The sequence below is a fragment of the Streptococcus sp. HF-2466 genome, from assembly GCF_015594645.1.
Lineage (GTDB): Bacteria > Bacillota > Bacilli > Lactobacillales > Streptococcaceae > Streptococcus > Streptococcus anginosus.
This window is the reverse complement of sequence record NZ_JADNQU010000001.1, coordinates 403700-461370: the sequence shown is the minus strand read 5'-3', so window position 1 is coordinate 461370 and position 57671 is coordinate 403700. Positions and strand designations below refer to the sequence as shown.

Genomic DNA, 57671 nt, shown 5'->3' with positions numbered 1-57671 from the left:
TTTTCCTTGCAACTCTTTTTGGCTGGGATGTGCTGCAGCCGGTTCATCTTCTCTGGATTAACCTTGTGACAGATACTTTCCCAGCTATTGCACTAGGGGTTGAGTCAGCTGAGCCGGGTGTGATGACGCATAAACCGCGTGGTCGTAAGTCTAGCTTTTTCTCAGGTGGTGTCATGAGTTCGATTATTTATCAAGGGCTTTTGCAAGGTGCTTTGGTACTCGGTGTTTATGCTTATGCTTTGATGAATCCAGTTCATGTTGGTGACATGAGAGCTATTCATGCGGATGCGTTGACCATGTCCTTTGCAACGCTTGGACTAATCCAGCTTTTCCATGCCTTTAATGTAAAATCTGTTTATCAATCACTTCTAACAGTTGGGCCATTCAAATCTAAAACTTTCAACTGGTCTATTCTTGTTTCATTCATTTTATTGGCTTCTACCATTTTGGTTGAGCCACTAGAAGGAATTTTCCATGTAACAAAATTAGACCTCTCACAATGGGCAGCCGTTCTCATTGGAAGTTTCTCCATGATTATCATCGTGGAAATTGTTAAATTTGTTCAACGTAAATTAGGAATGGATAAAAATGCCATTTAAGACAGAAAAGTCATCTTTGGGTGGCTTTTTTAATTGTCAAACTATAATAAAAAATTGCCGTGAATACGACAATTTTAAGTCCTTATTACAAGCCATAAATACGAACATCTGGATCTTGTTTCCAAAGTGGTTGAAGTCCAACAAAAACATCATTTTTGAACATATCACTTTGTAGATAATTTTGAGCGTGCTCAACAGAGTCAAAACCATGTAAAACTTGCACATCTTCTGTGCGAATAAGTAAGTTCTTGCTCACAGCCCCTTCGATAGTATCTAGAAATGGCTTGCGATAGTCATTATAAACTTTCGCTACGGCAGGACGACTTTCATCCGGAATATCTAGAGTGATTTGTAAATATGCTTTAACCTGAGACATAGTATTAAGTCTCCTTTCCTTTCCTTTTATTTGAATTTATTATAAAATAGTGCTATTTTAAATGCAATACGTTACCAAATTAGTGAGTAACTAACTATTTTGTGAGGAGGCAGATATGTATCAACGAAAAATTGAAAGAGAACTCCGCTGTCCATTAGAATATGGGTTAGATATTTTTGGAGGAAAATGGAATTCGCGCATTATTTGTATTCTTTTTATCAAAGGCTCATTGCGCTATAATGAGCTAAAAGCAGAAATGCTAGATATTACAGATACTGTTCTCTCTAGAACTTTGAAAGAATTGATGCAAAATAATATGGTAGAAAGACGACAATATAATGAAATCCCTATGCGCGTTACTTATCAGTTGATAGAAAAAGCAGAGTCTGTGATACCAATTTTTGAAACGATATGTCAATGGTCAAAAAAGTATTTAGCGCCTGATGATATTAATAATAGTATTTGTGGACAGTTTCTTAAACAGGATGGTGAGTTTTTCATCTTAGCCGAGGAATAAAATGGTAAGAATAAAAGATAGGTTACAGCAGAGGTTACTTGATAATCAAGTGCATTATGAAAGAGAAGAAATTCTTTGGATGTTAGATTATATCGGTCATCCTGATTATAAAATACGAGATGAGTTAATTTTTGTTTCTCTAGCTAGAGCCATACAAGAACAACTATTTACAAAGGATCAGTTTGATTTTGTAGTGATTGAGGCTCTAAAACGACAGGGACTCTTGTATAAAAAAGAAGAGGTTGGTCAAGCGACTCTGACTCGATCTTTTACGGCTTTATTATTCGCTAATTTGCTACATGCGGATGCTAAGAAAAATTCACTTTATTTTAAAAGACTTTCTAGTCAGCAAAGAATGGCTCTATTTGAACAAGGAATGTCTTATTTGCTGTATGAAAATGATAGGACTGGCTATTCTGAAGAATATGGTTGGGTGCATGCCTTTGCTCATGGTGCAGATCTTTTAGTTGAGATTATTTGTCACCCAGATTTTCCTATAACACGAGTAAATGAAGTTCTACAAGTATTAGAAAAGATTTTTAAAAGAGTGAATTGGCGCTTTATCAGTGATGAGGACTGGCGTTTGGCACGAGTCATCTATCAGGCTGTTTTAAATGATAGACTCTCACAAACCAGAGTTGCAGCTTGGTTAACTTCACTTGACTTTCCACTAGAAAACTCAACAGACTTCTTACAATTTTCTAATGCTCGTTCGTGCTTGTTAGAAGTTTATCTTCAGTTAGACAAAGAAAAAGCTCTCTCAGACGAGCTAAGAGAAGCTATTCAGTTGTTTTCGTACTAAATATCAAAAATGATAAGGGCATCTTCTAGTTCTTTTCGGAGGTGCTTTTTCTTATATGATTGGAAAAGAGATAAGTCTTTTACTGCATTATAGCGTTTGTGGAGACGGTACATTTGAGGGATTTTGTATTGAGGATAATCTTCAAAAAATTGCTGAGTCAACTGCCATTCGCGGATGTAACCAAGAGGTCTTGTATGATAGCAGACACCGTCAATCATTCGAGCGGAGTGGCGGTGGTGAAGATGACCAAAGACAACATCTTTCACACCATATTTGACAAAGAGATTATGAAAGGATTGACTACCCAGAAAAGCATTAAAGCGCTGAAAATAAGGGTGATTGTAAAGAAAATCTTTGTGAGGAACAAAATGCATAGCTAGGATAATAGGATCATTCAGAGAAGCTAAAATTTTTTCAAGTTGTTCCAAGCTATGCTGCGTAAGTGCAGGATCATCTGTATCGCGGTTCAATCGCCTATCAAACCAGAAAAATTGCTTGATCCGTTTGTGTTCTTCAAATGTTTTTTCAGGAACAAATCCATAGTCATACCAACCTGCTAGGCTAATAAACTGAGTCTGCCCAAATGATTGTATGTTGAAATCGTGCTGTTGAATCTCATCTTCAGTCATTCCTAGCATGTCATGATTGCCTAAATTGTAAGAAGCGGAGAAGGACTTTTTGAGCTTTTGTAAAAAGGCAAACTAATGTGCTCAAAATCATTAGACAGATCCCCTGCGAAATGAATATGATCAACCTTTCTTGCTGCTAATAGTTCCATTAAAATAGTGATTTCTTAATCAGTAAATTGGTTTGAAACCAAATGAAGATCACTCGTAAATGCTAAATTTGTCATGCTCCTAGTGTAGCATATTTGAGGTAAAATGAAAGAAATAAATTTTTCGTCAAAAATCATAGGAAAGTTTAAGTCTTTTGGTGTAAAATAGAAGCAAGAGGAGGTCTACGAATGATAAAATTAGTAGCATTTGACATGGACGGTACATTTCTGCACTCAGACAATACCTACGATGTGAAGCGCTTTGAGAAAATTTATCGAGCATTGCAAGAAAAAGATATAAAAGTGGTCGTCATTTCAGGCAATCAATATGCCCAACTGGCTTCATTTTTTCCAAAATATCAGGATGAGTTAATTATTGTTTCAGAAAATGGAGCACTAATTTTTGAGGGAGAGAAGCTATTACGAGAAGAAAAAATCGCTAGAACAGAGATTGGAAAGGTTTTAGACGTGCTTATGTTAGAAGGATTAGAAAATGCGACAACTCTTTGTGGGCTTCATTCTGCTTATTTGATCAAGTCAGCACCCAAACAGTACAAAGAAGAAATTGCAATTTATTACCATGCATTGAAAGAAATCCCTAATTTTCAGGATTTACCAGAAGATGATTTTGTCAAGTTAGCTTTATTGGTGCCAGAAGAAAAAACAGATCAACTCCTTGAAAAGCTAAATCAAGTTACTGGTCAACTCGTTCAGGCAGTTTCAAGTGGACATGGTTCGATTGATATCATCCAAAGAGGTGTTCATAAAGGCTCTGCTCTTGAATTACTTAGTCAGCATTTTGGTATTGCACCACAGGAGATGATGGCTTTTGGGGACGGTGGAAATGACCTAGAAATGCTAGCTTATGTGGGTCACAGCTATGCGATGGCAAATGCTTCTGAAAAGGTCAAGAAAACAGCAAAGTATCAAGCACCAAGCAATCAAGAATCAGGCGTTTTAGAAATTCTCGAGCGAAAGGTTGTAAAGAAGGGACTATCATGAATATCATTTTGACGTATCTAACCTCTTAATATTTTTAGCCAGATGGCAATCTATCTAACAATCATGTAACAAAGAACGAAATTTCTTGATTCAGAATTAGAAATTTTATACAATAACTATTATTGGACTCTGTCAGAAATTAGAAAAAAATACTGACTTGTGATATAATAAAACGATATGTGAAAAGAGGTAAGTATGGATATTTCAGAAATTCGTCAAAAAATTGACGCAAATCGTGAAAAATTAGCTTCTTTCAGGGGGTCTCTTTGACTTAGAAGGTCTGGAAGAAGAAATTGCAATCTTAGAAAATAAGATGACAGAACCTGATTTTTGGGATGATAATATTGCAGCACAAAAAACATCTCAAGAATTAAATGAACTTAAGCAAACCTATGATAACTTCCAGCAAATGACTGATTTATTTGACGAATCAGAGATTTTGCTTGATTTTCTAGCGGAGGATGATTCTGTACAGGAAGAGTTGGAAGAAAAATTAGCAGAGTTGGAAACAAAAATGACCAGCTATGAAATGACACTCCTCTTGTCGGAACCTTATGATAATAACAATGCTATCCTTGAAATTCATCCAGGCTCTGGTGGAACAGAAGCTCAAGACTGGGGGGATATGTTGCTGCGGATGTATACACGCTTTGGCAATGCTCATGGTTTCAAGGTTGAAGTATTGGACTATCAAGCGGGAGATGAAGCGGGAATTAAGTCTGTTACCTTGTCTTTTGAGGGTCCTCATGCCTATGGTTTGTTGAAGTCTGAAATGGGAGTTCATCGCTTGGTGCGCATTTCGCCATTTGACTCAGCTAAGCGTCGTCACACTTCTTTTACTTCAGTGGAAGTCATGCCGGAGTTGGATGACACGATTGAAATTGAGGTGCGAGACGAAGACATCAAGATGGATACTTTCCGTTCCGGTGGTGCCGGCGGGCAAAATGTTAATAAAGTTTCGACAGGGGTGCGTTTGACGCACATACCGACAGGAATTGTGACACAATCCACTGTTGACCGCACACAATATGGAAACCGTGATCGGGCAATGAAATTGCTTCAAGCGAAACTCTACCAAATGGAGCAAGAAAAAAAAGCAGCTGAAGTGGATTCCTTAAAGGGAGACAAAAAAGAAATTTCTTGGGGAAGTCAAATCCGCTCTTATGTCTTTACGCCCTATACCATGGTGAAGGATCATCGAACTGGTTATGAAGTAGCCCAAGTTGATAAAGTCATGGACGGAGATATTGATGGCTTCATCGATGCCTACTTGAAATGGCGGTTAAACTAAATATTAAATTTACGAGAGTGGTGCAGACAACCGTAATTGCAATGCAATCATAGTTTCCTCTCCCACTCCCTAAACTATCTTACGAAAGGAACTCTTAACAATAAATGTCAATTATTGAAATGAGAGATGTTGTCAAAAAGTATGACAACGGGACAACAGCCCTGCGTGGTGTGTCCATTGAAGTAGAGCCAGGAGAATTCACCTATATTGTAGGTCCTTCTGGAGCAGGGAAATCAACTTTTATTCGATTATTGTATCGTGAAGTGAAAGTTGATAAGGGAAGTCTGCAAGTTGCTGGCTTTAATCTTGCTAAGATTAAAAAACGCGATATTCCAATGCTACGTCGGAATGTTGGTGTCGTTTTCCAAGACTATAAGTTGCTACCCAAAAAGACAGTTTATGAAAATATCGCCTACGCTATGGAAGTTATTGGAGAACGCCGTCGGAATATCAAAAAGCGCGTTATGGAAGTGTTGGATTTGGTTGGTTTAAAACACAAAGTCCGTTCATTTCCAAATGAACTCTCAGGTGGGGAGCAGCAGCGGATTGCCATTGCTCGTGCGATTGTGAACAATCCTAAAGTTTTGATTGCCGATGAACCGACGGGGAATTTGGATCCAGATAATTCGTGGGAAATCATGAATCTACTGGAGCGAATTAACCTGCAAGGGACGACTGTTCTAATGGCGACCCACAATAGCCAAATTGTAAATACTTTGCGTCACCGCGTTATTGCCATCGAAAATGGTCGTGTGGTGCGTGATGAAGCAAAAGGAGAGTACGGATACGATGAATAGTAGATTTTTAAGTCACCTGCTTGAATCGCTCAAAAGTTTGAAGCGAAATGGTTGGATGACAGTTGCTGCAGTCAGCTCCGTGATGATTACACTAGGGTTAGTCGCAATCTTTGTGTCAGTCATTTTAAACACAGCGAAGCTAGCAACAGATATTGAAAATAATGTGCGGGTTATGGTCTATATGCGACCAGATACAGCGGACAATGAAGAGACCATTACAAAAGAAGGTCAAACAGTTAAAAATGAGGACTACCATAAGGTATATGATGCCCTCAACAAAATGTCAAATGTGAAATCAGTAACATTTTCTAGCAAGCAAGAACAATTAAAGAAACTAACAGAAGTCATGGGTAAAGATTGGAAACTCTTTGAAGGAGATGCCAATCCCCTACATGACGCTTATATTGTCGATACAACTGACCCCAAATACGTTACCTCTGTCGCAAACAATGCGAAGAAAGTAGAAGGGGTTTCTGAAGTAGAATACGGTGGAGCCAATACAAAACGTATTTTTGCGTTAGCTAATTTTATCCGTACATGGGGAATTGTAGGAGCGCTTCTCTTAGTCTTTATTGCTGTTTTCTTGATTTCAAATACTATTCGGATTACGATTATTTCACGCAGTCGTGAAATTCAAATCATGCGTCTGGTGGGAGCAAAAAACAGTTACATTCGAGGTCCGTTCTTGTTAGAAGGAGCTTGGATTGGCTTGCTTGGGGCAGTTGTTCCAGCTGGCTTGGTCTATTTTATTTACGAAATGGCCTATAAGTCATTTAATCCATCTCTTGCTAGTCAAAATCTTTCAATGATTGTACCCAAAACCTTTATTCCATTGATGATTTCCTTCCTTTTTGTCGTAGGAATTATCATCGGAGCATTTGGCTCGGTTCTCTCAATGAGACGATTCTTGAAAATTTAAAAAAGAAGTGATAATAAAAACCCTATTGAACCCTGACCCGAAAGTTAGACAGAAAAATCTAACTTTCGAGATGCAGTTCATTTAGGGCTTTTTTAATGCAAAAATGGATTAAACATTTTTTCATGAACAATGGTGGTTTGAGGACCATGACCAGGGTAAACATCATAATCAGGCAAGGCCAGCAACTCGTTTTTGATGCTAGAAATGAGTTGTTCTATATTTCCAGTATAGAGGTCCGTTCGACCAATTGATTCGCAGAATAAAGCATCGCCAGTTAAAACAAAGTGCTCGTTAGGAAAGATGATTGAGACACCACCGATTGAATGTCCTGGTGTTGGTACGGCGTAAAAATAAAAATCATCTAGACTGTAAGGACTATGATAGTCAAAAAAGACATTGGCAGGCTGGAGAATGATGTTATCAATATCTTGGTGGCGAGCTAGTCCAGATAGATTATACTCCGGAGTGTAAAGCCAAGTTGCTTCACTTTCAGCGACATAGACAGGTGGATGTCCAAAATGTTGACGAACTAAATCAACACTCATAATATGATCGTAATGAGTATGGGTCAGCAAAATAGCTGTAATTGGCTTATTGATTTCTTGGATTTTTGCTGCAATTTTATCCCAGTCACTACCTGGATCAACTACGATGAGGTGATGCTCATTTTCTAAATAATAAGTATTTTCGTATGCTTGAGCGTTTAAAGTTTTATGAATCGTTATCATGAGAACTCCTTTCACTTCATAGTTTAGCAAAAAATATGAAAAATGACATAAAAGAAATATCAAGCTATTTATCAAGGGAAAATAAGGCGTAAAACGTGATACGAAATAGTTGGATTTATGGTATAATTTTTCTAATATGACACAAGAAAAAAGAAAATATGCTGTGGTGGATTTAGAGGCAACGAGTGCCAGCAGCAACGCAAAGATTATTCAAGTCGGGATTGTGCTGATTGAAAATGGTCAGATTGTTAAAACTTATGAAACCGATGTGAATCCTCATGAGAAGCTGGATTCTCATATTTGCCAATTAACAGGATTGACAGACAAGCGATTGAGAAGGGCGCCAGACTTTTCTCAAGTAGCTCGTGAGATTTATGAGTTGATTGAGGATGCCATTTTTGTGGCTCATAATGTGAAATTTGATGCTAATTTATTAGCAGAAGCCCTCTTTTGGGAAGGATTTGAATTAGTGACTCCGAGGGTAGATACAGTAGAGCTTGCGCAAGTCTTTTTCCCAACGTTTGAAAAATACAATCTAGGAATATTATGTGAACAGTTAGACATTCCTTTGAAACATGCGCATACAGCGCTTGCAGATGCCTCAGCAACGGCTACATTATTTTTAAAAATACAAGAAAAAATCCGAAAACTTCCGAAAGAATTAGTGGAATATTTGTTGAAATTTTCGGATAGTTTGATTTACGAATCACGCTTAGCAATAGAAGATGCTTTTAACCAAATGTCGGACATAACCTGCCACGATTTGATGAAGTGGCAGGGGATTTTTCTTAGAAAAAGTAAAAAAATTAAAAAAGCGAGAAAACTATCCAAAAATTTCCAACACAACATCAATTTACTGGATTTAGAGGAGCGAAAAGAACAAGATGAGTTTGCGCATGATGTAGAACGAGCTTTAAAAAGTCAGCAGCCAAGTTTTTTACAAGCTCAGACAGGTTTAGGCAAGACCTATGGTTACTTGCTTCCGGCTTTGGTTCAAACGAGCAAGCAAATTTTGGTAACGGTTCCTACGAAAGTGTTGCAGGATCAGATTGTAGCAAATGAAGGACAAAAGTTAGAAGAAATCTTTCATCTTTCTGTTCATAGCTTAAAAAGTCCTGCCAATTATTTGAAACTTGACTTCTTTTATGATAGTTTGCAACAAGTAGATGATAATCGTCTGGTCAATCGTTGCAAAATGTTACTTTTAGTTTGGCTCACAGAAACAGAATCTGGTGATTTGGATGAAATTGGTCAACGGCATCGCTATCAGACCTATTTTCAACAGGTGCTTCATGATGGAAAATTGAGCAAAAAATCCCTCTTTTATGGTGCAGATTTTTGGCAAAAAGGTCAAGAAAAGTCCAAACGCAGTCGTGTATTAGTGACCAATCATGCTTACTTTTTGACGCGGCTAGAAGATGATAAATCTATAGTGGAGAATCGACTTTTGATTGTAGATGAAGCTCAGAAGTTGTTTTTAGCTTTGGAAAATCTTTCTCGAAAATCTCTCAATATGACAAAATGCTTGCAGCAAATTCAATCAGAACTTGAAATAGCAGATACCATTTTGAAACGTCGTTTATTAGAAGATATTCAATTTGAGCTGGCTCATGCGGTGGAACAATTCCAACACTACAAGAAAAATGAGTTAACGAAAGAAACCTGTTCCAAACTCCGACAAGATTTATCAGAGTTAGATCAAAGATCTCTTTCTGACTTACGCACTATTTTTGTCACAAAATACGACCAGTTCTGGTTAAAAGAAGAGCAGTTTGATGATTATCGAGTGACGATGTTAGAAGCCGCTTGCCTAGAAGTGCTAGATTTTCGAGCTTTGCTGCCTGAAGAAGTTCAAGTCTTATTCGTTTCAGCCACGCTTGAAATCAGTAAAAAAGTGCATTTAGCGCATTTACTTGGTTTTGAAAATGCACCATTTTATCAGTTACCACAAAAGCAGAAACATCAGCAGAAAATATGGTTGGATAAGAATTTTCCAAATGTTGTAGACTTGGATGTGGACACTTATGCAGAATTGATTGTCAAATGGGTTCATAAATTAGCTACTCAGGAAGTTCCACTTTTCGTTTTATTTACATCGAAAGCGTTATTGTTAGCTGTTTCAGAACGCTTGTGCCTACCTCATTTAGCCCAGTATAAGAATGGTGAAGCGGCTAATATTAAACGTCGTTTTGACAGAGGGGAAACGAGTATTTTATTGGGGTCGGGTAGTTTTTGGGAAGGAACAGATTTCTCCAGTCAGGAGCAAATGATTGAAGTCATTACACGCATTCCATTTGACAATCCGAGTGATTTCTTTACGCAGAAACTCAATCGCAAATTGCGGCAAGAAGGTAAGAATCCTTTTTATGATTATAGCTTGCCTGTTGCGATTTTACGCCTAAAACAGGCTTTGGGACGTACAATTCGACACCAAGAGCAGCAGTCAGCAGTCGTCATTTTAGACAATCGCATGTTAACCAAACGTTACGGACGGCAAATTCAGACAGCCTTGGAAAAAATTGCTCCAATATCTGTCACAAGTATGAAAAAAATTCCAAAAGAAATTGAGCAGTTTTTGAGGAAGAAATCTCTTTAACGTCAGCAGAGTAGAAGACTCAGTTAAAATGCAAACTGAGTTTTTTGATAAAAATACGAATTTCCTCCGCTGCTAGTTTTAAATTTTGTTATAATAGAAACACAAAGAAAGAAGGTTCGATATGTATCAAAAATATCTTCCAGGAGTTGGTTTTGCTTTTGTACTAGCAGCAGTAGCAACTGTCTTGGGAAATTTCTTTCCCTTGATTGGCTCTAGTGTTTTTGCCATTCTTTTGGGAATTTTAGCTAATAATCTTTTTCAGATAAAGAAGACGTATCATGCTGGATTGGCCTATTCGGGTAAGAAATTACTACAGTATTCCATTATTTTACTGGGGTTTAGTATGTCCATTGGTCGGGTTTCTGCTACAGGCATCTCCTCTTTAAAAATTAGCATTTTAACTATACTGATTGCTTTTATTTCAGCTTATGTGGTAGGACGTCTGTTGGGAATGGGCAAAGTTCTAACCACTTTAATTGGATTTGGAACGGCTATTTGTGGTGGTTCTGCCATTGCAGCAGCTTCGCCGATTTTAGAAGCAAAAGATGAAGACATCGCTTTATCTATTTCAACAATTTTTTTCTTTAACATTTTAGCAGTTTTTATTTTCCCATTTTTAGGGCATCTGATGCATATGAATAATGCAACTTTTGGAACTTGGGCAGGAACAGCTATCAATGATACGTCATCTGTTGTAGCAGCGGGCTACACTTACAGTCAGTCAGCAGGAGATTTAGCAACGATTGTGAAGCTCAGTCGTGCTTTAATGATTGTACCAGCTTGTCTCATCTTTGCAGGAGTCCGATATGTACGCTCACAAAACAGTCATCAAAAAGTCGATTTAAAGAAGATTTTTCCATGGTTTATTTTGTGGTTTGTCGTGGCGTCTATTGTTACTAGTGTTGGGATTTTTCCAAGTTCGCTCGTTCCTGCAACGAAGTTCTTGTCACAGTGGCTCATGGCAATGGCTCTTGCTGGAATTGGTGCAAGAGTATCCTTTGGGCAATTTAGAAAAGCAGGCGCAGCGCCGTTGTTGACAGGAGCATTTGCTTGGTTTGCAGTTGCTGTATCTAGCTTAATTATTCAATACTTTTTCTCGTAAAAGTGCTTTAAAAGTGACTGACATTTATTACGTATGTTGGAGGAGATATGCCTTATCAAAAACGCTCGATTGATTCACGAGTGGACTATAGTTTAATATTACCGGTATTTTGTTTGCTTTTTATTGGTGTTGTAGCCATTTATATCGCTGTTAGTCATGATTATCCAAAAAATGTTTGGCCAATTGTAGGGCAGCAGATTGCCTGGATTGCTCTAGGGACAGTTATCAGTCTGGTTATCATGCTATTTAATACAAAATTTCTTTGGCAAATCACGCCATACTTATATGTGTTCGGATTGGCATTGATGGTGCTACCACTTATTTTTTATAGTTCAGAATTAGTCGCTTCAACAGGAGCAAAAAACTGGGTGACTATAGGACATGTGACCTTGTTTCAACCATCTGAATTTATGAAAATTTCTTATATTCTGATGTTGTCACGAGTTGTTGTTAATTTTTTACAGCGTTATAAAGATAGAGAGCGAACGGTTAAATTGGACTTCTTCCTGATTTTTGAGTTAGCCCTTTATACCTTACCCGTTCTGATTTTATTGGCATTGCAGAGCGACCTAGGGACTGCATTAGTCTTTATCGCAATCTTTTCAGGAATTGTCCTCTTATCAGGTGTGTCTTGGAAAATCATTGTACCAGTTGTTTTGACCATTCTGGTTGTAGGCGGTGGCTTTTTACTTATCTTCATTTCAAAAGACGGGCGAGCTTTTTTGCACCAAATTGGGATGCCAACCTATCAGATCAACCGTATTTTGGCTTGGCTGAATCCGTTTGACTACGCTCAAACCACTACTTATCAACAGGCACAAGGTCAAATAGCAATTGGTAGTGGTGGTCTCTGGGGACAAGGGTTTAATGTATCCAATCTATTGGTTCCTGTGCGTGAAAGCGATATGATTTTTACGGTTATTGCAGAAGATTTTGGCTTTGTCGGCGCAACAGTTGTGATTGCCTTGTATTTGCTCTTGATCTATCGTATGCTAAAAATTACGCTGAAATCAAATAATCAATTTTATACATATATTTCAACTGGTTTCATCATGATGTTGCTCTTTCATATTTTTGAAAATATCGGAGCAGTGACGGGAATTTTGCCTTTGACAGGGATTCCACTTCCATTTATTTCGCAAGGGGGATCCTCTATCATCAGTAATTTAATCGGGGTTGGGCTCTTGCTTTCGATGAGTTATCAAAATAATCTATCAGATGAAAAACGCTCACATTATTCTACAAGGCGTAAAAAAGTAGTATTAAAACAATTAAAATAAAGGAGAAGAAGTATGACAAAAGTAGCTGTTATGTTAGTCAATGGCTTTGAAGAAATTGAAGCATTGACGGTTGTGGATGTTCTTCGCCGTGCAGGAATCCTATGTGACATGATTGGCTTTGAAAAAGCGGTAACAGGTTCTCACGGTATCGCAGTTCAAGCAGATAAAGTTTGGGCTGGAAAGTTAGATGATTATGAATTGGTGGTACTGCCGGGAGGAATGCCTGGTGCGACAAATTTGCGAGATGATGATCGTTTGATGTCAGCTCTACAAAAGATGCAAGAAGAAGGCAAGTGGATAGCAGCCATTTGCGCAGCACCGATTGCACTAAATCGTGCAGGAGTCTTAAAGAACAAACAATTTACCTGTTATGATGGTATCGAGTCAGATATTGAAACTGGAACTTACATCAAACAAACTGTCGTTGTTGATGGGAAAGTGATTACCAGCCGAGGTCCCGCAACTGCTCTAACTTTTGCTTATGAGCTGGTTCATCAGTTAGGTGGAGACAGTGAGCAGCTTGCAACGGCGATGCTTTACAATGATGTCTATAGTGATTGATGTTCTATGATACTAAAACTTATTTGGAATGATCCAAGTAAGTTTTTTTATGAAAATTCATGTCTAAAATAGGCTTTCCTATCTGTTTTAACAGCCATTTTTTACAAAAATATGTTATAATAAAAGGTATGGATTATCAAGATTATATTTGGGATTTAGGGGGAACTCTCCTCAATAATTACGAGACGTCAACGGCTGCATTTGTAGAAACGTTAGCTAGTTTTGGAATTCAAGCTGCCCATGATGATGTTTACAAGGCGCTAAAGATTTCAACTCCTTATGCAATTGCTCAATTTGCGCCCAACATCCCTCATTTTTTACAAACTTATAAAGAAAATGAAGCGAGAGAGTTAGCTCATCCAGTATTGTTTGAAGGTGCTGTAGACTTGCTCAGAAATATCGTTGTACAAGGAGGGCGTAATTTTCTGATTTCTCATCGGAATGATCAGGTTTTAGAGATTCTTGATAAAACAGGGATTTCAGGCTACTTTACAGAAGTGGTGACTTCTAATCGTGGTTTTAAGAGAAAGCCAAATCCTGAGTCAATGCTGTATTTAAAAGATAAGTATCAGATTGAGAATGGGTTAGTCATCGGAGATCGCTCAATTGACACAGAAGCGGGTCAATCAGCTGGCTTTGCAACTTATCTCTTTGATGATATGAAAAATCTCAAGAAATTTATAAAAATATAGAAAAGGAATCGTATGTCAGAAGAAAATAAAGAACTGCAAGCACAGGATTATGATGCCAGTCAAATTCAGGTTTTAGAAGGTTTGGAAGCTGTCCGGATGCGTCCAGGGATGTATATCGGCTCAACTTCAAAAGAAGGACTACATCATCTTGTTTGGGAAATTGTAGATAACTCAATTGATGAGGCATTAGCTGGTTTTGCAACACATATTCAAGTGTTTATTGAGAAAGACAATTCGATTACCGTTGTTGATGACGGTCGTGGAATCCCTGTAGATATTCAAGAAAAAACAGGTCGTCCTGCGGTAGAAACTGTCTTTACCATTCTTCATGCTGGAGGAAAATTCGGCGGTGGCGGGTACAAGGTATCTGGAGGATTGCATGGTGTTGGATCTTCTGTGGTTAATGCTCTTTCTACTCAACTTGATGTTCGGGTTTACAAGAACGGTCAGATTCATTTTCAAGAATACCGTCGCGGGCACGTCGTAGCGGATCTGGAGATTATCGGCGAGACTGATCGCACAGGAACAACTGTTCATTTTACACCAGACCCAGAAATCTTCACAGAAACGGTTGAATTTGATTTTGAAAAATTAAACAAACGGGTGCAAGAACTAGCATTCTTGAATCGTGGTCTGAGAATTTCTATTACCGATAAACGGGAAGGTTTGGAGCAAACAAAAGATTACCATTATGAAGGTGGGATTGCCAGCTACGTCCAGTATATCAATGAAAATAAAGATGTTATCTTTGAAAATCCGATTTATACAGACGGAGAAATGGATGATATTACTGTTGAAGTAGCTATGCAGTATACAACAGGCTATCACGAAACTGTCATGAGTTTTGCTAACAACATCCATACTCATGAAGGCGGGACGCATGAACAAGGTTTTCGTACAGCGCTCACACGTGTCATCAATGACTATGCCAAGAAAAATAAACTTTTGAAAGAAAATGAAGACAACCTGACTGGTGAAGATGTCCGTGAAGGATTAACAGCTGTTATCTCTGTAAAACATCCTAACCCACAGTTTGAAGGACAAACAAAGACGAAGCTTGGAAATAGTGAAGTTGTTAAAATTACCAATCGTCTCTTTAGCGAAGCCTTTTCGGATTTCCTTTTGGAAAATCCTGCGGTTGCTAAGAAAATCGTTGAAAAGGGAATTTTGGCGTCCAAGGCTCGGATTGCAGCTAAACGTGCACGCGAAGTGACCCGCAAGAAATCAGGTCTTGAAATTTCAAATCTACCTGGTAAATTGGCAGACTGCTCTTCTAATGATCCACACGAAACAGAATTGTTCATCGTGGAAGGAGATTCGGCAGGTGGTTCAGCCAAGTCTGGTCGAAATCGGGAGTTTCAGGCTATTTTGCCAATTCGTGGTAAGATTTTAAATGTTGAAAAAGCCAGCATGGATAAAATTTTAGCCAATGAAGAAATTCGTAGTCTCTTTACCGCAATGGGAACAGGCTTTGGAGCGGATTTTGATGTGAGCAAGGCTCGCTATCAAAAATTAGTCATTATGACCGATGCCGATGTTGATGGTGCGCATATCCGAACCCTTCTTTTGACATTGATTTATCGTTATATGAAGCCTGTTTTAGAAGCGGGGTATGTCTATATTGCTCAACCGCCTATTTATGGTGTGAAAGTCGGCAGTGAAGTGAAAGAATACATCCAGCCCGGAGCCAATCAAGAAGAAGAGCTACAGTTGGCATTGGAGCGTTATTCTGAAGGGCGTTCTAAACCAAGTATTCAACGTTACAAAGGCTTGGGAGAAATGGACGACCACCAACTTTGGGAAACAACGATGAACCCAGAACATCGCTTAATGGCGCGTGTCTCAGTAGATGATGCAGCAGAAGCGGACAAGATTTTTGATATGCTAATGGGGGACCGTGTAGAACCTCGTCGTGAATTTATCGAAGAGAACGCCGTATATAGTACATTGGACGTTTAAAAAAATCTGAAAAAATTCACATTTACCAAGAAAATTATGATATAATAATCATGATTATTTTCAAGTAATATTTTGAAGGAGTTTTACATGTCTAACGGACTAATCATACTAATCATAGTGATAGCAGTTCTCTTGATTGTTGCTTACATAACTGCTGTCTTATTAAGAAAAAGAAATGATGCCTTGCTTGCTAAGTTAGAAGATCGCAAAGAAGAACTTTATAATCTTCCTGTAAATGATGAAGTAGAAGCGGTTAAAAACATGCATTTGATTGGACAAAGTCAAGTTGCTTTTCGTGAATGGAATCAAAAATGGGTTGACCTTTCTTTAAATTCTTTTGCAGACATCGAAAACAACCTCTTTGAAACGGAAGGTTACAATAATTCGTTTCGGTTTCTAAAAGCAAAGCATGGTATTGATAAAATCGAGAGTCAAATTGACTTGATTGAAGAAGATATTACTGCTATTCGCAATGCACTTGCTGAATTAGAAAAGCAAGAATCTAAAAATAGTGGTCGTGTCTTGCATGCTTTGAATTTATTTGAAAAGTTGCAAGTGTCTGTGGCAAATGATACAGAAAGTTATGGCTCAGCACTTCCTGAGATTGAAAAACAATTAGAGAAAATTCAATCTGAATTCTCTCAATTTGTAACCTTGAATTCATCGGGAGACCCTGTTGAAGCAGCAGAAATTTTAGATAAAACAGAAGATCATATCCTTGCTTTAACGCATATTGTGGAAAAAATCCCAGAGCTTGTATCAGAATTAGATCAAAAGTTACCAGAACAGTTGGAAGATTTGGAGTCTGGTCATCGCAAATTACTGGAATCCGGTTATCACTTTATTGAAACTGATATTGAATCTCGCTTCCAACAGCTGCATACTAGTTTGAAACGTAACAGTGAAAACATTGCTAGTTTGGAATTAGACAATGCACAATATGAAAATACGCAAATCCAAGAAGAAATGGATGCTTTATATGACATGTTTAACCGTGAAATCAAGTCACATAAAGTAGTTGTCAAATTAGTCAATAGTTTACCAGGTTATTTAGGTCATACAAAAGAAAACAATCAAAATCTTTTGACAGAGATTGCCCGCCTTTCAAAATTGTATCTCTTGACAGAAAGCGATACAAATCATGTTCGCCGACTTCAAAGTGAACTTTCTAGTTTAGATGATGTTGTTTTAGAAGCGATTGAAGATTCTTCAGAAAGAAAACAAGCTTATTCTGTTCTTCAAGAAAATCTTGAAACTATTCAAAAACGAGTGAAAGAAATTGAAGATGAGCAGTTAGTGTTGAGTGAAAAATTGGCTAAAATTGAAAAAGATGATGCCAATGCTCGACAAAAAGTTAATATTTATATTAACAAATTGCATACAATTAAGCGTTATATGGAAAAACGTAATTTGCCGGGTATTCCACGGAGCTTCTTGACCACTTTCTTTACTGCAAGTGATAACACAGAAGCTTTAATAGCAGAATTGGAACAATATCGTGTCAATATCGAATCAGTAAACCGTATGCTAGAGATTTTGACAAATGATATGAATGAACTGGAAAATGAGACTTATCGGATTGTTGAAAATGCTACTTTGACAGAGCAATTGTTACAATATTCAAATCGCTATCGTTCATTTGATGAGGGAGTTCAAACTGCTTTCAACCGTGCACTAGAGATTTTTGAAAATGACTTTGATTATCAAGCATCGTTTGAGGAGATCTCGCAAGCATTGGATGTAGTAGAACCCGGTGTAACTAATCGTTTTGTTACATCATATGAAAAAACACGAGAAAATATCCGATTTTAAATTAAAACAATACAGAGACAAGGTTTCATTCCCTTGCCTCTTTTTATTAGGTTCTTTTCGTCAGTATCGTGATGTTCGGTATAAAATTGGAGACTAAAGCAGACGGTCGTGCTCCCTAATACAATTACTTGCAAACGAATAGAATCTGGGAAGATGACATATAAGACAACAAAAAATCCCAACCATAGGCGATTGGGATTAGTCTCTTAAGAAGAGATTAATGAGTAAAAGCAACACAAACACCTTCTGGAACAAAGAAATCGTGTGATAATTCTGTTAATTTTCCTGTTTCTGGGTCACGTTTGAAGACAGTCGCATTGTCTGAGTCTTGATGAGCTGCGATAATATACTGTTGATCTGGTGTAATATTAAAATCACGTGGATTTTTTCCATTAGTTGGTACGAATTCTACAAGTTCAAGTGTTCCGTCTCCTGCTACTTTGTAAATAGCGATTGAATTATGCCCGCGATTGGACCCGTAAAGGAAGCGACCGTCAGCAGATAAGCGAATAGCAGCTGTTCCATTAAATTCTGAAAAGTCTTCTGGTAAAGTTGAGATGGTTTGCAGGCGTTCAAACTGACCGTCACCATCGTAAATTAAAACTTCAATAGTAGAGTTTAATTCACAAATAAGATAAGCAATTTTGTAGTGAGGGTGGAACACAATATGACGTGGGCCAGCGCCAGGTGTCGCATGATAAGTTTCTAATCGATTTAGGCGTCCATAATCACTAATTTCATATGTCACAACTTCATCAGTTCCTAAATCACACGTAACCAGATACTTATCGGGTGTTAAATCTGCAAAATGCACATGAGCAGCAGCTTGGTTTTCATGAGGACCGTAGCCGATATGAACATCAGAATCAACTAATTTAAGGCTACCATTTTCTTGTCGTCTATAAACTAATACTTGTCCTTTATGGTAGTTTGCCCCGTAGACAAGGCTTCTTGCTTCATCTACACTCACATAGCATAGAGGAGCACCTTCGGCCACAACGTGATTGAGTAACTGTCCCGCTTTATTAAAGGCTGCAATGCCTCCCTCACCGTGCTCAGTTCCGACAGAATATAGGCTCTGTTGCTTGTCAAAAGCTAAATAAGTAGGATTTGGCTCTTTTGCAATAAGTGTTAAATTTGCCAGTTCTCCTGTGCTAGTATCAAAATCAGCTTTGTAAATTCCTTCTGAGCTACGACGTGTATAAGTTCCAAAATAAACTGTTTGTGTCATCATTCACCTCGAAATATTTGATACTTTTATTATAACACAAAAATAGATGAAATGGTTTTCACAAATGAAAGGCGCTGTCAGTTTTATGATGAAAAAATAGATAAAAAATAGATTCGAGATAGGATGGGAACAGATGACTTTGATACAATAAAAATAGATTTGCGGGTGGTGGCGCTAACAATCATGGTTGTCTGTTTGACTTCTGAAAAATGTTTAGTTTTTTGGGAAGAAAGTTTTTATCCTGCATCACGGTTCAATCTTTGTAAGTTCACTATTTTGTTGTATAATAAAAGTAATCTTTACATTGATTAGCAGTCATTTAATTTTATATCTATATTTTAAGGAGTAAGAAATGCATAAGATTTTAGTAGTAGAAGATGACACTACGATTAATCAAGTGATTTGTGAATTTTTGAAAGAAAATCATTATGAGGTGACACCAGTTTTTGACGGGGCAGAAGCCCTACGTGAATTTGAGGAAAAATCGTTTGACCTCATCATTTTGGACGTTATGTTGCCCTCTATGAGCGGTCTGGATGTGTTGAAGGAAATCCGGAAGACGTCGCAGGTACCAGTTATGATGTTAACTGCACTAGATGATGAATATACTCAGCTGGTCAGCTTTAATCACCTTATCAGTGATTATGTTACCAAACCATTTTCGCCACTTATTTTGATGAAACGCATTGAAAATATTTTCCGGAGTACTGTGACAGAATCAGAGATTGTCGTTGGAGACTTACGTGTTTCAATTGACGATTGTACAGTTTATTGGCAAGAAGAGAAAATGTCTCCTACTAAAAAAGAATATGAAATTATCCAAGCTTTAGCTAAAAGAAAAAATCATTTGGTGACTCGGGATCAATTGATGAATACAATTTGGGGTTATAGCGAACTGGATAGTCGTGTATTGGACAATCATGTGAAGAATATTCGCAAAAAAATTCCAGGAATTCCTCTTAAAACGATTACTGGTATGGGCTATCAACTTGGAGGAGAAGAAGAGTGAGAATTGCTAAAAAGCATTTTCTTTTGACAGGAACAATAATTTTTATTGTCGTGACAACGGTTTTAACAACACTCTATTTTGTGATGCCTGTTTATTATGAGCAAGTCAAGCATCGAGAAGCTAAAAGTGAGTTCTTTCAGATTGCTCAGCAAGTTCAAGGAAAACCGTCAGATGATATAGGAAAGCTTTTAAGTGACTACAATCGAAAGAATACACGCGTCTGGTTTAGTATATTAGATGCGAAAGGAAAACTTATTTATCCACATATTGATTTAGCTAATGAAAAGGGAGAATTCCAATTAACAATTTTACCTTCTGACATGAGTTTGAATAATCAAACTAAAAGTATGAGCAAGAAGATAAGAACGGCAGAAGGGACCACATTGACCTTACGTGGGGAATATTCGCTCCAACCAATATCGGATGCTACTTACGTGTTGTTAAGTCTTTATCCTTATATCTTATTCTTTTCGTTAACGTTAGGGGGTATAGTGGCTTTTCTTTATAGTCGATTTGCAACCAAACGCATTAAAGAAATTTCAGAAAGTACGCGTAAGATGGCAACTCTTTCTCCAGATGTGGCTTGTCCTGTCAAAGGGCGAGATGAAATTTCCACTCTCGCTCAAGATATTAACAGTCTGTATAACAATCTTTTGACAAGTATTGAAGCGCTGCGATTGGAAAATGAGAAAGTTGCTGAAAGTGAACGTGAGAAAGCAGAATTTCTACGGATGACTTCTCATGAGCTGAAAACGCCGATTACCAGCATGATGGGAATTGTGGATGGTATGATTTACGGTGTTGGTGACTTCAAAGATAAAGATAAATACCTACATAAATGTCGTGAAATTTTGGAAGAGCAATCAAAACTTGTACAGTCTATCTTGGCAATTTCTAAAATTGAAATGCGGATAGAAGCGGAAGAGGAAGAATTTTCACTTAATCAGCTCTTGGAGGAAAACTTGAGCAGCTATAAGATGCTAGCTGATGTGAAAGGCTATCAATTTACTGTACAGTTAGAAGAGCTTCAAGTGCATGGCAACAAGACTTATTTGCTGAAAGCTATTAAAAATTTACTAGATAATGCTTTCCATTATACAGTAGCCGGCGGAGAGATTCTTTTAATGATTAAAGACAATCAGTTAATCATTGAAAATGATGCGGAACATGTGTTGGATGAACAGCAAATCCAGCAAATATTTCAGCCATTTTATCGTCCGGATTACAGTCGTAACCGCAAAGATGGTGGAACAGGTCTGGGACTCTTTATCGTGCAACAGATTTTGGAAAATCATCATTTGCGCTATCGCTTTGAAGCTGTTGATGACAAACGAATGCGATTTACAATTTTTTTCTCAGATAAAGAAAGCTAAAAGTGGGAATCCGTTCATGAATTGAATGGATGACCGCTTTTTGTGTTTGACTCGGGCGCAAGAAGGAAATTCATAAAGGACTACCCTTTCTTCAAGAATTTTTTAGTGAAAAATGCTACAATGAGATAAATAAATAAAAGGATGTCTGTATGGAACACAAAAAGAAGGATTTCAGCCTATCATGGTTTTTTCGGTGGTTTTTAGACAATAAGGCAATCACTGTTTTTTTGGTGACCTTATTGTTGGGGTTGAATATTTTTGTATTAAGCAAGATTAGTTTTATTTTTATTCCTGTTCTAGAATTTATCGGAGTTATCATGCTGCCGGTGATTTTAGCAGGGCTTTTGTATTATCTCTTAAATCCAATTGTAGATTTTATGGAGAAACATAAGATCAATCGTTTGGTCGCGATTACGATTGTCTTTATCTTAATTGCTTTGCTCTTGATTTGGGGATTGGCTGTGGCAATTCCAAGTTTGCAGCATCAGATAGTTAGCTTTGCAAAGAATTCACCAGCTAATTTGCAAAAGTCGAATAAAATAATTCAGGATTTTTTGGAAAATCGAATTTCTGATGATGTCAAGCCTCAATTAGAAGAGATTGTGAATAATTTTTCAGTTCAAGTGACGACTTGGGCAAGTAATTTTTCATCGAAAGCAGTGAATTGGGTAAGCACATTGATTAGTACGGCTTCGCAAGTGATTGTAGCCATTATCATCATGCCTTTTATCCTTTTTTATCTTTTGCGAGATGGAAAAAACTTAAAATCTTATTTGACAAAATTCATGCCAACTAAGTTTCGTGAACCAGTCGGACAAATTTTGACAGATGTCAATACGCAGCTTGCCAATTACGTTCGTGGGCAAGTAACTGTAGCTATTATCGTAGCGATAATGTTCATCATTTTCTTTAAAGTAATCGGGCTTCGCTATGCAGTGACACTTGGGGTGACGGCAGGGATTTTAAATTTGATTCCTTATTTGGGAAGTTTTCTAGCTATGCTGCCGGCTCTTGTTCTGGGTTTAATTGCTGGACCAATTATGCTCTTGAAAGTCATTGTGGTCTTTATTGTAGAGCAAACGATTGAAGGGCGGTTTGTGTCGCCATTAATTCTCGGTAGCCAATTGAACATTCATCCAATCAATGTTCTTTTTGTCCTTTTGACAGCGGGATCTATGTTTGGTATCTGGGGCGTTTTACTGGGAATTCCCGTTTATGCGTCTGCAAAAGTTGTGATTGCTGCTATTTTTAAATGGTATAAGAAAGTCAGCGGCTTGTATGAAGAAGAATTGGTAGATGAAACAGGAGAAGAAATTGAACAACAGTGAGAAAATGGTCGCTTCTTTGCAAAAGCAGGATTTGGCGCATGCCAATAAATATTTTGAAAGAGCTCTAACAAATGATACAGAGGAAGAATTACTTGAATTAGCCGACTACTTAGAAAGTATCGGCTTTTTCCCTCAAGCGAAGCGAATTTATGAAAAATTAGCTCCTCATTATCCAGAAGCTTATATTAGTTTGGCACAGATTGCTAGTGAAGATGGACAAGTGGAAGAATCGTTTGCTTATCTGGAAGAAATTACTTCTGATAATGACTGGTATGTGACAGCACTCTTAGTCAAAGCTGATCTCTATCAAATGGAAGGCTTGCCAGATGTTGCAAGGGAAAAATTAGCCGAGGCAAAGCAATTGTCTGACGAGCCGTTAGTGACTTTTGGCTTGGCTGAAATAGATTTTGAATTGGGACATTTCAATCAAGCTATTAAAGAGTATGCTAGCTTAGACAATCGCCTGATTTATGAGCAGACGGGTGTTTCTACTTATCAGCGGATTGGCGTTTCCTATGCAAGTTTGGGGAAATTTGAAGTAGCGATTGAATTTTTGGAAAAAGCTTTAGAGATTGAATACGATGATGCTGTAGCCTTTGAATTAGCGACTATTTTATATGACCAGAAAGAATATCAAAAAGCTAATCTATACTTTAAGCAAATTGATACGATTTCACCGGAATTTGAAGGTTATGAGTATGGTTATGCTTTGTCGCTTCATGCAGAACATCAGACAGAAGAAGCATTACGCCTTACGCAGCAGGGTTTGTCGAAAAATCCATTTGATACGCGTCTTTTGTTGCTAGCTTCGCAGCTTTCTTATGAACTTCATGATGAGCAAAAGGCAGAAGATTACCTTTTGAAAGCAAAAGATAATGCGGAAGACTTGGAAGAAATTGCATTGCGTTTGTCTAATCTTTACTTAGAGCAAGAGCGTTTTGATGAAGTTTTGAAATTTGAGGAGCAAGATATAGACAATGTACTGACTAAGTGGAATATTGCGCGTGCCTATCAGGCTTTGGAACAGACAACAGCAGCTTTGGAGCGATATCGACTGTTGCTCTCAGATTTAAAGGAAAATCCAGAATTTTTAGAGCAATATATTTATCTACTTCGTGAAATGGGGGATTTTGAAGAAGCAAAACACCAAGCAGAGCATTATCTTCACTTGGTTCCAGATGATGTGGAGATGCAGGAATTGTACGATAGTTTGTAAAAAGAGTAACAAGCACAATCCTATAAGACGCATGGGAATTATGATATAATGATGAGCGTGATATTCAGGAAGGACGAAGAAAATGACTGAAAAATTTGGTGCGGATTTGATTGTGGATAGTTTAATCAATCACAAGGTGGATTATGTATTTGGAATTCCCGGTGCAAAGATTGACCGTGTATTTGATACCTTAGAGGACAAAGGCCCACAACTTATCGTTGCTCGTCATGAACAAAATGCTGCTTTTATGGCGCAAGGAATTGGGCGGATTACAGGAGAGCCGGGTGTCGTGATTGCAACGAGTGGACCAGGTGCTTCAAACTTAGCAACGGGCTTGGTTACGGCGACCGCAGAGGGCGACCCAGTGCTGGCTTTGGCTGGTCAGGTCAAACGCTCTGATCTTCTCAAACGTGCACATCAGTCCATGGATAATGCTGCGCTGTTTAAGCCGATTACTAAGTATTCAGTCGAAGTGCAAGACGGCAATACTCTTTCAGAAATTATCGCCAATGCGTATCGTCATGCCAAATCAGGAATGCCGGGGGCAAGTTTTATCTCCATTCCACAGGATGTGGTGGATAGTCAGGTTCATGTGAAAGCAATTAAACCGCTGACGGATCCGCAGCTGGGTTCTAGTTCTGTGGCAGACATTAACTATCTAGCGCAAGCGATTAAAAATGCTGTGTTACCGGTTCTTCTCTTGGGAAATGGCGCTTCAAGTGCCAAAGTGACGGCTTCTATTCGTCAGTTATTGGAGCAAGTACAGTTGCCTGTTGTGGAAACATTCCAAGGGGCTGGGATTGTGTCTCGTGAATTGGAAGAAGCTACGTTCTTTGGACGTGTCGGACTGTTTCGCAATCAGCCGGGTGACATGCTTCTGAAAAAATCTGACCTAGTCATCGCTATCGGCTATGATCCGATTGAGTATGAAGCACGCAACTGGAATGCTGAAATTTCTGCCCGCGTCATTGTGATTGACGTAGAGCCAGCAGAGATTGATACTTACTTCCAACCGGAGCGGGAGCTGATTGGAGATATTGCAAATACTTTGGATTTATTGCTGCCAGCGATTAACGGCTATCAATTACCAGAAGGCTCGCGGGAATATCTGCAAGTGCTGCGAGATAAAATGGACGGTGATGTGAAATTTGATCGCAGCCAAACTGAAAAAGGTCGCCTACACCCGCTGGATATTGTCGAAGTCTTGCAGGAAAATACGACAGATGATATGACAGTTACAGTAGATGTGGGTACGCATTATATTTGGATGGCACGTTATTTCAAGAGCTATGAACCAAGGCATTTGCTTTTTTCAAATGGGATGCAAACGTTAGGAGTGGCATTGCCTTGGGCGATTTCGGCAGCCTTGGTTCGTCCCAACACAAAGATCATTTCTGTGTCTGGCGATGGTGGTTTCCTCTTTTCGGCTCAGGAGCTAGAGACAGCGGTTCGACTGCAATTGCCAATAGTTCATCTCATTTGGAACGATGGTCATTATAATATGGTGGAATTTCAAGAAGAAATGAAATATGGTCGTTCATCTGGAGTGGACTTTGGACCTGTTGATTTTGTTAAATATGCAGAGAGTTTTGGTGCGAAAGGCTTCCGAGCAACCTCTCCAGCAGAATTGACACAGCTGCTTCAAAAAGCTTTAGAGGAAAGTGGACCGGTTATCATTGATGTGCCAGTGGATTACAAGGACAGCAGTACACTAGGAGAAACGATTTTACCAGATGAGTTTTATTAAATTGAAACTGGGAAGGGTTCAAGACTATTTAAAGAGAGTTCAATTTCTTATTTTCTTGTACGGTTGATGTGTAGTTCAGTATTAGAAAGTAAAAGGCTGGATGTGAGACCTACTTTTTTCAAGGAAAGATAGTAAAAATTGCCTAGGAGGAGAAATGGAAAAGCTTGTAACATTATTTCACTACAATACTTTGGGGGCTTTGATGGCGGGGCTTTACAAGGGGACGATGACGATTGAAGAATTGCTTCAACATGGCGATTTAGGGATTGGTACTTTAGACTCTATTGACGGAGAGCTGATTGTGCTTGACGGCAAGGCCTATCAAGCCAAGGGGATAGGAGCAAGTCCTGAAGTGATAGAAGTTTCAACAGATAGGACGGTTCCTTATGCTGCAGTGGCTTTTCACCGAGCAGAAGCGTGTTTTCGTCAGGACGTTGAGCTGACTGATGAAGCGTTGAAGAAGCGCATAGAAGCTAGCTATGTCGGGGAAAATCTTTTTCGCTCAATTAAGATTCATGGTGAATTTAGCAGCATGCACGTGCGAATAGCTCCAAAATCCTCTCCGGGAAAGAGGTTTGCAGAAATCGCAGCTCATCAGCCGGAGTATCATGCAGAACACATTTCAGGAACGATTGTTGGCTTTTGGACGCCGGAGCTGTTTCACGGCGTCAGCGTAGCTGGTTATCATCTTCATTTTCTATCTGATGACCACCAATTCGGTGGACATGTCATGGATTTTGTCATGAAAAATGGAGAGGTTGAAATCGGAACGATTGCGGCTTTGGAGCAGCGTTTTCCGGTTCAAGACCAAGATTTTCTCGCTGCCAAATTGAATGTGGCGGAGCTAAAAGAAGATATTGAGAAATCGGAATAAAAGGCGGCGGGGTAGGTTTAAGAGACTTACATACACCTTAAATAGTCTGAAATAGAATACAAAGGTTGGAATTCAGTTTCCAACCTTTTTTAGGTCTGTCTCTCTGGTCGATGGAGAGAATAAGACTTGGGTTAGCCTGTCGCCCCAGTCGACGGAGAGAATAAGACTTGGTTTAAACTGTCGCCCCGGTCGACAGAGAGAATAAGACTTGGTTTAAACTGTCGCCTCGGTCGATGGAGAGAATGAGACTTGGTTTAGCCTGTCGCCTCGGTCGACGGAGAGAATGAGACTTGGTTTAGCCTGTCGCCCCAGTCGATGGAGAGAATGGGAATTAGTTTAAACTGCCGCCCACGTCGACGACCTATCTAAGAACTGGTTCACTCCGTCTGAGGGTCGGATAGCTTGTCAGAAAAGTGCTTCACTCCGTCCGAGGGTCAGATAGTTTGCCTAAGAACTGCTTCACTCCGTCCGAGGGTCAGATAGTTTGCCTGAGAACTGATTCACTTCATCCGAGGGTCGGACAGCCTGCCTGAAAACTGGTTTGCTTCGTCCGAGGGTCGGACAGCTTGCCAGAAAAGTGGTTCACTTCGTCTGAGGGTCGGCCGTACGAAGAGTCGTCAGAAAAAGGTGCCGATTAGCGGACACCTTTACATTTTCATAGATTTGATTTTGGCTTCATCGGGAGTGACCCGCAGGGTCTTTTGTCCAGTATAGGTCACAAAACCGGGCTTGCCACCGGTTGGCTTATTGAGCTTTTTGACTTCAATCATATCCACCTGAACGAGATTGGACAATCTCGCCTTAGAAAAGTATGCTGCCAATTCCGCAGCATCTGTCTTGACCTCATCACTTGGTTGCAGATTGCCTGTGATGACCACGTGACTGCCGGGAATATCCTTGGCATGAAACCAAAGCTCCTCTTTTTTAGCCATTTTAAAAGTCAACTCGTCATTTTGCAAGTTGTTTCGACCAACCAAAATAATCGTCTTACCGTCAGTTGCCAAGTATTTTTCTGGTTTCTTTCGTTTTTGAATTTTCTCACGCTGGCGTCGGCGAATAAAGCCCGTCTGGATCAATTCCTCACGAATCTCTGCGATTTCTGTCAAGCTAGCCTGTGACAGGGCGGTTTCCACACTCTCCAAATATTGAATGGTTTCTTTAGTTTCTTCAATCAGTCCCGTTAAATGCTTGACTGCTTCTTTCAGTTTTTGATATTTCTTAAAATAGCGCTGAGCATTTTGGTTAGGGGTCAAAGCTTTATCCAGCACAATAGTAATTTTCTCGCTTGTGTAGTAATTGTCCAGTTCTACTTGGTCTTGATTGTTGGGAACTTGGTGCAAAAAAGTAGTGAGGAGTTCTCCTTTTTGGCGAAATTCTTCAGCATTTTCAGTCGCGACTAATTCCTGCTCTTGTTTTTTTAATTTCTTGCGGTTTTTTTCTAATTCATTCTCCACTCGATGAATCAGTTCACTGGCTTGCTGATTAACACGGTCGCGTTCCGCCTTGTCTTGATAGAAGTCGTCTAGCAGCTGCGATAAGCTCGGAAATTCTTTCTGACTATCCGCAAAAAGAATGGGCGCAAAGGATTTAGTTGTCAGATGAGCTTGCGTGGGACTGGCAAAGAAAGCACGGAAGGTTTTTAGTTTGTCACTCGTTAAGCACTGACTGAGCTCGGTCGCTGTATCGCGCCCCAAGCCTTGAAATAAGTTTTGTAAAGAACGGGCCGACAAATCCTCTGTATGCAAAATTTCAAATAATTTTTCATCAGAAATCGTAAACGGATTGCGGTTGCCTGTCTGAGGTGGAGCGACATAGCTTGAGCCCGGCAGAATCGTACGGTAACTATTTTGAGAAAAGCCGACATGTTTAATAGCTTCAATAATATTGCCGCTTGCCTTATCCATTAGGATGATATTGCTGTGCTTGCCCATGATTTCGATGACCAGTGTTACTGCCACGCTATCTCCGATTTCATTTTTGTTGGAGACAGAGATTTCCAAAATTCGGTCATTGTCAATCTGTTCAATGCTTTCAATCGTAGCACCTTGCAGGTATTTCCGCATAACCATGATAAATGTGGTAGGCACTGCTGGATTTTCAAAGGCGGTATGGGTTAGTTGAATGCGACCAAAAACAGGGTGAGCGGATAAGAGTAATTTGTGATTTTGCCGCTTGCTGCGGATTTGCAGCACTAATTCCTGCTCAAAAGGTTGGTTGATTTTTTGAATACGACCATATAGCAACTCTTGCCGCAATTCCTCTGTCATATGGTGTAAAAAAAATCCGTCAAAGGACATGTTTTTCTCTCCTTGAATGATACTAAAGAAAATTATAACAAAAAATAGCAAGAAAAGGTTGGAAAATTATTGTCAGAAAAGTTTGACAAAACACTTGACATTTGTTTCAGAAACATCTAAAATAATATCAAATTAGAAAAGTAATAAAATAGTTGTTGGCAGAGAGCTTGTGGTTGGTGAAAACAAGTAGCAGCGTTTTATGAAATTGGGCTAATGGATAGAAGTTGAATTTGAAACGATAAAAATTCGGTGAGCACACCTTACAGTGCAACTTGTTGTTAGACAAGATAGAGATGTGGGAGAAGTCTATTATTTTTCCCATAATTGAGGTGGCACCGCGATTTACGCCCTCACACAGGATGAACTGTGTGTGGGTTTTTCTTTTATTGTTTCATTTCCCTTAAAATGGAGGAAAAATATGTTTAAACGATGGCGACTCTGGCTTTTACTCGAATAAAAAATAGAAAAATATGAAATGGAGAACAGATATGAAAAACAAACGGTTAATGGGAATGATTGCTCTTTTAGTGGTATTAGTTGTCGGAGGCATTATTTATTCTAGTGTAAATGGCGAGAAAGCACCGAAGACAAACAATACAACCAAAACAGTAAAAGTTGGTGTGCTGCAATATGTCAGTCATCCGTCACTTGATTTGATTTATAAAGGGATTCAAGAAGGATTGGCGCAAGAAGGTTATAAAGGCAAGAAGATCAAAATTGACTTTATGAATGCAGAAGGTGACCAAAGTAAAGTGGCAACGATGAGCAAGCAATTAGTTGCCAATGGCAATGACGTGCTGATTGGAATCGCAACGCCTGCTGCTCAAGGTTTGGCTAGTGCAACGAAAGACAAGCCAATCGTCATGGGAGCAGTGACCGATCCAGTTGGGGCGAATTTAGTAAAGGATTTGAAAAAGCCGGGAGGCAACATTACAGGTGTGTCTGACCACAACCCAGCTCAACAGCAATTGGAGCTCATCAAACAATTAACACCGAATGTGAAAACAATCGGCGTCCTTTATTCAAGCAGTGAAGACAATTCAAAAACGCAGGTAGAAGAATTTACAGCTTTGGCTGAAAAAGCAGGCTATAAAGTGCTTCCTTATTCTGTACCTTCTACCAATGAGATTGCTTCAACCATGAATGTGATGACAGGAAAGGTAGATGCCATTTGGATTCCAATTGACAACACCATTGCTTCAGCTTTTTCAACAGTCGTTTCCAGCAATCAAACGGCTAAAAAACCAATCTATCCAAGTGCGACCGCTATGGTAGAAGAAGGTGGTCTGGGTTCAGTGGTTGTCGATCAAAAAGATCTTGGAGTGGCGACTGGAAAAATGACGGCGAAAATTTTGAAGGGCGCTAAACCAGCAGACACAGCTGTTGAAATCTTTGCTACTGGCAAATCAGTTGTGAACAAAAAAGTGGCTGCTCAGTTAGGAATAACAATTCCAGATGATGTTCTGAAAAAAGCAGGACAAGTCATTGAGTAATCCGATTATAAGAAACGATATTTTAAAAGTTAGGACAACAGTATGATACTTTCAATTGTCTCACAAGGACTTGTTTGGGCTATTTTAGGCTTGGGGATTTTTATGACTTTCCGCATTTTAAACTTCCCTGATATGACAACAGAGGGCTCTTTTCCATTGGGCGGAGCAGTAGCAGTTACGCTGATTAGTAAGGGAATCAATCCTTTTCTGGCAACTGCTGTTGCCATTCTGGCTGGCTGTCTGGCAGGCATGGTAACGGGACTTCTCTATACTAAGGGGAAAATTCCTACTCTCCTTTCGGGAATTTTAGTCATGACTTCCTGCCATTCTATTATGCTTATGTTAATGGGGCGGGCTAATCTTGGACTTCTTGGAACGAAGCAAATTCAGGACTTTCTACCGTTTTCTGGCGAATTAAACAATCTTCTGACAGGATTGATTTTTGTCAGTTTGGTAATAACTGCATTGCTCTTTTTCTTAGATACAAAATTGGGTCAAGCTTATATTGCTACGGGTGATAATCCTGATATGGCAAGGAGTTTTGGCATTCACACAGGACGAATGGAGTTAATGGGTCTGGTGCTGTCTAATGGTGTCATTGCCCTAGCTGGTGCCCTTATTGCTCAGCAGGAAGGTTATGCGGATGTCTCGCGCGGGATTGGTGTCATCGTTGTGGGACTTGCCAGTCTCATTATTGGAGAGGTGCTTTTTACCAGCCTGACATTGGCAGAACGCCTATTGACGATTGTCATCGGAGCTATTCTCTATCAATTCCTGATTTGGGGCGTGATTGCGCTTGGCTTTAATACCAGCTATCTTCGCCTTTATAGTGCGGTTATCTTGGCAATTTGTCTCATGATTCCGACTTTCAAAAATAAATTCTTTAAAGGAGTCAAGTTAAGCAAATGACAGCAATTGTAGAATTAAAAAACGCGACAAAAATTGTCAACACAGGTATTGAGGAAGAAAAAGTTATTTTAAATGATGTTTCACTGGATATTTTTGAGCATGACTTCATTACGATTTTAGGCGGAAATGGGGCAGGGAAATCCACGCTTTTCAATGTCATTGCAGGAACATTACCATTGACGAGTGGCAGCATTTATATTCTAGGTGAAAATGTGACCAGTTATTCACCAGAAAAACGGGCTAAGTATCTGTCACGCGTTTTTCAAGACCCAAAAATGGGAACAGCTCCGCGCATGACGGTGGCAGAAAATCTATTGATTGCTAAATTTCGTGGTGAAAAACGCCGTCTGGTGCCACGTTGTCTGAGCCATTATCGCAAAGAATTTCAGGAGACAATAGACAAAATCGGCAATGGCTTAGAAAAACATTTGGACACACCGATTGAATTTCTCTCGGGCGGACAAAGACAGGCGTTGAGTCTTTTAATGGCGACTCTCAAACGCCCTGAGCTGTTGCTTTTGGATGAACATACAGCAGCGCTTGACCCCAAAACCAGTGTGGCATTGATGAGTCTGACAGATGAATTTGTAAATCGTGATCAACTGACTGCTCTCATGATTACTCACCACATGGAAGATGCTCTTAAATACGGCAATCGCTTGATTGTCATGAAAGACGGACAAATTATCCAAGACTTACATCAAGAAGAGAAAGCGAAAATGACGATTGCGGATTATTACAGCTTATTTGAATAAAAAAAATTCCAATCTCCTAGCTGAGGTTGGAATTTCTTTTTTGCGCTTCTCTGATAGTATTTGGAACCAGACGAATCCGCTTAATATCTGAAATACGAATAATCGTTGACATACTTTTCTGGAAGTTTTTAACAATCAATTGCTGACGCTCTTTGTCATATTTGACAATATCACCAGTAAAACTTTTATCTGAAAAAATGACATGTACGCCAGACTTATTTTGCAAAGCTGTTTCAATCGTCTGCAAAATATTGGTGTTGTCTTCCTCTACCTCTTGTGTATCCTTTTTGTAATTGATAAATTCACTTGCGCGCTCTAAAATCATTTCGAGAAATTTTTTCATAGCTAAATTCTCCATAACTTGTTACAATATATTATATAACAAACTCGCTAAAAAAGTAAATTTTTTACGAATAAATCAAGAAAGAAGAAAAAGGAGACAAAAATGTCAGAATTCAAATTTGAGATAGAAGAAAAGTTATTGGTGTTGTCAGAAAATGATAAAGGCTGGACGAAAGAGCTGAATCGTGTGAGCTTCAATGGTGCGCCAGCCAAATACGATATCCGTAGTTGGAGTCCTGACCATACAAAAATGGGGAAAGGGATTACGCTCTCCAATGAAGAATTTCAAGTACTGGTAGATGCCTTTAAGGCTTAGAAAATTACAAATAGAATCAAGGCAAGAGAGTGAGAGATAGTTGAACTGTGGCCAACTGTTGATGGCTCTCTTTTTACTGTAGAAAATAAGGAAATTTTACACAAAAACTTGAAAATACGCTTTCAAAATGTTATGCTATTAAATATAGAGATTAGAATTTTAGGAGGTTTAGGATGCTTGAAATTCAAAATTTAGAAAAAAGTTTTGGGCAAAAACAAGTGCTATTTGGTGTTGATTTCAAAGCTGAATCAGGACAAATCCTCGGTTTGATTGGAAAGAACGGTGCTGGGAAAACAACGATTTTCCACAGTATTCTGCATTTTTTAGAATACAGCGGAAACATTACATTTGATAAGCAACCGATTTCTCAGGAGACCTATCGGAAAATTGGTTATTTGCCAGAAGAGCGGAGTCTGATGCCTAAGATGACTGTTTATGAGCAAGTGCGGTATTTGGCAAATTTAAAGGGAGTACCAAATGCAGTTGTGAAAGAAAAATTACCTCAGTGGATGGAGCGCTTGCAAGTCAAAGGCAAAGTGACCGATAAAATCAAGAGCTTGTCTAAAGGGAATCAACAAAAGGTTCAGCTGATTATCACACTCTTGCATGAACCAAATTTGATTATCCTAGACGAGCCATTTAGTGGTTTGGATCCTGTGAATACCGAGATTTTGAAACAGGTCATTATTGAGGAAAAAGAGCGTGGAGCAACGATTATTTTCTCTGACCATGTGATGACCAATGTGGAAGAATTGTGTGATGATGTTGTTATGATTCGTGATGGGAAAGTCATTTTGGATGGCAGCGTGCAGGAAGTTCGTAATCAATACGGCAAAACACGTCTCTTTGTGTCTAGCTCGCTGTCTCAAACGGAATTAGAAGCACTTCCTCACGTAAGTAAAGTCAATCTAACCAACCAGGGAACATGGCGATTGATATTAGATGACGAAGCAGCTGGTAAGGAATTGTTTGACTTGTTGACTAAAGGACAATATATTGAAACTTTTGACCAACAAGCTCCAACAATTGATGAAATCTTTAAGTTAGAATCAGGGGTGGAAGTATGAAACAGACTTTAATTGTTATCAAAGAAACCTATCTTCGTCATGTCAAGTCATGGAGTTTTGTCTTCATGGTTATTTCGCCTTTCATTTTTATCGGTCTGAGTATGGGAGTTGGTTATCTTTCCTCCATGTCAAATAGTAATTCTAACCGTGTCGCAGTTGTATCAGACAATGCTCAAGTGAAGGAAGCTCTGAAAGATACTAAGAATCTGGATTTCGATTATAAAAATAAAGCAGCAGCTAAGAAAGCTGTAAAAGATGGCGATGTTGGCGGATATTTGCTAGTATCAGAAGCAGACGGGCAAATCAAGGCAACTTATTTTGCAGATACGAGCATGAGTAGTGCTACAAAAATTGAAATTACACAGAAACTGATGCAGTTGCAACAGGTTGCAAATATTAGCCAAGCTAATTTATCAGCTAATCAAGTGAAGCTACTTTCAAGAGCTATTGATTTCAAAGAAAAGATTGATGAGAAGAAAGAAGCGAAGAAGGCCACTCAAACGATTGTCGCAACAGCAATTGGTCTTGTACTTTATATGATTCTCATTGTTTACACAAGCTCAACTGCTCAAGAAATTGCAAGCGAAAAAGGGACGAAGATTATGGAGGTTATTTTCTCCAGTATCAAGGCTTCTGAATATTTCTATGGTCGAATGGCAGGAATTTTTGCAGTTATCTTGACCCATGTCAGCATTTATGTAATCGGCGCTGTGCTGTTGCTTGCTTTTTCAGACCAGATTTCTTTTGTAAAAGAATTCTTAGATGCCAATCCAAATCTGATGAAGCATTTGGGAGAAGCAATTTCCTTTAATACCATTGCTTTCATTACTTTGAGTGTCTTTTTGTTCGTTGTCCTGTCTGCCTTTTTAGGCTCGATGGTAACAAGAATTGAAGATGTTGGGAAAGCTGTTCAGCCTGTTGTGATGCTGATTCTCCTTGGATTTTTGGGAGTGACGGCTCTTGGAAACGCTGGTGACACAATTTTGCTTAAAGTTGGTTCTTTTATCCCATTCATTTCGACTTTCTTTATGCCCTTCCGTGCCATTAACGGTTATGCAAATGGGCTAGAAGCTTGGATTTCATTTGCCATTTCCTTTGTCTTTACCTTAGGAATGACAGTTTATATCGGTCGGATTTACTCCAGCTTAATTTTACAAACAGATGATATTGGCATTTGGAAGAGCTTCAAAAAAGCTTTAGCTTATCATTAAAAATCGTTCTCCACAAGTATTCTTGTGGGGATTTTTTTCTTGAAAAGGTATGTAGTCAATCGCTGTTGAAAAACTTTAAAAATGATATAATAGGACTATATTTTGACAAAAAGGATGATCATGAAATTACTTTATACTGATATTCGCAATCCCTTAACGAAGATTTTGGTAAAAGAAGCAGAGCGCTTGGCACAGGCAGGCAAGCGCGTGTTTTATATTGCCCCTAACTCTCTTTCATTTGAAAAGGAGAGGGCTGTTTTGAGTCTTTTAGAAAACCACGCTTCGTTTGCTATTACAGTGACACGTTTTGCGCAGATGGCGCGTTATTTTGTCCTCAATAATGTGCAGCAAGGCAGACCATTAGACGATATTGGTTTGGGAATGCTGTTTTACAAAGTCTTATCAGAAATGGATGAGCACGATTTGCGGGTGTACGGTGGCATTCGGACGGATGCGCAATTTATTCAGCAATTGGTTGAGCTTTATCATGAATTGCAAGCTGCTCAGATGACCTTTTCGGATTTGGACTATCTAGATGAGGATGAGAAAAAAGCAGATTTGATCAAGATTTTACAGCTAGTGACGCATCAGCTAAATCAGAGTGAATTTATTTCTGAGTCAAATATTATGGTCTTTGCCAATCATATTACAGCAGGTGATGTAGATAAAGAATTGCAAGGATTGGCTTTGGTCATTGACGGTTTTACACGTTTTTCAGCTGAAGAAGCTTATTTGATCGAGCTTTTGCATAGCAAGGGTGTGGAAATCATTATTGGTGTTTATGCCAGTGAGAAGGCATACCGTGCGACTTTTCGAGAGGGTAATCTGTATCAGGCTAGCGTGGATTTCTTGCGCCATTTGGCAAATGAGTATGAAGTGAAACCTGAATATAGACCTGCAAAGCAGCCAGATGATGCTTTTGGAAACATTTCAAAACTGCTAGAAAGCCGCTATGATTTCTCAGATGTTGAGCTGGAGCTGACGGAGCAAGACCGTTCGCATGTACAGATTTGGTCGACTGTCAATCAAAAAGAAGAACTGGAATATGTGGCGAAAAGCATTCGCCAGCGAGTTCATGATGGTGCTCGCTACAAAGATATTCGCTTACTTTTGGGAGATGTGGAAGCCTATCGTTTGCAGTTAAAGACGATTTTTGATCAGTATCAGATTCCTTTTTATTTGGGGCGAAGCGAGTCCATGGCACATCACCCTTTGGTGCAGTTTATTGAAGCGTTAGTGCGTTTAAAACGCTATAATTTTCGGACAGAAGATTTGCTCAATCTTGTAAAAACAGGTCTTTATGGTCATTTAAAGCAAGAAGAACTAGACTTATTTGAGCAATATATTCGCTTTGCAGATGTAAAAGGGATTAGTAAATTTTCTAAAGATTTTACTCATAATCAGCATCAAAAATTTGACCTGATTCACATCAATCAATTAAGAAAAAAAATAGTCACTCCGCTTTTGGAATTTTTTAAATCTCGCCGTCAAACAGCGACAGGTCTGCTCCAGAAATTTCATCAATTTTTGACAGTGATTGCTTTTTCTCAGAATTTTTCTGGTTTGGTAGATTCTACGAATCCGCAAGATCAAGAACGGCAAGAAGAAGTTTGGAAAGCTTTTTGTCATGTTTTGGAACAATTTGCCAGTGTCTTTTCAGCCAGCAAGGTCAAGCTAGATGATTTTCTGACTCTGGTGCAGTCAGGAATGCTGTTATCCAACTATCGAACTATTCCAGCAACAGTAGATGTCGTGACCATTCAGTCTTATGACTTAATCGAGCCTTTGTCAAGTCCTTTTGTCTATGCTGTTGGTTTGACCCAAGACTATTTTCCAAAAATTTCCCAAAATAAGAGCCTTTTGTCAGATGAAGACCGATTACGATTAAATGAAGCGACTGATGAGCGCTCGGAATTGCTGATTGCTGCTCAGGAAAATCTCCAGAAAAATCGTTTTGTCGCTTTGTCACTTCTGAATGCTGCAACGGAGAGGTTGGTGCTCTCCACTCCTCAGATTGTCAATGAAATAGAGAACAACATTTCTCCATATTTGTTAGAATTGCATGAACAACCAATTGGGCTGCCGATTGAAGTGAAGCGTTCGCAGGCAACGAGTGATGATATTGGTACTTATCGAGCTCTGCTGGCGAGGGTTATTGAGTTGAATCAAGGTGATATTGATAAAGAGCGCTCTTTGACGGAGAAAGAACAGACTTTTTGGTCAGTAGCTGTGCGGGTTCTGCGCAAAAAATTGGAAAGCGAAGGTATTTCGATTCCTAATGTAACGTCAAGCCTTGAAACAGAAACCTTGTCAACGCAGACATTGCAAGCTCTTTATCCGCCTCATCAAGCATTTCAGCTATCTACTTCAGCTTTGACAGAATTCTACCGCAATCAATATGCTTATTTTTTGAAGTATGTCTTGGCTTTGCAGGAAGAAATGACGATTCACCCAGATGCGCGCAGCCATGGAAATTTTCTGCATCGTGTGTTTGAAAAAGTCATGCAAGAGCAGTCTAGTGAGCCATTTGATAATCGCCTAGAAAAAGCCATTCAAGAAACCAGTCAGGAGGCAGAATTTAAAACTCTTTATACAGAAAATGCAGAAGCCTTGTTTGCTCACGAAGTTTTGCTGGACACAGCGCGTGCGACAGGACAGGTTTTAGAGAGAAATAAATTGGTAGAAACCATTCAAGAAGAAGCTGTTTTCGGACAGGAAGAAACAAATGTTCTAACCTTGTCAGACGGACGCAACTTTCAAATTCGAGGGAAAGTTGACCGGATTGACCGTTTGAAGATAGATGGCAGTCTAGGCGTTGTTGACTATAAATCAAGCGATACGAATTTTGATTTTCAAAAATTTTTCAATGGCTTAAATTCTCAATTACCTACCTATCTAGCAGCTTTGAAACAAGAGTCGTGGATGAATGAAGAAGCGCATGCTTTTGGTGCTATGTATCTGCAGATGACCAATCCACTTGTGCCTTTAGCCAAGACGAAGTCGCAAGGCGACGCTGTCAAAGAAGCAATGAAGAACCTAGAATACAAAGGTCTGTTCTTGTCTGAGCAGGCTCGTCAGCTGAATGCTTTGTACGATAAAAAGAAAGTGAATCTGTTGAGTCAAGAGGAGTTGGAGACATTGTTGGCTTATAATGCACTCTTGTATCGCCGTGCTGCTGAGCAAATCTTGGCAGGGCATTTTTACATCAATCCTTATACGGAAAATGGCAGAAGTATTGCACCTTTTGTGGAGCAGTACAAGTCCATTACGGGATTTGAAGCTAACTTTCACCTCTCTAGCGCCCGCCATTTGGTTAAGTTAGATAGCCACCCGACAGGTGAAAAGAAGCGTCAAGCATGGATAGAAAAGATGAAGGAGGAGTTAGAAAAATGAGACAGATTCCATTTTTGAGTCAGGAAGAAATCTATGCTTTGCAGGATCAAGAAGCACAGTCTGACAAATCTCAAAAACGTACACCAGAGCAAATCGAAGCCATTTACTCCTCCGGTCAAAATATTCTTGTATCTGCTTCTGCAGGCTCAGGAAAAACCTTTGTTATGGTGCAGCGGATTATTGACCAAATTCTGCGGGGAGTTCGCATTGACCAGCTCTTCATTTCGACTTTTACCGTTAAAGCAGCCAGTGAATTAAAAGAGCGCTTGGAGAAAGAGTTATCCAAGGTCTTGAAGGCAACAGATGATGAGGAGCTCAAACAGCACTTGGCGCAGCAATTAGCCGATATTCCGAATGCCGACATTGGAACCATGGACTCTTTTACCCAAAAGGTCCTCAATAAATATGGTTATCTCCTAGAATTGGCGCCAAATTTTCGCATTTTGCAAAATGCGAGTGAGCAGTTATTGCTACAAAACGAAGTTTTTGAGCAAGTTTTTGAAGACTTCTATCAATCTGATCAGGCAACTTTGTTTAAAAAATTAGTCAAAAATTTTACAGGTCAGAGGAAAGATTTGCTTGGTTTTCGAGAGCAGGTTTATAAGATTTATGCTTTTTTGCAATCCACCAGTAATCCAATAGCATGGTTAGAAAAAGACTTTTTGAAAGGCTATGAGCGTGCGGATTTCCAAGAAGAAGCGCGACTTTTAGCACAAATAAAAGAAGCTCTTTATGACCTAGAAGATTTTTTCCATTATCATTTGGCGAATGAAGCCAAGGAATTTCCCAAAGCAAAATACCTTGAGAATGTGCAGAGCGTGCTTGATTGTCTGGTAGGCTTACAAGAGCAGTCCTCTGAGGAAGCTTATCTCACAGCACTTGATAGAATTGTAGAGATTTCACGCGCAAGCAATGGCAAAGCCTTGACAAACAGCGGACGAAAAGAAGAATTAAAAGAAATCATCAACGCCTATAATGAAAAGCGCAAGGAAAAGATTCAAGTTTTACGAGATTTGGCAGATCAATTTTACCGTTTTGAATTTCAAGTGACCTATCATGAGGAAGCCAAGGAAATCTTGCTTGTCTTGCAGCAATTTATGAAATCGTTTGTGACAAGCTATCTACAACGGAAAAAAGAAGAAAATGCGTTTGAATTTGCGGATATCAGTCATTTTGCCATTCAGATTTTGGAAGAATTTCCTGATGTGCGCCACTTTTATCGGACAAAATATCATGAAGTCATGGTGGACGAGTATCAGGATACCAACCACACGCAGGAGCGTATGCTGGAGCTGTTATCAAATGGGCATAATCGCTTTATGGTGGGGGATATTAAGCAGTCTATTTACCGTTTTCGTCAGGCTGATCCGCAGATTTTTAATGAGAAATTTAAAACCTATCAAGAGGATAGCCGGCAAGGGAAATTGCTTGTTTTGAAAGAGAATTTCCGCAGTCATGTGGAAGTCTTGGAAGCCACGAATGACGTTTTCAAACGCCTCATGGATGAGGAAGTGGGAGAAATTGATTATAATGAAACGCATTATCTGGTAGCTGGAAATCCTGCTAAAAAAGCACCAAATCCACAATATCAGACGGAATTTCTCATTTATGACGGAACGCTTGAGACGGATAATGAGGAGAATGACAAGGATGTTTCTTCTGTTTCTGCAGGAGAAGTAGCGCTGGTCATTAAGGAAATTATCCGTCTGCACAATGAGGAAAATGTCCCATTTGAAGATATGACATTGCTAACGGCTTCGCGGACGCGCAACGATGTGATTTTATCTGAGTTTGCCAAATACGGTATCCCAGTCGTTTCAGACGGTGGCGAGGATAATTATTTGCAATCTGTAGAAGTTATGGTGATGTTGGATACCCTGCGTACGATTAACAATCCGCTCAATGATTATGCTTTGGTGGCACTTCTAAAGTCACCAATGTTCACCTTTACTGAGGATGAATTGGCTCGTTTGGCCTTGCAAAAAAAGGTGACAGAAGCTACTTATGTTACTCATCAGGAAAATCTCTATGAGAAATTGAAAAATGCTCTGAGTGGGAACGGTCAACATCCCGAACTCATCACACCTCCTCTTTTAAAGAAAATCCAGCAGTTTCAAAAAATACTGCTGGATTGGCGAGAGTTTGCAAAAATAAATTCGCTCTATGATTTGCTTTGGAAAATTTATCAAGACCGCTTTTATTATGACTATGTAGGAGCCCTACCAAATGGAGCAGGGCGTCAAGCGAATCTCTACGCTCTTACTTTGCGAGCAAATGACTACGAAAAGATGAGTTTTAAGGGCTTGTCGCGTTTTATTGGGATGATTGATAAGATCTTAGAAACTCAAAATGATTTGGCGAGTGTCGTTGTTGCGGCTCCGAAACATGCAGTCCGCTTGATGACAGTTCACAAGAGCAAAGGTTTGGAATTTAAATATGTCTTTTTGCTTAATATGGATAAAGTCTTCAATCGTAAGGATAGTAGTTCTGCTTTGATTCTCAGTCGTCAAAATGGCGTCGGCATCAAGTATGTCGCGGACGTAGTGGTAGACGCTGCTGATGAGTTAGCGCCTAACCATGTTCGCTTGTCTATTGATACTCTTCCTTATGTGCAAAATGAGCGTGAGATTCATTTGGCAAGTATTTCTGAGCAAATGCGTCTGCTCTATGTTGCTATGACGCGGGCAGAAAGAAAGCTGTATCTGGTTGGCAAAGGTCGTCAAGAAAGCCTGGAGAAAAAGACCTTCCCTGCTCCTGAAAATGGTCGTTTAGCAGCCTCCATTAGGCAAACTATGACAAGTTTTCAAGACTGGATTTGGGCTTTACAGACAGTCTTTGAGAAAGACGATTTAGCTTTTTCAACACAATTTGTGACGGATAGCGATTTAACAAGTGAGAAAATAGGTCAGTTAAAGCTGAAGGAACGGATTGTCGAGGAGAACTTAGCGCACAATCGCCAGTCTGAGGATATTCGTAGGGCTTTGGATATTTTGGAAAATGTGGACAGGCTAAATACTCAGTATCGAGCAGCCATCCATTTGCCAAGTGTTCGGACACCGAGCCAAATCAAGAAATTTTATGAACCGGTCATGGATACAGACGGTGTTGAGATTATGGAGAAAAAAACTCCAGATTTTATTGGAAAAACTTCTTTTGAACTACCTGACTTTGCTAAAAAAGCCCCTGTTACAGGAGCGCAAATCGGTAGTGCTGTCCATGAACTGATGCAGCGTATTCCTTTAAATCAATTGCCTACAATAGCTATTTTAAAGGAAATATTGGCTCAGGTTCAGGCAGAAGAAACTGTCAAAAAGAAGATTGATTTGCAAAAGATAGCTAGTTTCTTTGAGACAGAGCTTGGTCAACTACTCTTAAAGCAGGCAGATAAAGTTTATCGTGAAGCTCCATTTGCTATGTTAAAGCAAGATCAAGCGAGCGGACAGGATTTTGTAGTCCGTGGAATTTTGGATGGTTATCTCCTACTGGCTGATCGTATCGTTCTCTTTGATTATAAGACAGATCAATATACAAATCCAAGTGAATTAGTGGAGCGCTACCAGGCACAATTAGCACTTTACGCTGAAGCTCTTCGTCGTTCGTATGGTATTGAAAAAATAGAAAAATATCTAGTGTTGTTGGGCGGAGTTCAACTTCAAGTAGTAAAAGTAGACTAGATAAGATTTTTAGAGAATTGGGCTGATGAATGCTCCCAATTCTTTTTTACAAAAATAGAATCCTCTATTTCCGAATATTTGAGTTGTAAAAAAATAAAAAAGTTCACAAATCAGCTGATTTTTTAGAAAAAGTTATTGAAAATTTCAGAAAAATACGGTAAACTAGTATGTAACCAGACGATGGAGGAATGATATTTGAAATTATATCCTGTTGTTGCAATTCAATCTTATAAACTAAATCAAAAGGCGACTTTGTGTGGCCTTTTTTGTAAAGCTGTCTAGACCTTTATGAAAATTTTCATTTAAAAAAGTTTACTCTTTTATCGACTATTTAGTAGGAATGGAATGAAAAGTTTAAAATTTTAACAAAATCTAGTTATTTTTGCTAATAGTGGGCATTATTTGAAGAAATGTTCGGTTTTGAGAATTTTTTGTAATAATAATGGAAATTTACTTGAAAAGCAATAGGAAAAATAGTAAAATAGAATCATAGAAAACGCTTACAAAACGAGGTGAAAAAATGGATAGACAAGAAGCATTGAGAACTTTTACCACAGGTGAAAATTTCCATTTGCAGCACTATTTGGGGGCTCATCAAGATGAAGTAGATGGGCAAAGTGGCTATACATTTCGTGTATGGGCACCGAATGCTCAGAGTGTGCATCTGATTGGAGACTTTACCGACTGGTATGAAAATCAAATCCCTATGGCACGTAATGAAGGTGGCGTATGGGAAGTGTTTACGGATTTACCTAAGGAAGGAGACATTTACAAATACAACATCAAACGAAGTAGCGGGCAAGAAATTTTGAAAATTGATCCGCTGGCAGTTTATTTTGAAAAACGTCCTGGTACAGGTGCAGTAATTCGGACGATTCCAGAAAAGAAATGGAAAGATGGTCTATGGTTAGCTCGCAGAAAACGTTGGGGATTTTTCTCACGTCCAGTGAATATTTACGAAGCTCATGCAGGTTCCTGGAAGAAAAATGAGGATGGTAGCCCGTATTCATTTGCTCAATTAAAAGATGAACTGATTCCTTATTTGGTTAAAATGAATTATACTCATGTGGAATTCATGCCACTAATGGCGCATCCACTTGGATTGAGCTGGGGTTATCAGCTAATGGGATATTTTGCACTTGAGCACACGTATGGAACGCCTGAAGAGTTTCGTGATTTTGTTGAAGAATGTCATGTCAATAATATCGGAGTTATCGTTGACTGGGTGCCGGGTCATTTTACTATCAATGATGATGCCTTGGCTTATTATGACGGTACACCTACGTTTGAATATCAGGATCATGACCGTGCCCATAATTACGGCTGGGGCGCTCTTAACTTTGACTTAGGAAAGAATGAAGTGCAGTCTTTCTTGATTTCTAGTATCAAGTTTTGGATTGACTTTTATCACTTAGACGGAATCCGTGTGGATGCTGTTAGCAACATGCTCTACCTAGATTATGATAGTGGTCCATGGCAACCAAATATTGACGGGGGCAATCGCAACTACGAAGGCTATTACTTCCTTCAACGCTTGAACACGGTTATCAAACTGGCTCATCCAGATGTCATGATGATTGCAGAGGAAAGCACGAGTGATACAAAGATTACAGGTATGGCAGAAATGGGTGGTCTTGGATTTGACTACAAGTGGAACATGGGCTGGATGAATGACATTCTGCGCTTCTACGAAGAAGACCCAATTTACCGCAAGTATGATTTTAATCTAGTAACCTTTAGTTTTATGTATGCTTTCTCTGAAAACTTCTTACTGCCATTCTCTCATGACGAAGTGGTACATGGTAAGAAGAGTCTCATGCATAAGATGTGGGGAGATCGCTATAATCAATTTGCTGGTCTGCGAAATCTTTATACTTATCAAATATGTCACCCAGGGAAGAAATTACTATTTATGGGCAGCGAATGGGGACAATTCTTAGAATGGAAATGCGAAGAATCTTTAGAATGGCGTGATTTGGCTGATAATATGAATGCCAAGATGCAGCATTTCACTTCTCAGCTCAATCAGCTTTATAAAGAAAATCGCGTTTTGTGGGAAAATGACTTGAGTTGGGACGGTTTAGAGATTATTGATGCGGATAATACAGATCAAAGTGTACTTTCCTTTATTCGGAAAAATGACAAGGGAGATATGTTAGTTTGCGTCTTTAATATGGCTCCGGTAGAACGCAAAGACTTTACCATTGGTGTTCCGGTAGCAGCCATATATGAAGAAATTTGGAATACGGAATTAGAAGAATGGGGAGGTGTGTGGAAAGAACACAATCAAACAGTTCAGTCTCAAGAAGGCTTGTGGAAGGATTATCCTCAGACGTTGACCTTTACTTTGCCAGCATTAGGGGCAAGTATTTGGAAAATTAAACGTCGTGTGAAATCAGCAAATGGAAGTAAGAAGTCCAAAAAGGAGTAACAGATGAAGAATGAAATGCTAGCTTTGATTCTTGCCGGTGGGCAAGGAACACGCCTTGGAAAACTCACTCAAAGTATTGCCAAACCAGCAGTACAATTTGGTGGACGCTACCGTATCATTGACTTTGCTTTGTCCAATTGTGCCAATTCAGGAATTCATAATGTTGGTGTCATTACTCAATACCAACCATTAGCTTTGAATAGTCATATTGGGAATGGTTCTAGTTGGGGACTGGATGGTATTAACACAGGAGTTTCTATTCTCCAGCCGTATTCAGCAAGTGAAGGAAATCGTTGGTTTGAAGGAACTAGTCATGCGATTTATCAAAATATTGATTATATTGATACTATCAATCCTGAGTATGTCTTGATTTTGTCTGGTGACCACATTTACAAAATGGACTACGATGATATGCTTCAGTCTCACAAGGATAACAATGCCAGCTTAACAGTAGCTGTTCTAGATGTCCCTCTGAAAGAAGCCAGTCGTTTTGGTATCATGAATACTGATGCTAATAATCGCATTGTCGAATTTGAAGAAAAACCAGCTGAACCTAAGTCTACTAAGGCTTCTATGGGGATTTATATCTTTGACTGGAAACGCCTGCGTAATATGCTGGTAGCTGCTGAAAAGAGCAATGTAGATATGTCTGACTTCGGTAAGAATGTTATTCCAAATTATCTTGAATCCGGCGAAAGTGTCTATGCTTATGAATTTAAGGGATATTGGAAAGATGTTGGAACGATTGAATCACTTTGGGAAGCCAATATGGAATATATTGATCCAAACAATGCTTTAGATAGCCGAGATCGTCAATGGAAAATTTATTCACGTAACTTGATTTCCCCACCAAACTTCCTTGGAGAAAATGCTCATGTAGAAGATTCTTTGGTTGTGGACGGCTGTTTGGTAGACGGAACAGTTAAACATTCGATTCTTTCTACGGAAGCTCAAGTGCGTAAAGATGCAGTTGTAGAAGATTCTGTGATTATGAGTGGTGCTATCATTGGTCAAGGTGCAAAAATCAAACGTGCTATTATCGGTGAAGGAGCTATCATTTCTGATGGTGTAGAAATTGATGGGACAGACGAAGTACAAGTTATCGGATACAATGAGAAAGTGGGGGTACCATCAGATGAAGATTGATAAATATTCAGCAATTTTAGGAAATACAGTTGGATTTCATGATATGTCTACTTTGACAAATCATCGTCCAGTTGCCAGTTTGCCGTTTGGTGGGAAATATCGTTTAATTGACTTTCCGTTGTCTAGCCTGGCCAATGCAGGGATTCGGAGCGTCTTTGGCATTTTCCAACGAGATAATATTAGTTCTGTCTTTGACCATATCCGTTCTGGACGTGAATGGGGGCTGTCTACTCTTTTGAGTCACTACTATCTTGGTATTTATAATACGCGCGTAGAAAGTTCTACTGTTGGTAAAGAATACTACGAGCAATTATTGACCTACTTAAAACGTTCAGGCAGCGATCAAACGGTAGCATTGAACTGTGATGTTTTGGTGAACATCGACTTGAACCAAGTCTTCCACTTACATGGTACAACTGCTCAACCGATCACAGTTGTCTATAAAAAATTACCAAAAAAAGGAATTTCCGAAGTCAATGCTGTTTTGGAAATTGATGAAACAGATCATGTGAAAAATCACCATCTTTTTGATGATAAAAAAGATCAGGATTTGTACAACATGTCAACGGATATCTTTGTTGTGGATACACCTTGGCTGATTGAAAAGTTAGAAATAGAAGCACAAAAAGAATTTCCTCAAAAATTACGTTATGTTTTACGTGATTTAGCAGCTCAGGAAAAAGCGTTTGCTTATGAATATACGGGTTATTTAGCAAATATTCATTCTGTCACTTCGTACTTCAATGCCAATATTGATATGCTTGATTCACAAAAATTCTATTCCCTTTTCTCTCCAAATCAAAAGATTTATACGAAAGTAAAAAACGAAGAGCCAACTTATTATGCAGTCGGTTCTAAGGTTTCAAATGCTCAATTTGCTTCTGGCAGTATTATTGAAGGAGAAGTGAGTGGTTCTGTCATTTCTCGTAATACTCGTATTAAAAAAGGAAGTCGTGTAAAAAACAGTATTCTTTTCCCACGTGTCCTTATTGGCGAAAATGCTGTTGTAGACTATGCAATCTTAGATAAGGGTGTTGAGATTGCTGAGAATGTGACCGTTCGAGGAACAGTTGATAACCCAGTTGTTCTTAAAAAAGGCGAAAAAGTGACAGAGGATAGAATTCAATGAAAATTTTATTTGTAGCAGCAGAAGGTGCACCTTTTTCTAAAACAGGAGGATTGGGAGACGTCATTGGCGCTCTCCCTAAATCTCTTGTGAAAGCTGGTCATGAAGTGGGTGTCATTCTTCCATACTATGATATGGTGGATAAAAAGTTTGGCGACCAAATGGAAGACTTGTTCCATTTTGAAGTGAAGGTCGGTTGGCGTGGTCAATATGTAGGCGTGAAACGTACAGTTTTAAACGGTGTTACCTTCTACTTTATAGACAATCAATACTATTTCTTCCGCGGACATGTTTATGGCGATTTTGATGACGGCGAACGCTTTGCCTATTTCCAAATGGCAGCTGTTGAGTTGATGGAAAGAGTAGATTTTATTCCAGATGTTCTCCATGTGCATGATTATCATACAGCGATGATTCCATTTTTGGTGAAAGAAAAATACCATTGGATTCAGGCTTATCATGGTATTCGGACTGTGTTAACCATTCACAATTTAGAATTTCAAGGGCAATTTTCTGATGGCATGCTCTGGGATTTGTTTGGAGTGGGTTATGAGCGTTATGCAGATGGTACCTTGCGTTGGAATAACTGCTTGAATTGGATGAAAGCAGGGATTTTGTATGCAGATCGGGTGACAACCGTATCACCAAGCTATGCGCATGAAATCATGACCCCAGAATTTGGATGTGGTTTGGATCAAATTTTACGAATGGAATCTGGTAAAGTATCAGGTGTTGTCAATGGAATCGATACAGATATTTATAATCCAGAAACGGACAATTTGCTGGAGTACCATTTTAATAAGGATGACTTATCTGGTAAGTTGGCAAATAAGCGTGCTTTGCAGGAAAAAGTTGGTTTGCTTGTGCGAGACGATGTGCCTTTGGTAGGAATTGTATCTCGTTTAACTTGGCAAAAAGGCTTTGATTTGGTTGTGGATCAGTTGCACAATTTATTGCAAGATGATGTGCAAATTGTTCTTTTAGGCACAGGAGACCCGTCTTTTGAGCAATCATTTGCTTGGTTTGGTCAAGCTTATCCAGAAAAATTATCTGCCAATATCACTTTTGATGTGAAATTAGCGCAAGAAATTTATGCAGCTTGTGATATGTTCTTAATGCCAAGTCGCTTTGAGCCATGTGGATTGTCCCAAATGATGGCCATGCGTTATGGAACATTGCCACTTGTACATGAAGTTGGTGGTCTTCGTGACACCGTTCAACCCTACAATGCTTATGAAGGAACAGGAACTGGATTTAGCTTTAATAATTTCTCAGGCTACTGGCTGAAATGGACGTTTGATATGGCTGTCAGCCTCTATCATAACGATAAAGAAGCATGGCAGTCGCTTCAAAAGCAAGCTATGGAGCGTGATTTCTCATGGGACACTGCTAGTCAGGCCTATAGCCATTTGTACCAATCTCTTTATTGATAGAAAGGAGTTTGCCGTTAAGAAATGGAACTAACAAAAGAACAGTTTCTTCAAGATTTTAAAGATATTTTACATGAAGAACAGTTAATTAAGGTAGAAGATGCCACTCCGACAGAGCTGTTTCAAACCTTAGCACGTACAATTCGCAAATACATCACTCCTATGTGGTTGGAACGACGAAACAAATTAGTAGAAGACAAGCAAAAAATTGCTTATTACTTTTCAATTGAATTTTTGCCTGGGCGAATGCTGGAAACCAATTTACTAAATCTTGGAATCCTCGATGTTGTCAAAGAAGGATTTGATGAATTAGGTATTGATTTTACAGCTGTCAAACAGGCTGAGTACGATATGGCGCTAGGGAATGGCGGTTTGGGTCGCTTAGCAGCAGCTTTTATGGATTCATTGGCAACCACAGGTTATCCTGGATTTGGTAATGGAATCCGCTATCGCTACGGACTTTTCAAACAAAAAATTGTAAATGGCTATCAAGTCGAATTACCGGATGATTGGTTTGGTAGTCTAGGAAACGTCTGGGAAACGCGGAAAGATCATGATGTTGTAGATGTTAAAATCTTTGGAAATGTTTATCTTCAAGCCAACAAGGAAGGTCGGATCGTTCCTGTTTATGAAAATTCACAAACTCTTCGTGCAGTACCTTACGACGTGCCACAAATTGGTTTTGGAAATGACGTTGTCAACAATCTTCGCCTTTGGGATGTCGAAATTCCTGAAGAATATGAGCTAGAATATCCAACAATTGAAGCACGCCGCAAAGTACAAGATATCACAGCTATTTTGTATCCAGATGATTCAAGCTATGAAGGAAAAGAACTGCGCTTGATTCAAGAATATTTCATGACCAGTGCCGGCTTGCAGACGATTATCAAATCTTATCGGAAGCAAGGGCTGCCTTTAGAGCAAATTCATGAAAAGGTATCGGTTCATATCAACGATACCCACCCAGCGGTTGCACCAGCAGAGTTTATGCGGCTTTTACTTGATGACTGCGGTCTTGAATGGGCAGACGCTTGGAATGCAACAGTAAAGACGATGAGTTATACCAATCACACCATTCTTTCAGAAGCCTTAGAAAAATGGGATGCGGAACTCTTTAAAAATGTTCTTCCTCGTGTTTACCAAATCATTCTTGAAATTGACAATCGCTATGTTTCTGATATGGCTGCACGCGGTATTGATCCGCAAGTGATTGAAAATACTCGGATTGTCAAAGATAATCAAGTCCATATGGCGCATCTTGCGATTATTGGAGGTCATTCGGTCAATGGGGTGGCAAAACTTCACACAGAACTTCTCAAAGAAGATACGCTCCGTGATTTTTATGCCATTTATCCTGAAAAATTCAATAATAAAACAAATGGTATCATTCAACGTCGCTGGTTGCAAATTGCAGATGAACCATTGTCAAATGAGATTGATCGCTTGATTGGTAACGGCTGGCGGACAGACATTCATGAACTTCGCAGGCTTTTAGCTTACAAAGATGACCGACAAGTTTTGAGTGAATTTTATAATGTCAAGCAAGAAGCTAAAGCGCGTTTAGCGGCTTTCATCAAAGAATCTACGGGAGTAGAAGTATCAACGGGAGCTATCTTTGATGTACAAGTGAAGCGGCTTCACGCTTATAAGCGTCAATTGCTCAATTTACTCCATATCCTTAAATTATATTGGGATTTAAAAGACAATCCTGATAAAGATATGGTGCCACGTGTCTTCATTTTTGGTGCGAAAGCAGCGCCAGGTTATCATTTTGCCAAATCTGTTATCAAATTGATCAACGAAGTGGCTAATCTTGTCAATAATGATGAGAGTCTACAAGGCAAGCTAAAGGTTGTTTTCCTTGAAAATTATCGGGTCAGCTTGGCTGAACTCATCATTCCTGCTGCAGATGTGTCAGAGCAAATCTCGCTCGCTTCCAAGGAGGCTTCCGGCACATCTAATATGAAATTCATGATGACAGGCGCCATTACTCTGGCAACCCTTGACGGAGCCAATATTGAAATCAAAGATGAAGTCGGAGATGACAATATTGTAATTTTCGGTATGGACAAAGATGAAGTCTATGACCATTATGCCCGTCATGATTACTACTCACGCGGTGTTTATGAAAGCAATCTTGTGGTTCGCCGTGTGGTGGATAGCTTTGTGGACAGAACTATTCCAAATGTCCGAAATGAAGGTTCTGAGATTTATGAAGCTTTGATTACACACAATGACGAATACTTCCTTCTAGAAGACTTTGCTTCATACGTAGCCGCACAAGAAAAGATTGATCAACTCTATCGCGACAAAGAAAAATGGGCGCGCATGAGTCTTGTTAATATCGCAACGTCTGATAAATTCACATCAGATGATACGATTGAACAATACGCCAAAGAAATTTGGAACCTAAAAAAGTAATAAGCTAGGGGCTGGGACTTATCCAGCCTCTTTGTTGAAAAAGTGAATTGTAGTTTTTGTCTATATTTAATCGATAAAGATTGCCTATAATATACATATATAGGGAAACAAAATTCGATAATTGGAAATAGCTATTTCCACATCAACAAACTGATAGTGGGATCAAGTTCGTTTTACTACTATTTTAAAACCACAATTGTTGCAGGATAGCCTACTTTTTTGGAAATTGAAAGAAATCCGTATAAAACGTTTCCAAAAGACAAAAACATTTGACAAAAAGAATTTTTAGGACTAAACTAAGTAAGTAAATTTTAAACATAAAGGAGAATTCATCATGAATTTAACATTTTTTGGATTATGTCTTGCCTGTATGGGTGTTTCACTCGCTGAAGGGTTTTTAATGGCAAATCTATTTAAATCAGCATCACGTCAGCCAGAAATCATTGGTCAGTTGAGAACACTTATGATCATGGGGATTGCCTTTATCGAAGGTACTTTCTTCGTAACACTTGCGATGTCATTCATCATTAAATAAGAAAAGAAGGTTATCCTTTAGAAAAGGGGGGTGGAGTTCGTTGGAAGAAAGTGTAAATCCAACCATCACTTTAGGTCCTGTGACCTTTGATTTGACTCTACTTGCTATGTCTCTTCTAACCGTACTTATCGTATTTGCTTTCGTCTATTGGGCTAGTCGGAAAATGACGCTGAAGCCTTCTGGTAAGCAAAACGTCTTAGAATACCTCTATGATTTTGTCATTGGCTTTACAAAGGGCAATATTGGCGATAAGTATATGAAGAATTACTCTCTATTTATCTTTTCCTTATTCCTTTTTGTTGCAGTAGCCAATAACCTTGGTTTGATGGCGAAAGTGCAGACAACAAATGGTTATAACCTATGGACATCTCCAACGGCCAATCTTGCATTTGACTTAGGATTTTCATTCTTGATTACCTTGATTTGCCATGTCGAAGGGATTCGTCGTCGTGGAGTGAAGGCTTATCTCAAAGCTTTTGCGACACCTGCTGGAATGACACCGATGAATATTTTGGAAGAATTCACCAATTTTGCTTCTTTGGCTTTGCGGATCTATGGTAATATTTATGCGGGTGAAGTTCTGTCTGGCTTGTTATTAACTTTGTCACAACAAGCTGCTGCTTGGTATCCAATAGCATTTGTCTTGAATCTCATTTGGACAGCTTTTTCAGTCTTTATTTCATGTATTCAAGCCTATGTATTTACCATGTTGACATCTATGTATCTAGGTAAGAAAATTAATGGTGAGGAATAGAAGGGAGAAAAGAGATGAATATTACTTTAGGTAGTCTTATTGGGAATTTTATCCTTGTAGCAGGCTCATTTCTTCTGTTAATCGTTTTAATTAAGAAATTTGCCTGGGATAATATTACAAGTACTTTTGAGCAACGTGCCAAAAAGATTTCGGATGATATTGATGGCGCAGAATCTGCTCGTCAAAAAGCAGAAGATTTGGCTCAAAAGAGAGAAACAGAATTAGCAGGTAGTCGTCAAGAAGCGACAACAATTATTGAAAATGCCAAGGAAACTGCCGAGAAAAACAAGGCAGGAATCTTGGCAGATGCAGCTGATGAAGCTGGACGTTTAAAAGAAAAGGCTAATCAAGAAATCGCTCAAACCAAAGCAGAAGCCATGAACAGTATCAAAGGTGATGTAGCCGATTTGACTGTAAATCTTGCTAGCAAAATTTTAGGTCAAAAATTGGATCAAGAAGCTCACAAAGAGCTCATTGACCGCTATATTGACAAGCTAGGAGATGCTTAATGGACAAAAAAAGATATGCGGTAATTGAAAAATATACCACACCTTTTGTCCAACTCGTGATTGAAAAAGGTCAGCAAAAAGATGTTTTTGAAAAATTTCAACAAATCAAAGACATTTTTGACAATACCCATTTAGCTGCTTTTTTGTCACATATTGGTGTTGATGATACAGAAAAAGAAAGAAGCCTTCGCTATTTTCAAGAATCTGATTCATCCTTGATTGACAATTTCATTGAAGTTATTATTCATAATCATCGTGAAGATCTTTTTTATGATATTTTAGTAGAAAGTCTTCACCAGCTTGAAAAGATTAGTAATGAATTTGAAGTGACAATCAAATCAGTTCAAGGTTTATCGGAGGAGCAAAAATCTAAAATTATTCCGATTATTGAGCGAAAATTTGGATTGCAGGTTCGTTCTTTAAAAGAAGAACTGGATGCAAGCCTCATTGGTGGCTTTATCATCACAGCTAATAATAAGACAATTGATGCAAGTATTAAACGTCAATTACAAACAGTAAAAGAAAATTTGAAATAGAAAGTGGTGTGAATTTTGGCGATTAACGCACAAGAAATCAGCGCTTTAATTAAGCAACAAATTGAAAATTTCCAGCCAAATTTTGACGTCACAGAAACAGGGGTCGTCACATATATTGGTGATGGAATCGCCCGTGCTCATGGTCTTGACAATGCAATGAGTGGTGAGCTGTTGATTTTTGAAAATGGCTCATACGGTATGGCACAAAACTTAGAATCAACAGATGTAGGGATTATCATCTTAGGTGATTTTACGGATATTCGCGAAGGGGATACCATTCGTCGTACTGGTAAAATCATGGAAGTGCCTGTCGGAGATGCTTTGATTGGTCGGGTTGTTGATCCGCTTGGTCGTCCGGTTGATGGACTTGGCGAGATTAAGACAGACAAGACGCGTCCAGTTGAAACACCTGCTCCGGGAGTTATGCAACGGAAATCTGTATCAGAACCGCTTCAAACAGGTTTGAAAGCGATCGATGCTTTGGTGCCAATTGGTCGTGGGCAACGGGAATTGATTATCGGAGACCGTCAAACTGGTAAAACAAGTATTGCGATTGATGCGATTTTGAACCAAAAGGGACAAGATATGATTTGTATCTATGTTGCCATTGGTCAGAAAGAATCCACGGTTCGTACGCAAGTAGAAACGCTTCGTCAGTATGGAGCGTTGGATTACACAATCGTTGTCACAGCGTCAGCTTCTCAACCTTCACCATTGCTGTTTTTAGCACCTTATGCAGGTGTAGCAATGGCAGAGGAATTTATGTATAGTGGCAAACACGTTTTGATTGTCTATGATGATTTATCAAAACAAGCGGTTGCTTATCGTGAACTGTCACTCTTGCTTCGTCGTCCACCAGGTCGTGAAGCTTTCCCAGGAGACGTATTTTATCTTCATAGTCGTCTTTTGGAACGTTCTGCCAAAGTTTCGGATGAATTAGGTGGTGGTTCTATTACAGCACTGCCGTTTATCGAAACGCAAGCAGGAGACATCTCCGCTTATATCGCAACCAATGTAATTTCAATTACAGACGGTCAAATCTTCTTAAGCGACAGTCTCTTTAATGCAGGTGTTCGACCTGCTATTGATGCGGGTTCATCTGTATCACGTGTAGGTGGTTCTGCACAGATAAAAGCGATGAAGAAGGTTGCCGGAACCTTGCGTATTGACCTTGCTTCTTATCGTGAACTGGAAGCATTTACCAAGTTTGGTAGTGATTTGGATGCGGCAACGCAAGCGAAATTGAATCGTGGTCGTCGGACGGTAGAAGTCTTGAAACAACCGGTTCATGAACCATTACCAGTTGAAAAACAAGTCGTTATTTTGTACGCCTTGACACATGGTTTCTTGGATAGTGTACCGGTTGATGATATTCTTCGTTTTCAAGCAGAACTGTTTGATTATTTTGATGCTCATCATGAAGACCTCTATGAAATCATTCGTACAACAAAAGACCTTCCAGAGGAAGCAGTCTTAGATGCTGCAATTACTGAATTTATCAATCAGTCTAGCTTCAAGTAAGAATAGAGGTGTCAGATGGCAGTTTCATTAAATGATATAAAAAATAAAATTGCATCCACAAAAAACACCAGTCAAATCACAAATGCCATGCAAATGGTATCTGCTGCTAAGCTAGGAAAGTCAGAAGAAGCGGCCAAGAATTTCCAAATCTATGCTTCTAAAGTCAGAAAGTTGTTGACAGATTTGCTTCATGGTCATGAAGTGCAAAATTCCAAATATCACCCTATGTTGATTAGTCGTCCGGTGAAAAAAACAGCTTATATCGTTATTACATCGGATCGCGGCTTAGTTGGCGGTTACAATGCGACCATTCTCAAATCCATGATGGAACTTTTTGCAGAATACCATGATAAAGATGATTTCGTCATCATTTCAATCGGTGGTATGGGCTCGGACTTCTTTCGGGCACGCGGGCTTCAGCCTATTTATGAACTACGTGGTTTAGCAGATCAACCGAGCTTTGATGAGGTTCGTAAAATCATTGGCAAAACGGTTGAAATGTACCAAAACGAATTGTTTGATGAATTATATGTTTGTTATAATCACCACGTCAATAGTTTGACCAGCCAAATGCGTGTTGAACAAATGCTTCCAATCGTGGATTTGGATCCAAATGAAGCAGACGAAGACTACGTTTTGAATTTGGAATTGGAATCTAGTCGCGATGTCATTTTGGATCAATTGTTGCCTCAGTTTGCTGAAAGTATGATCTACGGGGCAATTATTGATGCGAAAACAGCAGAAAATGCAGCTGGAATGACCGCGATGCAGACAGCAACAGATAACGCGAAAAAAGTTATCAATGATTTGACCATTCAGTATAATCGTGCTAGACAAGCAGCTATCACGCAAGAAATTACTGAAATTGTGGCGGGTGCAAGTGCACTAGAATAGTGTCACAGAAAATAAATATAAAGAGGAGAAAAGAATGAGCTCAGGCAAAATTGCTCAGGTTATCGGACCAGTCGTTGACGTTGCGTTTGCAGCTGGTGATAAATTACCTGAGATAAATAATGCACTTGTAGTCTATAAAAATGACGAAAATAAATCGAAAATCGTCCTTGAAGTAGCTCTTGAGCTTGGTGACGGAGTGGTTCGGACCATTGCTATGGAATCAACTGACGGGTTGACTCGTGGCATGGAAGTCCTAGATACTGGTCGTCCAATTTCTGTCCCCGTTGGGAAAGAAACACTCGGTCGCGTCTTTAACGTTTTAGGAGATACCATTGACTTGGAAGCTCCTTTTGGTGAAGATGCAGAACGTCAACCAATCCACAAAAAAGCTCCAACTTTTGATGAGTTGTCTACTTCATCAGAAATCTTAGAAACAGGAATCAAGGTAATTGACCTCCTTGCACCTTATCTAAAAGGTGGGAAAGTCGGGCTTTTCGGTGGTGCCGGAGTTGGAAAGACAGTCTTGATTCAAGAATTGATTCACAACATTGCCCAAGAACACGGTGGAATTTCTGTCTTTACTGGTGTTGGAGAACGAACACGTGAAGGGAACGACCTTTACTGGGAAATGAAAGAATCTGGCGTTATTGAAAAAACAGCCATGGTCTTCGGTCAAATGAATGAACCACCTGGAGCACGTATGCGTGTGGCTTTGACTGGTTTGACCATTGCCGAATATTTCCGTGATGTCGAAGGTCAAGATGTGTTGTTATTCATTGACAATATCTTCCGTTTCACGCAAGCAGGTTCTGAAGTATCTGCCCTTCTTGGACGCATGCCTTCAGCCGTTGGTTACCAACCAACACTTGCGACAGAAATGGGACAATTGCAAGAACGGATTACGTCAACCAAGAAAGGTTCTGTAACCTCTATCCAAGCTATCTATGTGCCAGCCGACGACTACACTGACCCTGCGCCAGCTACAGCGTTTGCTCACTTGGATTCTACAACCAACTTGGAGCGGAAATTGGTGCAATTAGGGATTTACCCAGCAGTTGACCCACTTGCTTCTAGCTCCCGTGCCCTTGCTCCTGAAATTGTCGGAGAAGAGCACTATGCTGTAGCAGCAGAAGTGAAACGCGTCCTTCAACGTTACCATGAATTGCAAGATATTATTGCAATCCTTGGTATGGATGAATTGTCAGACGAAGAAAAGACTTTGGTTGCGCGTGCACGTCGGATTCAATTCTTCTTGTCACAAAACTTTAATGTTGCTGAACAATTTACTGGGCAACCAGGTTCTTATGTACCAGTTGCTGATACAGTTCGTGGCTTTAAGGAAATCCTTGAAGGAAAATATGATCATCTTCCTGAAGATGCCTTCCGTGGTGTTGGTTCTATCGAAGATGTCGTTGCTAAAGCTGAAAAAATGGGATTTTAAGAGGTGACCTATGGCTCAAATGACAGTACAAATCGTTACACCTGATGGTCTGGTTTTTGATCATCATGCAACGTTTGTTTCCGTTAAAACTCTTGATGGAGAAATGGGGATTTTACCGCATCATGAAAATATGATTGCTGTTTTGGCTGTCGATGAGGTCAAAGTGAAGCGGATTGATGATGAAGATCATGTCAATTGGATTGCTGTGAATGGTGGAATTGTCGAAGTGGCTGATAATGTAATCACCATTGTTGCAGACTCTGCCGAACGTGCTCGCGATATTGACATCAGTCGTGCTGAAAGAGCAAAATTACGTGCTGAACGTGCTATTGAAGAAGCACAGGAAAAGCATTTGATTGACCAAGAACGTCGTGCCAGAATCGCTCTTCAACGTGCCATTAACCGAATTAACGTTGGAACAAGATTATAATATGTAAAGGCCAATTGGCCTTTTTTATAATGGCTTTTTTGTTATTGGTAGATGATTCGTGTCCGATAGTTTGCTCTCATCTATTTTTTTGGTATAATGGGGATATGATTCAGTTAATTTTTACGCTTAGTAGCCATATGATCTTTATTTTTCTTTCATTTCACTTGCTTTCTACTGTTGTGAATTGGGAAAAACTATTGAAAGTGAATGCTGACAATGCTTTTAGAATTCGTTTTTTGATTTTATTGCTTAGTATTGCGTTAGGCTTTTTGCTCAGCTCTTTCTTCCTCAGTCTCTATACATTAGGACGTGATGTGTTTAATAGCAATTTATAAGATGAGAAAAGTAATAAAATAAGTGTTTTGGAGAAAATATGGATAAAATTATTATACAAGGTGGTTCAAATCCATTAGTTGGTTCGGTTAAAATTGAAGGTGCCAAAAATGCTGTTTTG

Annotated in this window: 48 protein-coding genes, 1 pseudogene and 1 other annotated feature (2 of these 50 running past the window's edge); of the genes and pseudogenes, 43 read left to right on the top strand and 6 right to left on the bottom strand. The window is 39.2% G+C overall.

Features of this window, described 5'->3' with window-relative positions; genetic code table 11:
* On the top strand, positions 1–599 hold the final stretch of the coding sequence (locus IYQ91_RS02275) for a cation-translocating P-type ATPase (protein ID WP_126466618.1). 2095 nt of this gene lie to the left of the window's left edge; the window shows 599 of its 2694 coding nt (coding positions 2096–2694); its start codon lies off the left edge, out of view; it ends in the stop codon at positions 597–599.
* 85 nt (positions 600–684) lie between these two features.
* On the opposite strand, the gene IYQ91_RS02270 is transcribed toward IYQ91_RS02275, so the two are convergent.
* Positions 685–975, bottom strand: coding sequence for a hypothetical protein (locus IYQ91_RS02270; RefSeq protein WP_126466619.1), 291 nt, complete (start codon positions 973–975; stop codon positions 685–687).
* Between the two features lie 115 nt (positions 976–1090).
* Here IYQ91_RS02270 and IYQ91_RS02265 point away from each other — a divergent pair, with 115 nt between their 5' ends.
* On the top strand, positions 1091–1492 hold the full coding sequence (locus IYQ91_RS02265) for a winged helix-turn-helix transcriptional regulator (RefSeq protein WP_126466620.1): 402 nt from the start codon (positions 1091–1093) through the stop codon (positions 1490–1492).
* A 1-nt stretch (position 1493) separates the two neighbouring features.
* Entirely contained in the window at positions 1494–2294 is an 801-nt protein-coding gene (locus IYQ91_RS02260) for a DUF2785 domain-containing protein (RefSeq protein WP_229311595.1), read from the top strand.
* Here IYQ91_RS02260 and IYQ91_RS02255 read toward each other — a convergent pair.
* Positions 2291–3072: pseudogene (locus IYQ91_RS02255) on the bottom strand (metallophosphoesterase). The gene IYQ91_RS02260 and the pseudogene IYQ91_RS02255 overlap by 4 nt on opposite strands.
* A 186-nt stretch (positions 3073–3258) precedes the next feature.
* On the opposite strand from IYQ91_RS02255, the gene IYQ91_RS02250 reads away from it, so the two are divergent.
* The 4 genes from IYQ91_RS02250 to ftsX all read left to right on the top strand — a co-directional run bounded on the left by IYQ91_RS02250 (position 3259) and on the right by ftsX (position 7078).
* The gene (locus IYQ91_RS02250; RefSeq protein WP_195672942.1) at positions 3259–4071 is read left to right on the top strand and encodes a Cof-type HAD-IIB family hydrolase; all 813 of its coding nucleotides are present in this window, start codon (positions 3259–3261) and stop codon (positions 4069–4071) included.
* Positions 4072–4266: 195 nt separating this feature from the next.
* A protein-coding gene (gene prfB, locus IYQ91_RS02245; protein ID WP_195672941.1) for a peptide chain release factor 2 occupies positions 4267–5362 on the top strand; the annotation gives its coding sequence in 2 pieces (ribosomal slippage) (positions 4267–4338 and positions 4340–5362; 1095 coding nt in all).
* A gap of 104 nt (positions 5363–5466) precedes the next feature.
* Entirely contained in the window at positions 5467–6159 is a 693-nt protein-coding gene (ftsE, locus tag IYQ91_RS02240) for a cell division ATP-binding protein FtsE (RefSeq protein WP_003025346.1), read from the top strand.
* Positions 6152–7078 (top strand): permease-like cell division protein FtsX, encoded by a 927-nt coding sequence (gene ftsX, locus IYQ91_RS02235; RefSeq protein WP_003037328.1) that lies wholly within the window; start codon positions 6152–6154, stop codon positions 7076–7078. Before ftsE ends, ftsX begins: the two co-directional genes overlap by 8 nt.
* 92 nt (positions 7079–7170) lie before the next feature.
* Here the strand turns inward: ftsX and IYQ91_RS02230 are convergent, their stop codons facing one another.
* On the bottom strand, positions 7171–7806 hold the full coding sequence (locus IYQ91_RS02230) for an MBL fold metallo-hydrolase (RefSeq protein ID WP_195672940.1): 636 nt from the start codon (positions 7804–7806) through the stop codon (positions 7171–7173).
* Between the two features lie 136 nt (positions 7807–7942).
* On the opposite strand from IYQ91_RS02230, the gene IYQ91_RS02225 reads away from it, so the two are divergent.
* The 7 genes from IYQ91_RS02225 (at position 7943) to ezrA (ending at position 17808) form a co-directional block, all read left to right on the top strand.
* Positions 7943–10402, top strand: coding sequence for a bifunctional DnaQ family exonuclease/ATP-dependent helicase (locus IYQ91_RS02225; RefSeq protein ID WP_195672939.1), 2460 nt, complete (start codon positions 7943–7945; stop codon positions 10400–10402).
* Positions 10403–10523: 121 nt separating this feature from the next.
* Positions 10524–11504, top strand: coding sequence for a YeiH family protein (locus IYQ91_RS02220; RefSeq protein ID WP_003025339.1), 981 nt, complete (start codon positions 10524–10526; stop codon positions 11502–11504).
* A gap of 47 nt (positions 11505–11551) precedes the next feature.
* The gene (locus IYQ91_RS02215; protein ID WP_195672938.1) at positions 11552–12784 is read left to right on the top strand and encodes an FtsW/RodA/SpoVE family cell cycle protein; all 1233 of its coding nucleotides are present in this window, start codon (positions 11552–11554) and stop codon (positions 12782–12784) included.
* A 12-nt stretch (positions 12785–12796) separates the two neighbouring features.
* Positions 12797–13345 carry a DJ-1 family glyoxalase III gene (locus IYQ91_RS02210; protein WP_195672937.1) on the top strand — a complete coding sequence of 183 codons (549 nt, stop codon included), beginning with the start codon at positions 12797–12799 and terminating at the stop codon, positions 13343–13345.
* 128 nt (positions 13346–13473) lie between these two features.
* Positions 13474–14037: an HAD-IA family hydrolase gene (locus tag IYQ91_RS02205; protein ID WP_195672936.1), complete on the top strand. Its 564-nt coding sequence runs from the start codon at positions 13474–13476 to the stop codon at positions 14035–14037.
* Between the two features lie 12 nt (positions 14038–14049).
* Entirely contained in the window at positions 14050–15996 is a 1947-nt protein-coding gene (gyrB, locus tag IYQ91_RS02200; RefSeq protein WP_003025329.1) for a DNA topoisomerase (ATP-hydrolyzing) subunit B, read from the top strand.
* 87 nt (positions 15997–16083) lie between these two features.
* Complete coding sequence (ezrA, locus tag IYQ91_RS02195) at positions 16084–17808, top strand: septation ring formation regulator EzrA (protein ID WP_003025326.1); 1725 nt, start codon at positions 16084–16086, stop codon at positions 17806–17808.
* Between the two features lie 217 nt (positions 17809–18025).
* Here ezrA and IYQ91_RS02190 read toward each other — a convergent pair whose 3' ends face one another.
* On the bottom strand, positions 18026–19039 hold the full coding sequence (locus IYQ91_RS02190; protein WP_195673000.1) for a lactonase family protein: 1014 nt from the start codon (positions 19037–19039) through the stop codon (positions 18026–18028).
* A 352-nt stretch (positions 19040–19391) separates the two neighbouring features.
* Here IYQ91_RS02190 and IYQ91_RS02185 point away from each other — a divergent pair, with 352 nt between their 5' ends.
* The 6 genes from IYQ91_RS02185 to budA all read left to right on the top strand — a co-directional run bounded on the left by IYQ91_RS02185 (position 19392) and on the right by budA (position 26586).
* Positions 19392–20048, top strand: a complete 657-nt coding sequence (locus tag IYQ91_RS02185) for a response regulator transcription factor (RefSeq protein ID WP_003025323.1) — start codon at positions 19392–19394, stop codon at positions 20046–20048.
* Positions 20045–21421, top strand: coding sequence for a sensor histidine kinase (locus IYQ91_RS02180; RefSeq protein ID WP_195672935.1), 1377 nt, complete (start codon positions 20045–20047; stop codon positions 21419–21421). Before IYQ91_RS02185 ends, IYQ91_RS02180 begins: the two co-directional genes overlap by 4 nt.
* 149 nt (positions 21422–21570) lie before the next feature.
* Positions 21571–22749, top strand: coding sequence for an AI-2E family transporter (locus IYQ91_RS02175; protein WP_195672934.1), 1179 nt, complete (start codon positions 21571–21573; stop codon positions 22747–22749).
* Positions 22736–23965 (top strand): tetratricopeptide repeat protein, encoded by a 1230-nt coding sequence (locus IYQ91_RS02170; RefSeq protein ID WP_037593800.1) that lies wholly within the window; start codon positions 22736–22738, stop codon positions 23963–23965. Before IYQ91_RS02175 ends, IYQ91_RS02170 begins: the two co-directional genes overlap by 14 nt.
* Before the next feature lie 82 nt (positions 23966–24047).
* Positions 24048–25712: an acetolactate synthase AlsS gene (alsS, locus tag IYQ91_RS02165; RefSeq protein WP_195672933.1), complete on the top strand. Its 1665-nt coding sequence runs from the start codon at positions 24048–24050 to the stop codon at positions 25710–25712.
* 154 nt (positions 25713–25866) lie between these two features.
* A complete protein-coding gene (budA, locus tag IYQ91_RS02160) occupies positions 25867–26586 on the top strand; it encodes an acetolactate decarboxylase (protein WP_195672932.1) in 720 nt (239 codons plus the stop codon).
* A gap of 647 nt (positions 26587–27233) precedes the next feature.
* Here budA and fbp62 read toward each other — a convergent pair.
* Positions 27234–28883, bottom strand: coding sequence for an Rqc2 family fibronectin-binding protein Fbp62 (fbp62, locus tag IYQ91_RS02155; RefSeq protein ID WP_195672931.1), 1650 nt, complete (start codon positions 28881–28883; stop codon positions 27234–27236).
* Between the two features lie 118 nt (positions 28884–29001).
* Positions 29002–29238: a binding site (T-box leader), on the top strand.
* Between the two features lie 133 nt (positions 29239–29371).
* On the opposite strand from fbp62, the gene trpX reads away from it, so the two are divergent.
* The 3 genes from trpX to IYQ91_RS02140 are packed head-to-tail and all read left to right on the top strand — an operon-like array spanning position 29372 to position 32040.
* Positions 29372–30376 (top strand): tryptophan ABC transporter substrate-binding protein, encoded by a 1005-nt coding sequence (gene trpX, locus IYQ91_RS02150; RefSeq protein WP_021001498.1) that lies wholly within the window; start codon positions 29372–29374, stop codon positions 30374–30376.
* Positions 30377–30418: 42 nt separating this feature from the next.
* Positions 30419–31285, top strand: coding sequence for an ABC transporter permease (locus IYQ91_RS02145; RefSeq protein ID WP_174721440.1), 867 nt, complete (start codon positions 30419–30421; stop codon positions 31283–31285).
* Positions 31282–32040 carry an ABC transporter ATP-binding protein gene (locus tag IYQ91_RS02140; RefSeq protein ID WP_195672930.1) on the top strand — a complete coding sequence of 253 codons (759 nt, stop codon included), beginning with the start codon at positions 31282–31284 and terminating at the stop codon, positions 32038–32040. Before IYQ91_RS02145 ends, IYQ91_RS02140 begins: the two co-directional genes overlap by 4 nt.
* Before the next feature lie 16 nt (positions 32041–32056).
* Here IYQ91_RS02140 and IYQ91_RS02135 read toward each other — a convergent pair whose 3' ends face one another.
* Positions 32057–32398 (bottom strand): hypothetical protein, encoded by a 342-nt coding sequence (locus IYQ91_RS02135; protein WP_195672929.1) that lies wholly within the window; start codon positions 32396–32398, stop codon positions 32057–32059.
* 87 nt (positions 32399–32485) lie between these two features.
* Here IYQ91_RS02135 and IYQ91_RS02130 point away from each other — a divergent pair, with 87 nt between their 5' ends.
* The 20 genes from IYQ91_RS02130 to murA all read left to right on the top strand — a co-directional run.
* Entirely contained in the window at positions 32486–32698 is a 213-nt protein-coding gene (locus IYQ91_RS02130; RefSeq protein ID WP_003025304.1) for a YdbC family protein, read from the top strand.
* Positions 32699–32871: 173 nt separating this feature from the next.
* The gene (locus IYQ91_RS02125) at positions 32872–33765 is read left to right on the top strand and encodes an ABC transporter ATP-binding protein (RefSeq protein ID WP_195672928.1); all 894 of its coding nucleotides are present in this window, start codon (positions 32872–32874) and stop codon (positions 33763–33765) included.
* Entirely contained in the window at positions 33762–34976 is a 1215-nt protein-coding gene (locus IYQ91_RS02120; RefSeq protein ID WP_003030981.1) for an ABC transporter permease, read from the top strand. The genes IYQ91_RS02125 and IYQ91_RS02120 overlap by 4 nt, the downstream gene beginning before the upstream one ends.
* Before the next feature lie 120 nt (positions 34977–35096).
* A complete protein-coding gene (gene rexB, locus IYQ91_RS02115; protein ID WP_195672927.1) occupies positions 35097–38369 on the top strand; it encodes an ATP-dependent nuclease subunit B in 3273 nt (1090 codons plus the stop codon).
* The gene (gene addA / locus IYQ91_RS02110) at positions 38366–42043 is read left to right on the top strand and encodes a helicase-exonuclease AddAB subunit AddA (protein ID WP_195672926.1); all 3678 of its coding nucleotides are present in this window, start codon (positions 38366–38368) and stop codon (positions 42041–42043) included. Before rexB ends, addA begins: the two co-directional genes overlap by 4 nt.
* 520 nt (positions 42044–42563) lie before the next feature.
* Positions 42564–44474: a 1,4-alpha-glucan branching protein GlgB gene (gene glgB / locus IYQ91_RS02105; protein ID WP_022526692.1), complete on the top strand. Its 1911-nt coding sequence runs from the start codon at positions 42564–42566 to the stop codon at positions 44472–44474.
* A 3-nt stretch (positions 44475–44477) separates the two neighbouring features.
* A complete protein-coding gene (locus tag IYQ91_RS02100) occupies positions 44478–45620 on the top strand; it encodes a glucose-1-phosphate adenylyltransferase (protein ID WP_003025294.1) in 1143 nt (380 codons plus the stop codon).
* Positions 45610–46749, top strand: a complete 1140-nt coding sequence (gene glgD, locus IYQ91_RS02095; RefSeq protein WP_003030501.1) for a glucose-1-phosphate adenylyltransferase subunit GlgD — start codon at positions 45610–45612, stop codon at positions 46747–46749. The genes IYQ91_RS02100 and glgD overlap by 11 nt, the downstream gene beginning before the upstream one ends.
* A complete protein-coding gene (gene glgA, locus IYQ91_RS02090) occupies positions 46746–48176 on the top strand; it encodes a glycogen synthase GlgA (RefSeq protein WP_003025289.1) in 1431 nt (476 codons plus the stop codon). Before glgD ends, glgA begins: the two co-directional genes overlap by 4 nt.
* Positions 48177–48200: 24 nt before the next feature.
* Positions 48201–50597, top strand: coding sequence for a glycogen/starch/alpha-glucan phosphorylase (locus IYQ91_RS02085; protein ID WP_195672925.1), 2397 nt, complete (start codon positions 48201–48203; stop codon positions 50595–50597).
* Positions 50598–50931: 334 nt separating this feature from the next.
* Positions 50932–51132: a F0F1 ATP synthase subunit C gene (locus IYQ91_RS02080; RefSeq protein WP_003025282.1), complete on the top strand. Its 201-nt coding sequence runs from the start codon at positions 50932–50934 to the stop codon at positions 51130–51132.
* Between the two features lie 40 nt (positions 51133–51172).
* Positions 51173–51886 carry a F0F1 ATP synthase subunit A gene (atpB, locus tag IYQ91_RS02075; RefSeq protein WP_049516759.1) on the top strand — a complete coding sequence of 238 codons (714 nt, stop codon included), beginning with the start codon at positions 51173–51175 and terminating at the stop codon, positions 51884–51886.
* Between the two features lie 14 nt (positions 51887–51900).
* Positions 51901–52395 carry a F0F1 ATP synthase subunit B gene (gene atpF, locus IYQ91_RS02070; RefSeq protein ID WP_195672924.1) on the top strand — a complete coding sequence of 165 codons (495 nt, stop codon included), beginning with the start codon at positions 51901–51903 and terminating at the stop codon, positions 52393–52395.
* Positions 52395–52931, top strand: coding sequence for a F0F1 ATP synthase subunit delta (locus tag IYQ91_RS02065; RefSeq protein ID WP_195672923.1), 537 nt, complete (start codon positions 52395–52397; stop codon positions 52929–52931). Before atpF ends, IYQ91_RS02065 begins: the two co-directional genes overlap by 1 nt.
* A gap of 15 nt (positions 52932–52946) precedes the next feature.
* Complete coding sequence (gene atpA, locus IYQ91_RS02060; protein ID WP_195672922.1) at positions 52947–54452, top strand: F0F1 ATP synthase subunit alpha; 1506 nt, start codon at positions 52947–52949, stop codon at positions 54450–54452.
* Positions 54453–54467: 15 nt separating this feature from the next.
* Entirely contained in the window at positions 54468–55346 is an 879-nt protein-coding gene (locus IYQ91_RS02055; protein WP_003030484.1) for a F0F1 ATP synthase subunit gamma, read from the top strand.
* A gap of 34 nt (positions 55347–55380) precedes the next feature.
* On the top strand, positions 55381–56787 hold the full coding sequence (gene atpD / locus IYQ91_RS02050) for a F0F1 ATP synthase subunit beta (protein WP_003030503.1): 1407 nt from the start codon (positions 55381–55383) through the stop codon (positions 56785–56787).
* A gap of 10 nt (positions 56788–56797) precedes the next feature.
* Positions 56798–57217 carry a F0F1 ATP synthase subunit epsilon gene (locus tag IYQ91_RS02045; protein WP_003025266.1) on the top strand — a complete coding sequence of 140 codons (420 nt, stop codon included), beginning with the start codon at positions 56798–56800 and terminating at the stop codon, positions 57215–57217.
* 104 nt (positions 57218–57321) lie between these two features.
* On the top strand, positions 57322–57552 hold the full coding sequence (locus IYQ91_RS02040; RefSeq protein WP_018543445.1) for a DUF1146 family protein: 231 nt from the start codon (positions 57322–57324) through the stop codon (positions 57550–57552).
* A 38-nt stretch (positions 57553–57590) separates the two neighbouring features.
* Positions 57591–57671, top strand: the 5' end (the start) of a protein-coding gene (gene murA / locus IYQ91_RS02035; protein WP_195672921.1) for a UDP-N-acetylglucosamine 1-carboxyvinyltransferase. It continues 1200 nt past the right edge of the window; the window shows 81 of its 1281 coding nt (coding positions 1–81); its start codon is at positions 57591–57593; the stop codon falls past the right edge of the window.

Bases quoted from the DNA above. Each gene is read 5' to 3' on its own strand.
- IYQ91_RS02185 (WP_003025323.1), top strand. From the start codon at position 19,392: ATGCATAAGATTTTAGTAGTAGAAGATGACACTACGATTAATCAAGTG.
- IYQ91_RS02125 (WP_195672928.1), top strand. From the start codon at position 32,872: ATGCTTGAAATTCAAAATTTAGAAAAAAGTTTTGGGCAAAAACAAGTG.
- IYQ91_RS02120 (WP_003030981.1), top strand. From the start codon at position 33,762: ATGAAACAGACTTTAATTGTTATCAAAGAAACCTATCTTCGTCATGTC.
- IYQ91_RS02140 (WP_195672930.1), top strand. From the start codon at position 31,282: ATGACAGCAATTGTAGAATTAAAAAACGCGACAAAAATTGTCAACACA.
- IYQ91_RS02145 (WP_174721440.1), top strand. From the start codon at position 30,419: ATGATACTTTCAATTGTCTCACAAGGACTTGTTTGGGCTATTTTAGGC.
- IYQ91_RS02135 (WP_195672929.1), bottom strand. From the start codon at position 32,398: ATGGAGAATTTAGCTATGAAAAAATTTCTCGAAATGATTTTAGAGCGC.
- IYQ91_RS02100 (WP_003025294.1), top strand. From the start codon at position 44,478: ATGAAGAATGAAATGCTAGCTTTGATTCTTGCCGGTGGGCAAGGAACA.
- addA (WP_195672926.1), top strand. From the start codon at position 38,366: ATGAGACAGATTCCATTTTTGAGTCAGGAAGAAATCTATGCTTTGCAG.
- atpF (WP_195672924.1), top strand. From the start codon at position 51,901: ATGAATATTACTTTAGGTAGTCTTATTGGGAATTTTATCCTTGTAGCA.
- IYQ91_RS02045 (WP_003025266.1), top strand. From the start codon at position 56,798: ATGGCTCAAATGACAGTACAAATCGTTACACCTGATGGTCTGGTTTTT.
- IYQ91_RS02265 (WP_126466620.1), top strand. From the start codon at position 1,091: ATGTATCAACGAAAAATTGAAAGAGAACTCCGCTGTCCATTAGAATAT.
- IYQ91_RS02085 (WP_195672925.1), top strand. From the start codon at position 48,201: ATGGAACTAACAAAAGAACAGTTTCTTCAAGATTTTAAAGATATTTTA.
- ezrA (WP_003025326.1), top strand. From the start codon at position 16,084: ATGTCTAACGGACTAATCATACTAATCATAGTGATAGCAGTTCTCTTG.
- glgB (WP_022526692.1), top strand. From the start codon at position 42,564: ATGGATAGACAAGAAGCATTGAGAACTTTTACCACAGGTGAAAATTTC.
- IYQ91_RS02190 (WP_195673000.1), bottom strand. From the start codon at position 19,039: ATGACACAAACAGTTTATTTTGGAACTTATACACGTCGTAGCTCAGAA.
- IYQ91_RS02210 (WP_195672937.1), top strand. From the start codon at position 12,797: ATGACAAAAGTAGCTGTTATGTTAGTCAATGGCTTTGAAGAAATTGAA.
- fbp62 (WP_195672931.1), bottom strand. From the start codon at position 28,883: ATGTCCTTTGACGGATTTTTTTTACACCATATGACAGAGGAATTGCGG.
- IYQ91_RS02225 (WP_195672939.1), top strand. From the start codon at position 7,943: ATGACACAAGAAAAAAGAAAATATGCTGTGGTGGATTTAGAGGCAACG.
- IYQ91_RS02130 (WP_003025304.1), top strand. From the start codon at position 32,486: ATGTCAGAATTCAAATTTGAGATAGAAGAAAAGTTATTGGTGTTGTCA.
- IYQ91_RS02250 (WP_195672942.1), top strand. From the start codon at position 3,259: ATGATAAAATTAGTAGCATTTGACATGGACGGTACATTTCTGCACTCA.
- IYQ91_RS02065 (WP_195672923.1), top strand. From the start codon at position 52,395: ATGGACAAAAAAAGATATGCGGTAATTGAAAAATATACCACACCTTTT.
- ftsE (WP_003025346.1), top strand. From the start codon at position 5,467: ATGTCAATTATTGAAATGAGAGATGTTGTCAAAAAGTATGACAACGGG.
- IYQ91_RS02260 (WP_229311595.1), top strand. From the start codon at position 1,494: ATGGTAAGAATAAAAGATAGGTTACAGCAGAGGTTACTTGATAATCAA.
- glgA (WP_003025289.1), top strand. From the start codon at position 46,746: ATGAAAATTTTATTTGTAGCAGCAGAAGGTGCACCTTTTTCTAAAACA.
- IYQ91_RS02230 (WP_195672940.1), bottom strand. From the start codon at position 7,806: ATGATAACGATTCATAAAACTTTAAACGCTCAAGCATACGAAAATACT.
- ftsX (WP_003037328.1), top strand. From the start codon at position 6,152: ATGAATAGTAGATTTTTAAGTCACCTGCTTGAATCGCTCAAAAGTTTG.
- alsS (WP_195672933.1), top strand. From the start codon at position 24,048: ATGACTGAAAAATTTGGTGCGGATTTGATTGTGGATAGTTTAATCAAT.
- IYQ91_RS02215 (WP_195672938.1), top strand. From the start codon at position 11,552: ATGCCTTATCAAAAACGCTCGATTGATTCACGAGTGGACTATAGTTTA.
- IYQ91_RS02080 (WP_003025282.1), top strand. From the start codon at position 50,932: ATGAATTTAACATTTTTTGGATTATGTCTTGCCTGTATGGGTGTTTCA.
- rexB (WP_195672927.1), top strand. From the start codon at position 35,097: ATGAAATTACTTTATACTGATATTCGCAATCCCTTAACGAAGATTTTG.
- budA (WP_195672932.1), top strand. From the start codon at position 25,867: ATGGAAAAGCTTGTAACATTATTTCACTACAATACTTTGGGGGCTTTG.
- IYQ91_RS02220 (WP_003025339.1), top strand. From the start codon at position 10,524: ATGTATCAAAAATATCTTCCAGGAGTTGGTTTTGCTTTTGTACTAGCA.
- IYQ91_RS02055 (WP_003030484.1), top strand. From the start codon at position 54,468: ATGGCAGTTTCATTAAATGATATAAAAAATAAAATTGCATCCACAAAA.
- IYQ91_RS02175 (WP_195672934.1), top strand. From the start codon at position 21,571: ATGGAACACAAAAAGAAGGATTTCAGCCTATCATGGTTTTTTCGGTGG.
- IYQ91_RS02270 (WP_126466619.1), bottom strand. From the start codon at position 975: ATGTCTCAGGTTAAAGCATATTTACAAATCACTCTAGATATTCCGGAT.
- gyrB (WP_003025329.1), top strand. From the start codon at position 14,050: ATGTCAGAAGAAAATAAAGAACTGCAAGCACAGGATTATGATGCCAGT.
- IYQ91_RS02205 (WP_195672936.1), top strand. From the start codon at position 13,474: ATGGATTATCAAGATTATATTTGGGATTTAGGGGGAACTCTCCTCAAT.
- trpX (WP_021001498.1), top strand. From the start codon at position 29,372: ATGAAAAACAAACGGTTAATGGGAATGATTGCTCTTTTAGTGGTATTA.
- atpD (WP_003030503.1), top strand. From the start codon at position 55,381: ATGAGCTCAGGCAAAATTGCTCAGGTTATCGGACCAGTCGTTGACGTT.
- IYQ91_RS02040 (WP_018543445.1), top strand. From the start codon at position 57,322: ATGATTCAGTTAATTTTTACGCTTAGTAGCCATATGATCTTTATTTTT.
- glgD (WP_003030501.1), top strand. From the start codon at position 45,610: ATGAAGATTGATAAATATTCAGCAATTTTAGGAAATACAGTTGGATTT.